At 67.1% G+C, this 56,121-nt stretch carries 55 protein-coding genes and 1 pseudogene (2 of these 56 running past the window's edge); 32 read left to right on the top strand and 24 right to left on the bottom strand.

The genetic code is table 11. The features are described from left to right. The 6 genes in view from BDI24065_RS09540 to BDI24065_RS09515 are tightly spaced (at most 37 nt apart) and all read left to right on the top strand, a layout consistent with a single transcriptional unit that may run on beyond the window. On the top strand, positions 1–171 hold the 3' portion of the coding sequence (locus BDI24065_RS09540; RefSeq protein WP_175031022.1) for a TagK domain-containing protein. Its footprint begins 480 nt before the window's first position; 171 of the gene's 651 nt are visible here — the last part of the coding sequence; its start codon lies off the left edge, out of view; it ends in the stop codon at positions 169–171. Beyond that, positions 168–1,019 (top strand): type VI secretion system accessory protein TagJ, encoded by an 852-nt coding sequence (locus BDI24065_RS09535; protein ID WP_175031021.1) that lies wholly within the window; start codon positions 168–170, stop codon positions 1,017–1,019. The genes BDI24065_RS09540 and BDI24065_RS09535 overlap by 4 nt, the downstream gene beginning before the upstream one ends. Beyond that, positions 1,012–1,578 carry a type VI secretion system baseplate subunit TssE gene (gene tssE, locus BDI24065_RS09530; RefSeq protein ID WP_175031020.1) on the top strand — a complete coding sequence of 189 codons (567 nt, stop codon included), beginning with the start codon at positions 1,012–1,014 and terminating at the stop codon, positions 1,576–1,578. The genes BDI24065_RS09535 and tssE overlap by 8 nt, the downstream gene beginning before the upstream one ends. A gap of 37 nt (positions 1,579–1,615) precedes the next feature. Next, positions 1,616–3,505, top strand: coding sequence for a type VI secretion system baseplate subunit TssF (tssF, locus tag BDI24065_RS09525; protein WP_175031019.1), 1,890 nt, complete (start codon positions 1,616–1,618; stop codon positions 3,503–3,505). Beyond that, positions 3,505–4,560 (top strand): type VI secretion system baseplate subunit TssG, encoded by a 1,056-nt coding sequence (gene tssG, locus BDI24065_RS09520; protein WP_175031018.1) that lies wholly within the window; start codon positions 3,505–3,507, stop codon positions 4,558–4,560. Before tssF ends, tssG begins: the two co-directional genes overlap by 1 nt. Next, positions 4,557–5,675: an ImpA family type VI secretion system protein gene (locus BDI24065_RS09515; RefSeq protein ID WP_175031017.1), complete on the top strand. Its 1,119-nt coding sequence runs from the start codon at positions 4,557–4,559 to the stop codon at positions 5,673–5,675. The genes tssG and BDI24065_RS09515 overlap by 4 nt, the downstream gene beginning before the upstream one ends. A gap of 50 nt (positions 5,676–5,725) precedes the next feature. Here BDI24065_RS09515 and BDI24065_RS09510 read toward each other — a convergent pair whose 3' ends face one another. The 3 genes from BDI24065_RS09510 to BDI24065_RS09500 form a co-directional block, all read right to left on the bottom strand. After that, on the bottom strand, positions 5,726–7,072 hold the full coding sequence (locus tag BDI24065_RS09510; protein ID WP_175031016.1) for an ABC transporter ATP-binding protein: 1,347 nt from the start codon (positions 7,070–7,072) through the stop codon (positions 5,726–5,728). A gap of 11 nt (positions 7,073–7,083) precedes the next feature. After that, positions 7,084–8,835, bottom strand: a complete 1,752-nt coding sequence (locus BDI24065_RS09505) for an ABC transporter permease (RefSeq protein ID WP_175031015.1) — start codon at positions 8,833–8,835, stop codon at positions 7,084–7,086. Between the two features lie 81 nt (positions 8,836–8,916). Next, positions 8,917–10,506, bottom strand: a complete 1,590-nt coding sequence (locus BDI24065_RS09500) for an inorganic phosphate transporter (RefSeq protein WP_175031014.1) — start codon at positions 10,504–10,506, stop codon at positions 8,917–8,919. A gap of 256 nt (positions 10,507–10,762) precedes the next feature. Here BDI24065_RS09500 and BDI24065_RS09495 point away from each other — a divergent pair, with 256 nt between their 5' ends. The 3 genes from BDI24065_RS09495 to BDI24065_RS09485 all read left to right on the top strand — a co-directional run bounded on the left by BDI24065_RS09495 (position 10,763) and on the right by BDI24065_RS09485 (position 13,326). Next, the gene (locus BDI24065_RS09495; protein ID WP_175031013.1) at positions 10,763–11,707 is read left to right on the top strand and encodes a metallophosphoesterase family protein; all 945 of its coding nucleotides are present in this window, start codon (positions 10,763–10,765) and stop codon (positions 11,705–11,707) included. A gap of 25 nt (positions 11,708–11,732) precedes the next feature. Further along, a complete protein-coding gene (locus tag BDI24065_RS09490) occupies positions 11,733–12,065 on the top strand; it encodes a cupredoxin domain-containing protein (protein ID WP_174960570.1) in 333 nt (110 codons plus the stop codon). 121 nt (positions 12,066–12,186) lie between these two features. Further along, positions 12,187–13,326, top strand: a complete 1,140-nt coding sequence (locus tag BDI24065_RS09485) for a patatin-like phospholipase family protein (RefSeq protein WP_175031012.1) — start codon at positions 12,187–12,189, stop codon at positions 13,324–13,326. Positions 13,327–13,615: 289 nt separating this feature from the next. On the opposite strand, the pseudogene BDI24065_RS09480 reads toward BDI24065_RS09485, so the two are convergent. The 5 genes and pseudogenes from BDI24065_RS09480 to BDI24065_RS09460 all read right to left on the bottom strand — a co-directional run. Continuing rightward, positions 13,616–14,581, bottom strand: a pseudogene (locus BDI24065_RS09480) (D-2-hydroxyacid dehydrogenase family protein); the annotation flags it as partial. Positions 14,582–14,708: 127 nt separating this feature from the next. Then, on the bottom strand, positions 14,709–15,869 hold the full coding sequence (locus tag BDI24065_RS09475; RefSeq protein WP_175031010.1) for an alpha/beta fold hydrolase: 1,161 nt from the start codon (positions 15,867–15,869) through the stop codon (positions 14,709–14,711). A 96-nt stretch (positions 15,870–15,965) separates the two neighbouring features. Then, on the bottom strand, positions 15,966–17,330 hold the full coding sequence (locus BDI24065_RS09470; RefSeq protein ID WP_175031009.1) for an MFS transporter: 1,365 nt from the start codon (positions 17,328–17,330) through the stop codon (positions 15,966–15,968). 22 nt (positions 17,331–17,352) lie between these two features. Further along, on the bottom strand, positions 17,353–18,045 hold the full coding sequence (locus BDI24065_RS09465; protein ID WP_175031008.1) for an HAD family hydrolase: 693 nt from the start codon (positions 18,043–18,045) through the stop codon (positions 17,353–17,355). A gap of 81 nt (positions 18,046–18,126) precedes the next feature. After that, positions 18,127–18,438: a winged helix-turn-helix transcriptional regulator gene (locus BDI24065_RS09460; RefSeq protein WP_226148649.1), complete on the bottom strand. Its 312-nt coding sequence runs from the start codon at positions 18,436–18,438 to the stop codon at positions 18,127–18,129. A gap of 182 nt (positions 18,439–18,620) precedes the next feature. Between BDI24065_RS09460 and BDI24065_RS09455 the strand changes: the two genes are divergently transcribed. Next, positions 18,621–19,211 carry a carboxymuconolactone decarboxylase family protein gene (locus tag BDI24065_RS09455; RefSeq protein ID WP_175031006.1) on the top strand — a complete coding sequence of 197 codons (591 nt, stop codon included), beginning with the start codon at positions 18,621–18,623 and terminating at the stop codon, positions 19,209–19,211. A gap of 2 nt (positions 19,212–19,213) precedes the next feature. Next, on the top strand, positions 19,214–19,561 hold the full coding sequence (locus tag BDI24065_RS09450) for a YdhR family protein (protein WP_175031005.1): 348 nt from the start codon (positions 19,214–19,216) through the stop codon (positions 19,559–19,561). A gap of 54 nt (positions 19,562–19,615) precedes the next feature. Here the strand turns inward: BDI24065_RS09450 and gcvA are convergent, their stop codons facing one another. Next, positions 19,616–20,527, bottom strand: coding sequence for a transcriptional regulator GcvA (gene gcvA / locus BDI24065_RS09445; RefSeq protein ID WP_175031004.1), 912 nt, complete (start codon positions 20,525–20,527; stop codon positions 19,616–19,618). A gap of 176 nt (positions 20,528–20,703) precedes the next feature. Here gcvA and BDI24065_RS09440 point away from each other — a divergent pair, with 176 nt between their 5' ends. The 12 genes from BDI24065_RS09440 to BDI24065_RS09385 all read left to right on the top strand — a co-directional run bounded on the left by BDI24065_RS09440 (position 20,704) and on the right by BDI24065_RS09385 (position 30,818). Then, a complete protein-coding gene (locus BDI24065_RS09440) occupies positions 20,704–21,477 on the top strand; it encodes an SDR family NAD(P)-dependent oxidoreductase (protein ID WP_175031003.1) in 774 nt (257 codons plus the stop codon). Positions 21,478–21,595: 118 nt separating this feature from the next. Beyond that, on the top strand, positions 21,596–21,877 hold the full coding sequence (locus tag BDI24065_RS09435; RefSeq protein ID WP_175031002.1) for a hypothetical protein: 282 nt from the start codon (positions 21,596–21,598) through the stop codon (positions 21,875–21,877). Between the two features lie 55 nt (positions 21,878–21,932). Beyond that, entirely contained in the window at positions 21,933–22,277 is a 345-nt protein-coding gene (locus BDI24065_RS09430) for a carboxymuconolactone decarboxylase family protein (RefSeq protein WP_175031001.1), read from the top strand. A gap of 74 nt (positions 22,278–22,351) precedes the next feature. Further along, positions 22,352–23,020: a cupin domain-containing protein gene (locus BDI24065_RS09425; protein WP_175031000.1), complete on the top strand. Its 669-nt coding sequence runs from the start codon at positions 22,352–22,354 to the stop codon at positions 23,018–23,020. Between the two features lie 2 nt (positions 23,021–23,022). Continuing rightward, positions 23,023–24,147, top strand: coding sequence for a flavin monoamine oxidase family protein (locus BDI24065_RS09420; RefSeq protein WP_175030999.1), 1,125 nt, complete (start codon positions 23,023–23,025; stop codon positions 24,145–24,147). A gap of 53 nt (positions 24,148–24,200) precedes the next feature. Next, positions 24,201–25,286: an alcohol dehydrogenase gene (locus BDI24065_RS09415; protein WP_175030998.1), complete on the top strand. Its 1,086-nt coding sequence runs from the start codon at positions 24,201–24,203 to the stop codon at positions 25,284–25,286. Continuing rightward, positions 25,283–26,245 (top strand): dicarboxylate transporter/tellurite-resistance protein TehA, encoded by a 963-nt coding sequence (gene tehA, locus BDI24065_RS09410; RefSeq protein ID WP_254609715.1) that lies wholly within the window; start codon positions 25,283–25,285, stop codon positions 26,243–26,245. The genes BDI24065_RS09415 and tehA overlap by 4 nt, the downstream gene beginning before the upstream one ends. A gap of 208 nt (positions 26,246–26,453) precedes the next feature. After that, positions 26,454–26,627 carry a hypothetical protein gene (locus BDI24065_RS09405; RefSeq protein WP_175030996.1) on the top strand — a complete coding sequence of 58 codons (174 nt, stop codon included), beginning with the start codon at positions 26,454–26,456 and terminating at the stop codon, positions 26,625–26,627. Beyond that, complete coding sequence (locus BDI24065_RS09400; protein ID WP_175030995.1) at positions 26,627–27,211, top strand: disulfide bond formation protein B; 585 nt, start codon at positions 26,627–26,629, stop codon at positions 27,209–27,211. The genes BDI24065_RS09405 and BDI24065_RS09400 overlap by 1 nt, the downstream gene beginning before the upstream one ends. 90 nt (positions 27,212–27,301) lie before the next feature. Then, a complete protein-coding gene (locus BDI24065_RS09395; protein WP_175031076.1) occupies positions 27,302–27,823 on the top strand; it encodes a carboxymuconolactone decarboxylase family protein in 522 nt (173 codons plus the stop codon). Between the two features lie 132 nt (positions 27,824–27,955). Continuing rightward, positions 27,956–29,206: a MalY/PatB family protein gene (locus BDI24065_RS09390; protein ID WP_175030994.1), complete on the top strand. Its 1,251-nt coding sequence runs from the start codon at positions 27,956–27,958 to the stop codon at positions 29,204–29,206. A 178-nt stretch (positions 29,207–29,384) separates the two neighbouring features. Further along, positions 29,385–30,818, top strand: coding sequence for an amino acid permease (locus BDI24065_RS09385; protein WP_175030993.1), 1,434 nt, complete (start codon positions 29,385–29,387; stop codon positions 30,816–30,818). A 58-nt stretch (positions 30,819–30,876) separates the two neighbouring features. Here the strand turns inward: BDI24065_RS09385 and BDI24065_RS09380 are convergent, their stop codons facing one another. Further along, entirely contained in the window at positions 30,877–31,782 is a 906-nt protein-coding gene (locus tag BDI24065_RS09380; RefSeq protein WP_254609714.1) for an AraC family transcriptional regulator, read from the bottom strand. 79 nt (positions 31,783–31,861) lie between these two features. On the opposite strand from BDI24065_RS09380, the gene BDI24065_RS09375 reads away from it, so the two are divergent. From BDI24065_RS09375 to BDI24065_RS09355, 5 genes are all read left to right on the top strand, one after another. Continuing rightward, positions 31,862–33,184 carry a tetratricopeptide repeat protein gene (locus BDI24065_RS09375; RefSeq protein ID WP_175030992.1) on the top strand — a complete coding sequence of 441 codons (1,323 nt, stop codon included), beginning with the start codon at positions 31,862–31,864 and terminating at the stop codon, positions 33,182–33,184. A 171-nt stretch (positions 33,185–33,355) separates the two neighbouring features. Beyond that, on the top strand, positions 33,356–34,594 hold the full coding sequence (locus BDI24065_RS09370) for an MFS transporter (RefSeq protein WP_175030991.1): 1,239 nt from the start codon (positions 33,356–33,358) through the stop codon (positions 34,592–34,594). 103 nt (positions 34,595–34,697) lie between these two features. Further along, entirely contained in the window at positions 34,698–35,606 is a 909-nt protein-coding gene (locus BDI24065_RS09365) for a LysR family transcriptional regulator (protein ID WP_175030990.1), read from the top strand. 248 nt (positions 35,607–35,854) lie between these two features. After that, positions 35,855–36,163, top strand: a complete 309-nt coding sequence (locus BDI24065_RS09360) for an ArsR/SmtB family transcription factor (RefSeq protein WP_011354559.1) — start codon at positions 35,855–35,857, stop codon at positions 36,161–36,163. 82 nt (positions 36,164–36,245) lie between these two features. Further along, on the top strand, positions 36,246–37,307 hold the full coding sequence (locus BDI24065_RS09355) for an alkene reductase (RefSeq protein WP_175030989.1): 1,062 nt from the start codon (positions 36,246–36,248) through the stop codon (positions 37,305–37,307). Between the two features lie 18 nt (positions 37,308–37,325). Here BDI24065_RS09355 and BDI24065_RS09350 read toward each other — a convergent pair whose 3' ends face one another. After that, positions 37,326–37,853 (bottom strand): GNAT family N-acetyltransferase, encoded by a 528-nt coding sequence (locus BDI24065_RS09350; RefSeq protein WP_175030988.1) that lies wholly within the window; start codon positions 37,851–37,853, stop codon positions 37,326–37,328. A gap of 88 nt (positions 37,854–37,941) precedes the next feature. Between BDI24065_RS09350 and BDI24065_RS09345 the strand changes: the two genes are divergently transcribed. Beyond that, positions 37,942–38,553 carry a LysE family translocator gene (locus tag BDI24065_RS09345; RefSeq protein WP_175030987.1) on the top strand — a complete coding sequence of 204 codons (612 nt, stop codon included), beginning with the start codon at positions 37,942–37,944 and terminating at the stop codon, positions 38,551–38,553. A gap of 55 nt (positions 38,554–38,608) precedes the next feature. Beyond that, on the top strand, positions 38,609–39,565 hold the full coding sequence (locus BDI24065_RS09340; protein ID WP_175030986.1) for an alpha/beta hydrolase family protein: 957 nt from the start codon (positions 38,609–38,611) through the stop codon (positions 39,563–39,565). Here the strand turns inward: BDI24065_RS09340 and BDI24065_RS09335 are convergent. Beyond that, positions 39,562–40,482, bottom strand: a complete 921-nt coding sequence (locus BDI24065_RS09335) for a phosphatidylinositol-specific phospholipase C (RefSeq protein ID WP_175030985.1) — start codon at positions 40,480–40,482, stop codon at positions 39,562–39,564. The genes BDI24065_RS09340 and BDI24065_RS09335 overlap by 4 nt on opposite strands. 6 nt (positions 40,483–40,488) lie before the next feature. Between BDI24065_RS09335 and BDI24065_RS09330 the strand changes: the two genes are divergently transcribed. Beyond that, complete coding sequence (locus BDI24065_RS09330) at positions 40,489–41,511, top strand: LacI family DNA-binding transcriptional regulator (RefSeq protein ID WP_175030984.1); 1,023 nt, start codon at positions 40,489–40,491, stop codon at positions 41,509–41,511. A 32-nt stretch (positions 41,512–41,543) separates the two neighbouring features. Here BDI24065_RS09330 and BDI24065_RS09325 read toward each other — a convergent pair whose 3' ends face one another. From BDI24065_RS09325 to ypfJ, 12 genes are all read right to left on the bottom strand, one after another. Further along, a complete protein-coding gene (locus BDI24065_RS09325; RefSeq protein ID WP_438820002.1) occupies positions 41,544–42,431 on the bottom strand; it encodes a carbohydrate ABC transporter permease in 888 nt (295 codons plus the stop codon). After that, positions 42,401–43,270, bottom strand: a complete 870-nt coding sequence (locus tag BDI24065_RS09320) for a carbohydrate ABC transporter permease (protein ID WP_043179796.1) — start codon at positions 43,268–43,270, stop codon at positions 42,401–42,403. The genes BDI24065_RS09325 and BDI24065_RS09320 overlap by 31 nt, the downstream gene beginning before the upstream one ends. 34 nt (positions 43,271–43,304) lie before the next feature. Further along, positions 43,305–44,543: an ABC transporter substrate-binding protein gene (locus tag BDI24065_RS09315; protein ID WP_175030982.1), complete on the bottom strand. Its 1,239-nt coding sequence runs from the start codon at positions 44,541–44,543 to the stop codon at positions 43,305–43,307. A gap of 264 nt (positions 44,544–44,807) precedes the next feature. Next, complete coding sequence (locus tag BDI24065_RS09310; protein WP_174952482.1) at positions 44,808–46,016, bottom strand: porin; 1,209 nt, start codon at positions 46,014–46,016, stop codon at positions 44,808–44,810. A 167-nt stretch (positions 46,017–46,183) separates the two neighbouring features. Next, on the bottom strand, positions 46,184–47,122 hold the full coding sequence (locus tag BDI24065_RS09305; RefSeq protein ID WP_122949567.1) for a helix-turn-helix domain-containing protein: 939 nt from the start codon (positions 47,120–47,122) through the stop codon (positions 46,184–46,186). Between the two features lie 63 nt (positions 47,123–47,185). Next, complete coding sequence (locus BDI24065_RS09300) at positions 47,186–47,773, bottom strand: DUF3156 family protein (RefSeq protein ID WP_175030981.1); 588 nt, start codon at positions 47,771–47,773, stop codon at positions 47,186–47,188. Continuing rightward, entirely contained in the window at positions 47,770–49,272 is a 1,503-nt protein-coding gene (locus tag BDI24065_RS09295) for an APC family permease (RefSeq protein ID WP_175030980.1), read from the bottom strand. The genes BDI24065_RS09300 and BDI24065_RS09295 overlap by 4 nt, the downstream gene beginning before the upstream one ends. A gap of 238 nt (positions 49,273–49,510) precedes the next feature. Further along, positions 49,511–50,851 carry an aspartate aminotransferase family protein gene (locus BDI24065_RS09290; protein WP_175030979.1) on the bottom strand — a complete coding sequence of 447 codons (1,341 nt, stop codon included), beginning with the start codon at positions 50,849–50,851 and terminating at the stop codon, positions 49,511–49,513. 72 nt (positions 50,852–50,923) lie between these two features. After that, positions 50,924–52,426 carry an aldehyde dehydrogenase family protein gene (locus tag BDI24065_RS09285; RefSeq protein ID WP_175030978.1) on the bottom strand — a complete coding sequence of 501 codons (1,503 nt, stop codon included), beginning with the start codon at positions 52,424–52,426 and terminating at the stop codon, positions 50,924–50,926. A gap of 187 nt (positions 52,427–52,613) precedes the next feature. Continuing rightward, entirely contained in the window at positions 52,614–53,285 is a 672-nt protein-coding gene (locus BDI24065_RS09280; protein WP_175030977.1) for a hypothetical protein, read from the bottom strand. Between the two features lie 50 nt (positions 53,286–53,335). Next, positions 53,336–54,076 carry a helix-turn-helix transcriptional regulator gene (locus tag BDI24065_RS09275; RefSeq protein WP_175030976.1) on the bottom strand — a complete coding sequence of 247 codons (741 nt, stop codon included), beginning with the start codon at positions 54,074–54,076 and terminating at the stop codon, positions 53,336–53,338. A gap of 161 nt (positions 54,077–54,237) precedes the next feature. Next, positions 54,238–55,119 (bottom strand): KPN_02809 family neutral zinc metallopeptidase, encoded by an 882-nt coding sequence (gene ypfJ / locus BDI24065_RS09270; protein WP_175030975.1) that lies wholly within the window; start codon positions 55,117–55,119, stop codon positions 54,238–54,240. A gap of 400 nt (positions 55,120–55,519) precedes the next feature. On the opposite strand from ypfJ, the gene BDI24065_RS09265 reads away from it, so the two are divergent. After that, a protein-coding gene (locus BDI24065_RS09265; RefSeq protein WP_175030974.1) for an SDR family NAD(P)-dependent oxidoreductase crosses the window boundary here: on the top strand, positions 55,520–56,121 show its 5' portion. Its footprint extends 190 nt past the window's final position; 602 of the gene's 792 nt are visible here — the first part of the coding sequence; the start codon lies at positions 55,520–55,522; the stop codon falls past the right edge of the window.

Here is a 56,121-nt window from a genome sequence, read left to right as displayed (position 1 = left end):
CCCGATGGCGAATCCGTTCCGGAGATCCTGCAACTGTTCGCGCCGCCCGAATTTCATGCCGGGTCTGCGCGTCGCGCGCCCGCGCCGCCTCCGCCGCTTACCCGGCGCGAGCACCATGCGCTGTCCGTGGACAGTCCGCTGACCGCGCCCTTGCGCAAGGACCAACCATGACCGGGCTCACCACCCCCGATACGCCCTCCGCGCAGCGTGCGGACGGCCTCCCGCTCGTCGATCAGATCGCACGTATCGAGGCACGCATCCGCTCGCAACCGACGACCGCCTCCCATCGCCGGGCGCTGTTCCAGCTGCTGTGCATCGTCGGCGAGTGGTCACGCGCGATCCAGCAACTGCAGATGTGGGCAAAGCTCGAACCGGATCAGGCCCGAACCGCGCAGATGTATCGCGACCTGATCCGTGCCGAACGGTGGCGCGCAAAGGTGGTCGAGGGCCGGGAGCGCCCGGGTGTCGTACTTGCATCACCGCGCTGGATCGATGCACTGCTGGACGCGATTCGCCACGCGGCCGACGGGCAGGTCGAACAGGCCGACACCCTCCGCGACGCGGCATTCCAGGCCGCGCCGGACGTTCCGCTCGTCGCGCCGCAAGGCCATGCCGCATGGATCGCGGACAGCGACGCCCGTTTCGGCCCGGTCTGCGAAGTCATCACGGCCGGACACTATCGGTGGGTGCCGTTCGCCGATCTCGCTGCATGGCGCGTGTCGCAGCCGGCGCAACCGATCGATCTGGTCTGGGCGCCCTGCACACTCACGCTCGTCGACGGCGGCCGCGTCCACGGCTTCATGCCAGCCCGCTATCCGGGTTCGGAAACCGGCAACGACGCCGTGCGCCTTGGACGCGAAACCTTCTGGCGCGACATCGGCCGCACGGGTGTCGTCGCGCTCGGGCAGAAAACCTGGGCAACGGACCTGGGCGACTTCAGCCTGTTCGAGCTGGCTCACGCGGCGTTCGGCTCGCGCACGACGCCTGCTGCAATCGACGCGGATCAAGCCCATGACTGAGCGCCGCAAACACCAGCCGGGTGCCGGCGCGCCGACCACACGTACGCCGCGGCGAGCCAGCTCGCATCTGATGCCGACCCTGCTCGATCGCCTGCGCGACGATGCACCGCATCGGCAGACCGAGACCCCGGAGGAATACACGGTCACGCGCAAACAGATGCGCGACATCGTGCAGCGCGATCTCGCCTATCTGCTCAACACGACGAGTATCGAGGACCGGATCGATCGCGATCGCCATCCGCAAGCGGCGGCATCGACCGTGAATTTCGGCGTACCGCCGCTTGCCGGTACCTTTATCGCATCGCGTCAGTGGAACGACGTCGAAAAGATGATCAGCCGGGCCATCGGCGATTTCGAGCCGCGCCTGATTCCGAATTCGCTGGTGGTAGCGCCCCGTACCCACGCCGATGCCGATTCCGCAGGCGAACATCACAATGTGCTCGCCTTCGAAGTCCGCGGCCTGATTCACATGGATCCGTATCCACTCGAATTCATGGTGCAAAGCTCGCTGGATCTCGAAACGAGCGAAATCCGGATCACGGGCATGCGCGCCGGCTGAACGCGGCGCACACAACGACCACAACGAGGCCTCTCCGATGGACCCGCGACTGCTCGACTATTACAACCAGGAACTGATTTACATGCGCGAGCTCGCCGCCGAGTTCGCGCATGCACATCCGAAGATCGCGCGCCGACTCGGCATGCAGGCCGGCGAAGTGGCGGACCCTTATGTCGAGCGCCTGATCGAATCGTTCAGCTTCATGGCCGCGCGCATGCAGATCAAGCTCGATGCGGAGTTTCCGCGCTTCACGGAACGCTTGCTCGAGGTCATCTATCCGAACTACGTCGCGCCGACCCCGTCGATCTCGATCGCCCGTCTGTACCCCGGGAAGTCCGAAGGCAGTCTCGCCGACGGCTATCGCCTCCCGCGCGGGACCGCGTTCACCGCGAAGGTTCCCGATGGAGAGCGCACGGCATGCCAGTTCACGAGCGGGCAGGACGTCACGCTGTGGCCGCTCACGATCACCGAAGCGCGGCTGACCGGCATTCCACCGGACATCCCGGCGCTGGAGCGTTATAGCCCGCCCGACAAGCAAGTGCGCGGCGCGCTGCGGATCAGGCTCGCGACCACGGGGAACATGCGGATCGCCGACCTGAAAGGACTCGAGCGGCTTCCGGTGTATCTGGCAGGCGACGAACAGGTCGCGTCGCACCTGTTCGAATTGCTGCATGCGGGCGGCATTGCCTCCGTGATCGGTGCCCCCGGGGAATTCGGCACGCCGGGCCGCTCGCTCGCGGCCGTCATGGAAAGCGCGATCGAACACGAAGGATTGGGTATCGACCAAAGCCTGCTGCCGCTCAACTGGGCCAAATTCCACGGGCACAACCTGCTGCATGAATACTTCGCGTGCCCCGCGCGGTTCTTGTTTTTTGCTTTGAACGGCCTTGCCGAAGGCCTTTCGCGGGTCAACGGCAGAGAGGTCGAAATCGTCGTGCTGCTCGACCGGGTGCCCGGTCCACTCGCCAATCTCGTCGATGCATCGCGCTTTGCACTCTTCTGCACGCCGGTCATCAATCTGTTCCGGAAACATACCGACCGGGTCGAGATCTCGCCGCGCGACACCGAATTCCATCTGGTGCCGGCAAGACTCACGCCACTCGACTACGAGGTGTTCTCGGTCCGCACCGTCTACGGGCAGGTCGCCGCGACGACTTCCGAACTCGAATTCCGGCCGCTCTATCAGACGCTGAACAATGACGAAGGCAATCACGGTCGTTACTTTTCGGTGCGGCGCGAGCGGCGCCTGCTGTCCGATTCGGCACGGCGCTACGGTACGCGCACGCCTTACGTCGGTACGGAGGTGTTTCTCTCGCTCGTCGACCAGGCAGAAGCGCCGTACGGCGAAAACATTCGCTTCCTGTCGGTCGACGCACTGTTGACGAACCGGGATCTCGCCACGCTCGTTCCGCGCAACGGCGTGCACGACCTGGAAACCGCGCAGTCCGCGCCAGTCGACAGCATCGGCCTGATTCGCCCGCCGAGCGCACCGTTGCCGCCCTATGCCGAGCGGGAGATGGCGTGGCGCCTGATCCGCCAGCTGAACTTCAACTATCTGCCGCTCGAAGCACTCGATCACCGGGAAGGCGGTCAAGGCCTGCGCGACCTGCTGCGTCTGTACCTCGTGGATGGCGACTCAGGGCAAGGCCGCCAGGTCGAGAGCCTCGTGGGTGCGAAAACGCGCCCCGTCACGCGCAAGCTGCCGGGAACCGGCCCGATGACCTTCGGCCGCGGCATCGAATGTGCGCTGACGGTCGACGAGACGGGCTTCTCGGGCGTGAGCCCCTATCTCTTCGGGGCGATCCTCGAGCATTGGCTCGCGCGGCACGTCTCGATCAACAGCTTCACGCAGACGGAGTTGCACTCGATGCAACGCGGCCGGATCGCGCGATGGCCGGTGCGCACGGGCACGCGCGGAGCACTGTGATGAAGCGCGCCACACTACCCGCGCTGTCGCCCAAATTGCTCGCATCCCTGCAGGCCGAACCCTGGCGCTTCGGATTCCTGTCGATGTTACGGCGGATCGGCGCGAACCCGGCGGTCGACCCGATCGGCAGCGCACGCCGGCCGCGGGCCGAGCCGTTCAGGCTCGGTCAACAGCCGAGCCTCGCCTTCCCGCCGAGTGAAATCGCGAGCGCACACGAGACGGCCGGTCGACTCAAGATGCGGCTGTTCGGCCTCGGCATGCTGGGACCCAACGGTCCGTTGCCGATCCACGTGACCGAGATCGCGAAGGACCGGGAAAGCAGTCGCCGCGACACCACCACCGTCGATTTCTTCGACATCTTCCATCATCGGTTCTTCACCCTGTTCTATCGAGCGTGGGCTTCCGCGCAGGCGGCGGCGGGCCTCGACCGAAAACACGACGAGCAATTCTCGTTCTATATCGCAAGCCTCGCCGGACAAGCGGTCGGCGAACTCGACCGGCGCCCGCTTCCGTCGCATGCGCGCCTGGCCGCCTCGTCCCATCTCGTCCGCGAATCGCGCAATCCGGACGGGCTGCGCGCCACGCTCGAACATTACTTCGGCGTTCCGGTCACCCTCGAGGAAAACGTCTTTCACTGGATCGAAATCGATCCGGCCGACTGCGGGCGCATCGGGTATCCGGGTGCTGCCGCCACGATGGGCCGGGGCGCCGTGCTCGGGCGTGTCGCACCCGACCGTCAGCACCGGTTCCGCATCGTGATCGGCCCCGTCGATCTGGATGCCTACCTGCGCTTCACGCCGCAAGGCGAAGACCTGCCACGACTCGTCGAATGGGTTCGGGCATTCGTCGGCCACGAGCTCGAATGGGAACTGGAGCTTCGCATCAAGCCTGAGAGCGCGCCGCCGGCCGTCATGGGCGGCCGGCAGCGCATGGGCTGGTCTGGCTGGCTGGGCCGCCCCGCATCCGACAAGCCGATCACCGGCATGCGCTTCGAGCCGGAACGCCATGCACGCCAATTCAATCGTCGCGCCCCTGCCTCCGAACATCGACCATGAGCAAGAAATCATCTCCCGCCCCAAACAAGCCTGGCCGTGCGCCCGTCGCAGATACGCCGCATGACGACTGGCTGGCGCCGTTGACCGATACGGAGCCGTGCGGCCCGGATCTCGAATACGACCATGATTTCGTGGTGCTGTTTGCCGGCACCGCACCCCGACAGGATGTGCAGTACGGCACATTCGTCGGGTCGCCCGAACCGCTCAACTGGAGCGAGACCGAACGAGACTGCCGGCGGTTGATGACGCGCACGAAGGACATACGCGTTGCCGTGCTGCATACGCGCTGTCGCACACGCCTGGGCGGCGCGGCAGGCCTGTCGGAAGGAACGCGGTTACTGGCGGCGTGGTTGCAGGCGTTTCCGGAGCAGGTTCATCCGCAGGCCGATGCCGACAACGATCGTCATGCCGCGCTGGAGATGCGAATGAACGCGCTGCAGGCGCTGTCGGATCCGGAAGGGTTGCTGGCCGATGTGCGGGAGATCGTATTGACACGATCGACTGCCACCCGGTTGCAGGTTCGTGACGTCGAGCGCGCGTTCGCGCATCCGCGCCCGGTCGACGCGCTCGCGCCCGATTCGGTCACCCTGCAATTGCAGAACCTGCGGGAACAGCAGCCGTCAACGATGACGGCCTTCGACGACGCGGTCTCGAGCCTCTCCGCCATCGATTCGTGGTGCACGACGCACCTCGAGACGTACCTGCCGGATTTCTCCCCGTTGCTCCGCCTGCTCAAGCTCTTTCAGGCGAGCAAGCCGCAGGTCGATAGCCGATCCGGCACGTTGCGTGCGGTCGAACACGAGGAACGCGATACACCGGTGTTGGCCGCACTCGACGAAACGGCCACTGCGCCGGCGCGTCCGGATGACGCGGTGGCCGCTTCTCCAACCCCGACGTCCGTTGTCGCGACCGCCCCGCTTGCGCCATCGGACCGGCAAGCAGCATTGGCGCTGATCTGCGCGGCACGCCGGTGGTTCGAGACGAACGAACCGAGCAGCCCCATCCCGGTGCTGCTCAGCCGCGCCGAACAGTTCGTCGGAAAGCGCTACGTCGATGTCGTCAGGGCCATTCCGCCGGAGCTTCTCGCGCAATGGGAAGAGGCCGACGGTTCATGATGGCATCCCGTCACGGTCGTGCGTGACGGGATGCCATGCGCACCCGACGATCAGCTCTCGACATCCTCGAGACTGAACACCTCGGTCTTGTCGTTGTACGAGAACACTTCGCCGTAACGACCCCAGTCGATCACCGCGTCGAGCGTTTCCTCGGCCGCTTCGTCGGACAGGAAATCCTCCAGCTCCTGCTCGAAGCGCACGCGCGGCGCACGATGGCCCGGGCGCTCGTTCAGCACCTTCCGGATCCGCGCAGCCAGCGGCACGTGCTTCAGCAGGTGATCCGCGAACATCAGCTTGCGTTCCTGCGTGCCGAATTCCGCGAACACGCGTGCGGGCGGCGTCAGGAACACGTCCCCTTCCCGCACGTCCGCGAACCCGAGGTATTGCAGCACTTCGGCGATCGGGAACAGTTCGTCGACTTCCAGATGCAGCGTGCGCGCGATTTCCGGCATGTCGGCGCGGCCGTGATACGGCGCCATCGCGAGCGTCTCGATCAGACCGGACATCAGGTTGGTCGACACGCGCGGCAGCCAGCTGCCGAGCTCGAGCCCCTTCTTCGTCGCCTCGTTGGTCGCACGCGCGGTCATCTTCGCGTAGATGTCGTCGACGAGCTTGCGGAAATCGGTATCGAGCCGGTTGCGCGGATGCTTGAACGGCACCTTGATCTCGGCGATCACGCGGCCCGGGTTCGACGACAGCACGAGGATCCGGTCGCACATGAACACGGCTTCCTCGATATTGTGCGTGACGATCAGCACCGACTTGATCGGCATCCGGCCCTGCGTCCACAGGTCGAGCAGGTCGGTACGCAGCGTCTCGGCGGTCAGCACGTCGAGCGCGGAGAACGGCTCGTCCATCAGCAGGATCGTCGGATCGACGACGAGCGCACGCGCAAAGCCCACGCGCTGGCGCATGCCGCCCGACAGCTCGCGCGGGTACGCGTTCTCGAAGCCGTCGAGACCGATCAGGTCGATCGCGGCGAGCGCACGCTCGCGCCGCTCGCGCGCGTCGACGCCAAGCGCCTCGAGGCCGGCTTCCACGTTTTGCAGCACGGTGAGCCACGGGAACAGCGCGAAAGTCTGGAACACCATCGCGACACCCTCGGCCGGGCCGTCCAGCGGCTTGCCGAGATAGGACACTTCGCCGCCGGTCGGCTCGATCAAGCCCGCGATGATCCGCAGCAGCGTCGACTTGCCCGAGCCGGAACGGCCGAGCAACCCGACGATCTCGCCTTCACGCAGCGACAGGTTCGCATCGTCGAGCACCAGCAGCTCGCCCTGCGACTTGTTGAAACCACGGCTTACGTGGTCGACGCGCAGGATTTCGTCGCCGAGGCGCGGCGGCTGGGCCGCCTGGTTCGTCTGGACAGGGGCATTCACAACATTCGAATTTTGCATCGTGCTTACTCTCAATCGAGACGGAGCCGGGCTTCCGCATAGGCGTACATCGGACGCCACAGCAGACGGTTGAACAGGGTAACGAACAGGGACATCACGGCGATGCCCAGGATGATCTTCGGAAAGTCGCCGGCGGCGGTCGTCTGCGCGATATAGGCGCCCAGGCCGTGTGCGACGACCTTCGTGTCGCCCCACTGCACGAACTCGGACACGATGCTCGCGTTCCACGCGCCGCCCGAAGCGGTGATCGCGCCGGTCACGTAGTACGGGAAGATGCCCGGCAGGATCGCCTGCCGCCACCACTGCTTGCCGCGGATATGGAAGTTCTTCGTCACTTCCTTGTAGTCGTTCGGATAGGACATCGCACCGGCGATCACGTTGAACAGGATGTACCACTGCGTGCCGAGCACGATCAGCGGCGACAGCCAGATATCGGCGTTCAGGTGGAAGCGGACGATCACGATCACGAACACCGGGAACAGCAGGTTCGCGGGGAATGCGGCGAGGAACTGCGCAAGCGGCTGGATCTTCTCGGCCAGCGCAGGACGCAGCCCGATCCACACGCCGAGCGGCACCCAGATCACCGAGGCGATCAGGATCAGCAGCAGCACGCGCAGCAGCGTGATCAGGCCGAGTACGAACACGTGGCCGACCTCGGTCATCGTCACGCCGGTCGCGACGAATGTCACGACGCGCCACACGACGTACACGGTCAGCAGCACCACCAGCACGCCCCACACGATGTCACCGATCCGCGACGACCGTTTGCTCGATATGACGCGCGCCCCCACGCCCTTGAACGACGGGATGCGCAGCGGCACGCGGGCAGCCTGCGACAGCAGCCAGCCGGCCGGCACGAGCAACTGGTGAATCAGGTGCGTGCGACGCATCATGTCGAGCAGCCACGATTGCGGCGCGTCGCCCGACGCCGTGTTCTCCATCCGGAACTTGTCGGACCACGCGACGAGCGGGCGGAACAGCAGTTGGTCGTACGCGAGGATCACGACCGTCATCGCGACGATCACCCAGCCGACCGCGCCGAGGTTCTTGTCCGAGATGGCCTGCGCGAGATACGCGCCGATCCCCGGCAGCGTGATGGTCTGGTTGCCGACCGTGATGGCCTCCGACGCGACGACGAAGAACCAGCCGCCCGACATCGACATCATCATGTTCCAGATCAGGCCCGGCATCGAGAACGGTACCTCGAGCTTCCAGAAACGCTGCCACGCCGTGAGGTGGAACCCGCGCGACACTTCATGCAGATCGCGCGGCACCGTGCGCAGCGACTGGTAGAAGCTGAACGTCATGTTCCACGCCTGGCTCGTGAAGATCGCGAAGATCGCCGCGAGCTCGGCGCCGAGCACGCGGCCCGGGAACAGCGCGATGAAGAACGTGACGGTGAACGAGATGTAGCCGAGCACCGGCACCGACTGCAGGATGTCGAGGATCGGGATCAGCACCATGCCCGCACGGCGGCTTTTCGCGGCAAGCGTGCCGTATACGAGCGTGAACACCAGCGACGCAACCATCGCGGCGAGCATCCGCAGCGTGGTGCGCAACGCGTATTCGGGCAGGTTCGACGGATCGAGCGTGATCTTCTGCGTCTGCAGCACGCCGATCGGCGCCATCGTCTGGTGAAAGCCGATGATCGTCATCGCGAGCAGGCAGATGATCAGCGGAAACGCCACGGCATCCCAGCGGTTGGGTAGCACGCGCCACGCCGAAGCGTTCGCGGTGCGATTCGGATCGAAGCTGATATCCATCGGTAGCGTCTTGTGTTGAATTGAAAATCGATGGGACCGGCTGCGCGTGACGCAGCCGGACGTCGCGCCCCCCGGCGCGGGTCAGAACAGTCCGTGCAGCGCCCAGTACAGGACGGCCGACAGTGCGATCGACGCGGGCAGCGTGAGCACCCACGCGAGCACCAGGTTGCGCACCGTATCCCAGCGCAGGCCCGCGCCGCTCGCCGTCATCGTGCCGGCCACGCCCGACGCCAGCACGTGCGTCGTCGACACCGGCAGCCCGTATGCATCCGCCATCCCGATCGTCAGCATCGCAACGGCCTCGGCCGATGCGCCCTGCCCGTACGTCAGGTGCGACTTGCCGATCTTCTCGCCGACCGTCACGACGATCCGCTTCCATCCGACCATCGTGCCGAGGCCGAGCGCGATCGCGACCGCGACCTTCACCCAGGTCGGGATGAATTTCGTCGCGCGGTCCATCTGCTTCTTGAACGCTTCGAGCGCGCTCGCGTCCTCGACCGAGAACGCCGGCGCCTTCGCCTTCTCCATCAGCCGGATTGCCTCGGATGCGACATACATGTTGTTGCGGACGTTATCGACGAGGTTCTGCGGCACGCTCGAGATGCCGCCGGCCTGCGCGACCTGGTCGGCGATCGTGTCGGTGAGCTTGCCCAGCGCGGGAATCGTCGCCGGCGTCAGCTTGTGCGTGCGGACGTAGGCCTCGACGTCGGCGCGCGGATCGGCCGACTGCGCGACCGGGTCCGCGTACTTGACGAGCGTCGTCGACGCATGGCGCGCCACCGCGACGAACGTGCTCGTCTGGTCGGGCGTCACGGCCTTGTTCAGCGCGTAGGCGGTCGGCATCACGCCGATCAGGATCAGCATGATCAGCCCCATGCCCTTCTGCCCGTCGTTCGAGCCGTGCGCGAACGACACGCCGGTGCACGTGAGGATCAGCAGCAGGCGGATCCAGAACGGCGGCGGCTTGCTGCCCTTCGGCTCCTGGTACAGCGCCGGCACGCGCACGAGCGCCTTCAGCAGCAGCAGCACGAGCGCCGACAGCGCGAAGCCGATCAGCGGCGAGAACAGCAGCGCCTTGCCGACGCCGAGCGCCTGGTTCCAGTCGACGCCGCTCGTGCCCGACGGGCCGCTGACGATCTGGTTCATCAGTCCGACGCCGATGATCGAGCCGACGAGCGTGTGCGAACTCGACGACGGCAGCCCGAAATACCAGGTCGCGAGGTTCCACGTGACGGCCGCGATCAGCAGCGAGAACACCATCGCGAAACCCGAGCCGCTGCCCACCTGGAGAATCAGCTCGACCGGCAGCAACTGCAGGATGCCGAATGCAACCGCGCCGCTCGACACGAGCACGCCGCACAGATTCCAGAGGCCCGACCAGACGACCGCCAGGTGCGGGTCGAGCGAATGCGTATAGATGACGGTCGCGACCGCGTTCGCGGTGTCGTGGAAACCGTTCACGAACTCGAAGCCGAGCGCGATCAGCAGCGCGACGATCAGCAGCATGAACGGCAGGACCGAGCTTTCCTTGACGGGGCTGAGATCGGCGCTCAGATGGATGCCGACATAGACGATGCCGCAGGCAATGATCAGAAAAAACAGCGCGAGGCTGATGGTGCGCGTGCGGTTGCTGACCGCAGCGCTGGTTTCCGTTGCCGCGAGATTCGGCATGAAGTGGGCTCCGGAGAGGTGACTCGGAGTGGCAGGCTATCGATCGGTCGTGACGCAAATGTGACGTGTCACTTACAAGACATTGACAGGCCATCCTTCAAACATCGTGCACCGCCCGCCAAGCCGCGAACACGGGTGTTCGACCTCGTAATGCGCGGGAATAAATCCGCCGCTGCGCCGGTATGGCACACGAAGGCGCCGGTTTATTCCAGGACGATCCGGCCGTCCGGTTTCGTCACACGAATGCGAGGCTCACATGTCTTCATCGATCCCCACCAACCCGTCGCGCCGCAAGGCCCTGCAGTGCATGGCCTTCGGCGGCCTCGGCACACTGTTTACGCTGTCGGGCGGCATCCTGACGCCGTTCGACCTGGCGCTCGCGCAGACCGGCGAGGCACTCCCGGCCAACGCGGGCCGCCCGCTGTTCGTACAGATCAGCGACACGCACATCGGCTTCAACAAGGAGGCGAACCCCGACGTATCGGCCACGCTGAAGCAGACGATCGATCTCGTCAACGGCATGCCGGCGATGCCCGCGCTGGCCATCCATACCGGCGACATCACGCACCTGTCCAAGCCCGAGGAGTTCGACCACGCGTCGCAACTGCTTTCCGCGCTGCGCGTGCCGGAACTGCATACGGTGCCCGGCGAGCACGACGTCACCGACGGTTCGGGCGCCGAATATTTCGGCCGGTTCGGCAAGGCGTCGGACAACCGCGGGTATTACAGCTTCGATCACGCGGGCGTGCACTTCATCGGCCTCGTCAACGTGATGCACTTCAAGCCGAACGGGCTCGGCAGCTTCGGCGACGATCAGCTCGCGTGGCTCGCGCAGGATCTCAAGGGCCGCTCGTCGAGCACGCCGATCGTCGTGTTCTCGCACATGCCGATGTGGACCATCTACGAGCCGTGGGGCTGGGGCACCGGCGACGCGCCGCAGACGATGGAACTACTGCGCCGCTTCGGCTCGGTCACCGTGCTGAACGGGCACATCCACCAGATCGTGTCGAAGGTCGAGGGCAACGTGACGTTCCACACCGCGCGCTCCACCGCGTTCCCGCAGCCGACGGCCGGCAACGGCCCGGGCCCCGTGCCGCTCACCGTGCCGCGCGACCGGCTGCCGTCGATGCTCGGCGTGACGACCGTCGAATTCGCGGGCCATCCGGTCACATCGTCCCTGCACGATGCGACGCTGGCGTGACGCACCGAACCGCAAGGAGACCGACATGAACCGCTTCAAGCCATCCAGCGTCGTCGCCGCGCTGATCCTGTGCGCCGCCGCCCCGCTTTCCGCGTTCGCGCAAGGCCCGGACAGCACGCTCGTGACGATCCACAACTTCATGTTTTCGCCGATGTCGACCACGATCAAGGCCGGCACGACGATCACGTGGAAGAACCTCGACGCGGAGCCGCACACCGTCGTCAACGACGCGGGCATCTTTCATTCGAAGGCGCTCGACCAGGACGAGACGTACTCGTTCCGCTTCGACAAGCCGGGCGTCTACAAGGTGTTCTGCGGGATTCACCCGTACATGAAGGAGACGATCACGGTCGAATGACGCGGCGCATCACGACACGCGCGGACGAATGGCGCATGGCGGGCAGCGGCCCGCCGCCGATCGCCTAAACTGAATCGAACCGTTCGGATCCGACCCACCGTCACACGCAGCGAGGCCAGCCATGACCGCGAGCCAGCCGGCACGTATGGATCTCCCCGGGCAAGTCGTGCTCGTGCTCCAGGGCGGCGGCGCACTGGGCGCGTTCCAGCTCGGTGTCTTCCAGGCGATGGACGAAGCCGGTATCCGGCCCGACTGGGTGGTCGGCACGTCGATCGGCGCGATCAACGCGGCGCTGATCGCCGGCAACCCGCCGGAGCAGCGCTACGAGAAACTGTCGGCATTCTGGCGCCGCGTGACCGAACGGCCCCGTTTCGACGCCGCGCCGCTGCTGCCCGGCTGGGACCGGACGCTGGCCGAGCTGATGATCATCGGCGGCGGCATCGCGGGCTTCTTCCAGCCCAATCCGGCATCGTGGCTCGGGCCGATGGTCCGCCTCGGCGTCGATCGCGCATCGTATTACCGGATCGCGCCGCTGCGCGACACGCTCATGTCGCTGATCGATCCCGACCTGCTGAACGCGGGCCACCCGCGCCTGACCGTCAGCGCGGTCAATGCTTGCACGGGCACGATGCGCTATTTCGATTCGCGCGATACGCGGCTCGGGATCGAGCACATCATGAGCTCGGGCGCGCTGCCGCCCGCGTTCCCGGCGATACGGATCGACGGCGAACCGTACTGGGACGGCGGCGTGTATTCGAACACCCCGGTCGAGGTCGTGCTCGACGACAATCCGCGCCGCAGCTCGATCATCTTCTCCGTCCAGATGTGGAACCCGGCCGGCCCCGAGCCCGAGAGCATCTGGCAGGTGTCGGAGCGGCAGAAGGACATCCAGTACGCGAGCCGCACCGACAGCCACATCGCGCGCCAGCAGCAGATCCACCGGCTGCGCCACGTGATCCGCGAACTGGCCCGGCACGTGCCGGAAGCCGAGCGCGCGTCGCCGGCCGTGCGCCGGCTCGCCGCGTGGGGATGCGAAACCACGATGCACCTGGTCAAGCTCGCGGCGCCGCGACTCGCCGGCGACAATCAGCTGAAGGACATCGATTTCACGCCGGACGGCATCGCGGCCCGCCGGCAGGCCGGCTACGAGGCCGCGCAACGGGCCATTGCGGCACGTCCGTGGGACACGCCGACGGACCCGACGGAAGGCCTGACGGTATTCGACGCAAGCGCGCCGCCCATTTCGGAAAAACCGGCATGACACGTGGCGCCGCGATCGCGTCCCAACGGCACCGGCACCGGCACCGGCACGATCATGCGCGGCCGGCCTGAAGGCGGGCGCGGCCGGCCGCGTTCACCTCGACCATCGCCACGCCGTCCCGCGCGGGGTGCCGGACCACGTAGCCGCGCGCACAGGCTTCCTCCCACACCGGCAGGCGCGGGCACGACGTGCGCCACGCATCGATCACCTCGTCATAAGGCCGCCCGGCGGGCCCGATCCATTCGAGCAGGTCGAGGATCAGCGGCTCGATCGACGCCGTTTCGCGCACGAGCACGTCCGGGTTGACCACGTGGAGCGGCTGCCCGGCTGCATAGGACACGATCTGGTCGAACACATCCGCGAACTGCGTCTCGTATTCGTCCTCGGTCACGTAGCCGATGTGCGGCGTGCATACGACATTCGGCAAGCGCAGCAGCGGGTGCTGCGGGTCACGCAACGGCTCCGTCTCGTAGACATCCACCGCCGCCATCCCGGGCCGGCCGGCCTGCAGCGCCGCTTCGAGCGCGCCCGGTGCGACGAGGCCCGCACGGCTCGTGTTCACCAGCAGCGCACCCGGTTTCATCCGGCCCAGATCCTCGGCCGTCACGATGCCGCGCGTGGCCGGCACGAGCCGCATGTGCAGCGAAAGCACGTCGCAGGTTTCGAAGAAGGCGCGCTTGTCCGGCGCCGTGTTCCACCCGTCGTCGCGCGCACGCTGCAGCGACGCTTCGCGCGCCCAGACCAGCACGTTCATCCCGAACGCGGCGCCATATCGTGCGACCTCCGCACCGATCCGGCCATAGCCGTAAATCCCCAGCGTGCGCCCGCGCAGCGTCCGCCCGACACCGGTCTGCCAGTTGCCGGCCTGCAGCGCGCGCATCTGCTGCGGAATCTGGCGCATCGCGGCGAGCACGAGGCCCCACGTGAGCTCGGCGGCCGCATAAGAAGGCGTGCCCGCATGCTGGTTCGACGACACGATCACACCGTGCGCGGTGCACGCGTCGATATCGATGTGCGGATAAACGCTGCGCTGGCTGATCAGCCGCAGCTTCGGCAGCCGCGCGATCAGCGGCGCGCGAATCTGCGTGCGTTCGCGGATCAGCACCAGCACTTCCGTGTCGCGCAGGCGTTCGGCCAGCACGTCGACGTCCTGCACGTGATCGTTCCAGATCGTGACCGTATGCCCGTCCAGCTTGCGAAAGCACGGCAGCGTGCGCAGCGTGTCGAAATAATCGTCGAGGATCGTGATGTTCATGGGGGCGCTCCTGGCAACGCCGTCATCCTGAACCGGGCGCGCTTCGCAGGGAAATGAATTTATCTTGCCGATTCCTGCATTTTTCTGATCGATCGATTTTCACCGTGCGCGAACCCCGCATGCACGCTCACTGCGCTGCCGCTCGCCTGTCCGGCGCCGTACCGGCTACGACCGGACACGACTGCGGCAATGGCTGCCCGAACAGCACGGCCAGCCCGCAAGCGGACGTGAACATGCCGAGCCCGTCGTGCCCGACGCCCGGCACTTCGACGACCTGCTGCGCGAGATCGTCCGGATGCCGCTTCTTCAGGTAATCGAAATAGGCCAGCCCGCGCGCGAGCCGGTACGGGCCTTGCGCCATGGCCGCGCACGAACGGTCGATGAAATGCGTGTACGGGTTCGTGTCGGCCTGGCCGAGCAGGTAGACGACATGGCGCGCGACGTAGCGCGTTTCGAGATCGCGCACGTCCTGCGACGCGACGTAAGGCGGCGCCGATTTCAGCCCGTATTTCCATTCCGTCGCGCTCGGACAGGTTCCGCCCGCGAGCGCCTGGCCGGCCGGCCGCTGGTCGTCGAAATACAGGTAGCTCGACGGGTTCGCGACCACGTAGCGCACCGCGATGCCGGCCCGCCCCAGCGCATCGCCTTCGTGCCCGGCCACCGCATAGCGCTGCAGCAACTGCGCGCCGGCGGAATGGCCGATCACGACCACGGTCGACAACGCGGGATACCGGCTGCGGTCGGCGAAATGCGCGAGCAATGCATCGAGTGCGGTGAACGAGCTGATCGGCCCCGGTTGACGGGCCGGGTCGCCGCCCTTCCATCCTTCCTGCGTCCATGCCAGCGTTTGCGCGGGCAGCGAGAACGCACGCGTATCGGCGCGTGTCAGGAATTGCGGCGCGACGACCATCGTGCCGTTGCCGGCCGCGCCGGCCTGCTCGACGACCTTCAGCCCCGATGCGTAGTAGGCGTCGGCATTGCGCAGCGTGCCGTGAATCACGATGAACACGCGCGTGACGTCGGGTGCCGCCTTGTCGATGGGATGGTCGGCGTAGACCGGCAACATCGCGCTGCCCTGCGGCGTGTCGACGGTCAAGCGCTGATCGGCGACGGCCTTCACCGGCGCTTCGAGACGTTCGCGCTGGGAGGGCGTGGCGGCTGCGGCTGGATGCGCGCCGCCCAGGACGCCGACGGCTGCGGCGACCGGCATCGCGACCGACAGGATTCGGACAGCCGGCAACACGCGTGAGCGCCGGAGGCTTGCAAAGGCAACGGAAACGAGTGACATGGCGACGGATCGAGTGGCGGATATGACTTTAACGGCGATGGTCGCAGAATCCGTCGCGCGCTGCCGGTCCGTTGCTCAATACGGCTCAAATGCGGCTCAGTCGGCCGGCTCGGAAACCCGCCCGGCGTCGGCCCGGGTTGTGCGCGCGTCGCCGCGCGACGCGCTCCGGCCCTCTGCCGCCGGCGGCAAGTCGCCCGCCGGCACGGCGAGCAACGGGCGCTCGGGATGCACGAACAGCCACAGCACCGCGCCACAAGCCGCTGCGGCACCGATGACGAACATCCCGCTGCCCCAACTGCCGGTGACCTTGACGACGAGCGCGAGCGCCATCGGACCCGCGACGTTCGACAGCGCACCCCACACGTTGGTCCAGCCCGACATCACGCCGGCGAACGGCCGCCCGAGATCCTGCGCGGCCGACCATACGACGACCTGCACGAACCCGACGGCCGCAAACGACAGGCTCAGCAGCGCGATGACCGCGGCCATCGCCTCCGCGCGGGACGCGGCGACCAGTGCCAGCGCGCTCACGACGAATCCCGCGATCGCGACCGGCGTACGCGCCCAGTAGATCGAGCCCGTTTTCCTCAGCAACCGGTCGCTGACGGTGCCCGCGACGAATACCGCGACGAACACGGCAACCCACGGCAGCGACGCATACATCCCCATCGCCTTCAGTGACAGTCCGCGTGCGCGCATCAGGTAGGTCGGCAGCCACGTCGTGTAGAAGCTCTGGATCAGCACGAGCAGGAAATACTGGATGCCGAAGATCCAGAAGCGCGCCAACCGCAGGCAACGCATGAGCGCACCCGACACGACCGTGTGGCCGGGCGGCTGGCCGGCCGCGATGTAGTCCGCCTCGGCCGGCGTGATGAGCGGATGCGACGCCGGCGCATCGCGGTAGCCGAACCACCAGATTGCACCGAGCAGCAGGCCGAGCGCGCCGAATCCGTAGAAGACGGCATGCCAGCCGAAATGGACGATCGTCCAGGCCGTGAGCGGCGCCGACACGATCGGGCCCAGATACAGCCCCGCGAGCAGCACCGCGTTGCCTTTCGCGCGCTCGCCGGCCGGAAACCAGCGCTTGAGCGCGACGACGCTGCTCGACCAGTCGGCCGACTGCGCGCCGCCGAGCACCAGCCGGCAACCGAACAGCCAGGCGAACGAATTGCCGAACGGCGTGACGATCATCATCAGCGACCACAGCGTGCTCGTGCCGAACAGCACGCGGCGCGACCCGAAGCGTTCGGCCGCGCGTCCGGCCGGAATCTGGCCGATCGCATAGGCCCAGAAGTAAATCGTCAGGATCATCGACATCTCGACGATCGACAGGCCGAGTTCGCCCTGGATCGTCGGCGCGGCCACGGCCATCGCCGCGCGATCGAGCGTCATCACGAAGGTCAGCGGCGCGACCAGGAACGCGACGATCTTCCAGCGCAGATGGTTCACGTGGCGCGGCATCGTGCGGCTCCCGGATCCCGTGTCAGGCGTCGTGCGAGCCGGACGCGTGGCCCGGAGCGCGCTGCATTTGCTGCACGATCGCGGCCAGTTCGCCGATATGCGTGGGGACCGCCTGCTTGCCCGCGCGCGCCCACGCGTCGAACGATGTCATGCCGCTCACCGCGCCGACGAACGGCACGCCGGCGCGCTCGGCCGCCTGTGCGTCCACCGCATGGTCGCCGACGTAGATCGCAGCGTGTGCCGGCAGATCGAGCCGCGCCAGTGCCTGCACGAGCCCCTCGGGATCCGGCTTGTGACGCTGCACGTCTTCGCCGCCGACCAGCACGTCGACGAGCGACTGCAGACCGTTACGTTCGAGAATCGCGTCGATCCGGTAGCGAAACTTGGACGACACGATCGCGACGGCGAGCCCTTGCGCCCGCAACCGGGCAAGCAGCGGCGGCACCTCGGGATAGATGCGGGTGCCGGGCACCATGATCTCGTCGGCACGCGCCACGAAATGCCGCGCGAACGCGTCGGCCCGCGCCGGCTCGGTTTCGCCCGTCAACGCGTGGTACATCTGCGGCAGTGTCAACCCGATCACCGCACCGATCTGCGCGGGTGTCGCGCCGGCTGCACCAAGCTGATGCAACGCGTATTCCGTGCATTCGATGATCGCCGCGGACGAATCCGCCAGCGTCAGATCGAAGTCGAATATGACGGCCCGAACAGGCATGAAAGGACTCCTCAAGCAAACATGGACCACGCTCGACGCATGATCTGGAATGACAGCGACGCGCGCCCGCGCGCGGATCGGTCAGCGTGACTGGCCGGATTGCTCGCGATCGGCCGCGTCCAGCCCGTCCGGATCGCGCTTCGCCCACTGTCTCGCCCACCCCAGCAACGGCTGCAGCGCCGCTTCGAGCCGCCGGCCTTCGGCCGTCATGCAGTAGCCGCCCTCGCCATGCTCGACGAGCCCCGACGCCTTGAGCTCGGCCAGCCGCGTGTTGAGCAGGCGCGCGTTCGTTTCGCAGGCTTCCTGCAGCGCGCGGAACGTGAGCGGCGCGCCGCGCAGCTCCCACAGGATGCGCAGCGCGGTGCGGCGCCCGAGCAGATCCAGCACGACCATGATGGGCCGCCCTGTCGTCGATCCGCGAACGCGTTGTCCGATTTTTGGTGTGGTCATGCTGTACTTTTTAAAGCAAACGCCAGGCCGAGTCAATCGCTTGAATCGTGTTCCGCCTCTGCTTTACTTTTTAAAGCACGACGCCTACGCTACCACGCATGCACCGTCTCATGCACGGGGTTCACATGACTCAGCGTATTGCATCCGCATCGCCGCCGTTCGCACCCGACATCGCGGCTTCGATCGACCGGATCATGCAGGGCCGTCCACCGCTGCGACTCTTCACCACGCTCGCGCGCGATCCGCGCCTGTTCACGAAATTCTTTGCCGCCGGCCTGCTGGACAAAGGCCATCTCGACATCCGGCAGCGTGAGATCGTCATCGACCGCACTACCGCGCTTTGCGGGTCCGAATACGAATGGGGCGTGCATGTCGCCGTGTTCGCCCGGGCGGCGAAGCTGACCAGCGAGCAAATCCGGTCGCTGGCTTGCGGCTCGGCCGACGACGCATGCTGGAACGATGACGACCGGTTGCTGATCCGGATGTGCGATGCGCTGCATCGGCACTGCGATATCGACGCCGGCCTGTGGCGCGCGCTGTGCCGGCATTTCAGCGACGAGGCAATGCTCGAGCTGCTGATGCTCGCCGGCTTCTATCGGACGGTGAGTTATCTCACGAATGCACTGCGCCTGCCGCTTGAAGCGCATGCGGCACGGTTTCCGGCTCGTCCGTCGGCAGGTGCGTTCGATTCCCTTGATTTGCCAACGGAGGATTGACCGTGATTACCGAACTCGTCTTCTTCAAGCTGCAACCCGACGTCGATGTCGCCACGCTGACGGAGCGCTATGAAAGCACCGCGTCGAAGTGGGCGCAAAATCCGGATCTGCTGCACAAGTGGTACTTCTATGACGCGGCAACCCACGAAGGCGGCGGCGTGTACGTGTGGCGCACGCGCGAAGCCGCCGCGCGCTGGCACGGCGACGAGTACAGGGCGACGGTCGAGCGGGTGTACGGCTTTCCGCCCGTGATACGCGTGCTCGATACGGTCGCGCATGTCGATGCGACGCAGGGGCGATACGCGTTCGTCGGCAAGCATCCGGTCCAGGTGACACAGGGCACGATGTAGCCGACGCAGTACCGGCCGGCGACACGCCCGTCGTCGGCTGCGCGCGGCGCCTCGCTACAACGCCGCCTCCTCGAGCAACCAGTCGCGAAAGGCCACGAGTTTCGCCAGGCCGGAACACTCGTCGCGATACACGATGTAATAGGCCAACGGCGACGCGTAGGTGATTTCCGGGAAGAGTCGCACCAGACGCCCGGTTGCCAGATCGTCGCGCGCCATGACGCTACGCGCGAGCGCGACGCCGTGCCCCTCGATGGCGGCCTGCAGGACCGCCGCGGAATTGTTGATCTGCATCCCGCGCCCGGTAGCGGCATCCGCCACGCCAGCCTTGCGCAGCCACGTATCCCAGGCGGGAAAGCCCGTGCGGCTATCCATCGACAGGTCGTGGATCAGGGTCTCACGGGCCAGATCGGCCGGCTTTTGCAGACGCGGACGTCCACGCAGCAGCCCGGGCGAGCACACGGGGTAGACATCTTCGTCCATGAGCTTGTCCGCGACGAGCCCCGGCCAGTTGCCCGTTCCGTAACGCACGCCGATATCGATCTGCTGGGTCACGAAATCCACCGGCTTCAGGTTGGTATCCAGGCGCACGTCCGTATCGGGCCACGCGTTCTGGAAGCGCTCGATCCGCGGCAGCAGCCACTTGGCCGCAAAGGCCGGGCTGACCGCGACGGTAAGCACCCCGTTCGTCGATCCCTCCCTGAGCCGTTCGAGCCCCACCGTCAGCCTGTCGAAGCCGGCGCGAATATCCGGCAATGCGCGCTCGGCCGCCTCGGTCGGCACGAGTCGAAGACGCCCGCTGGCACCACGATGGAACAGCGGCGCCCCCAGCCATTCTTCCAGCGAACGGACGAGCTGACCGACAGCCGCAGGCGTCACATGAAGCTCGGCCGCAGCCGCCGAAAAGCTCCGATGACGGGCACTGGCCTCGAATGCACGTAACGCATTCAGGTGAACGGGTGACTTCATGGCGGCAAAGATTTTCTTTCAATGAAGAACACTTTATCTCGTTTGCCGCCGAAAGTGAAACGGCGAAAAATTCACCCTGCACCGGCCGTTGCCCCTACTCGGTGGTGGATGGACTCGCAGTCCAATCCATCCGGGGGCGCCGTCATCAATAGCTTTTCTTCTAAACGGAATTCATCATGGGCAATCAATTCAAGGGCAAGAAGCTGCTGGTCGTCGGCGGTACCAGCGGAATGGGGCTGCAGACGGCCCGCCTGGTTCTCGCTGAAGGCGGTAGCGCGGTCATCGTGGGGCACCGGGCCGACAAGGCCGAGGCGGCGCACCAGGAGCTGGCCGCGCTGGGCCCGGTCGCGGCACTGACGACGGATCTGTCCAGCGACGACGGTCTCGCGGCGCTGCTCCAGACCCTCGACGCGCACCACCCGGACATCGACCTGCTGGTCAACGCCGCGGGCGTGTTCTTCCCCAAGCCGTTCCTCGAGCATCGCGACGCCGACTACGACCAGTACATGAAGCTGAACAAGGCGTTCTTCTTCATCACGCAGAAAGTCGCCGCCAATCTGGTCGCCGGCGACCGCCCGGGCGCGATCGTCAATATCGGCTCGATGTGGGCGAAGCAGGCGATCGCCGCGACCCCGTCGTCGGCGTACTCGATGGCGAAGGCAGGCCTGCACTCGCTGACGCAGCATCTGGCGATGGAACTGGCCCCGAAGCACATTCGCGTCAATGCGGTGTCGCCGGCCGTCGTCCAGACGCCGATCTACGAAGGCTTCATCCCGAAGGCCGACGTACACGACGCATTGCAGGGCTTCAACAGCTTCCACCCGATCGGCCGGGTCGGTACGCCGCAAGACGTTGCGGAAGTCGTCGCGTTCCTGCTGTCGGACAAGGCGAGCTGGGTCACCGGCGCGATCTGGGACGTGGACGGCGGCGTCATGGCCGGCCGCAACTGATGGATAGCGGGCAGACGCACGACCCGCTCGCCTGCCCGGTTCAGACCGGACCCTCGATCCATGATGGATCGACGGCCGGAAACCCGCTGCACCTTCCCGCTCGATGAGGAGAAACGACATGGTCTATTTGCAGATCACGCTCAGGATTGCCGACGCCAACCGGGCTGCCGCAGCCGAGATCTACCGGCGGTACAAGACGCCTTTCCTCGACACCGTCGCCGGTGCGCAATCGAAGGAACTGCTCGTGCGCAATGAAGACGTGCAAGTGCTGCACGGCTTCGACAGCACGGAGCACGCGAACGCATACCTGCAAAGCGACCTGTTCACCGCCGATGTGGTGGCCGGCCTCGCACCGCTGCTGGATGCCGCGCCCGACGTGCGCATCTACCAGGTCGCCTAGTCACACGGCCGGGCGTCATCCCGCTCCCGGCCCTTATTTATCTGGATACCTCAACATGATGAACGACTGGAACGCCTACCGTGCCGCCCTGCTGGCGCGCGTCGGCGACTATGCGAAACACAGCCCCGACGTGGTGCGCGGCCTGACGGCGATCGACGGTGCCGCCGCGAAAACGGGCCATCTGGATCCCAAGATCCACGAACTGATCGCCCTCGCCGTGGCCGTGACTACCCGCTGCGACGGCTGCATTTCCGTGCACACCCAAAAGGCCGTCGAGCACGGCGCCACGCTGGGAGAAATTTCCGAAGCGCTGGGCGTCGCGATCGCGCTGAACGCGGGGGCCGCGCTGACCTATTCGGCGCGCGTCATCGAAGCCCACGCGCAACTGTCCGGTCAGTAATTCGCATCGAGCGCGGCCGGCTGCCGATTCCCGGTCGGCCGACCGCGTGCCCATCCAGCCCAGGGACAACACCCATGCTCGTCAACGCAGATTTCTCGCGGCGCGTCGTCGTCGCGCCGCACCAGTATCGATGGGTGGCCTCCCCGCAGGCCGGCGTCGAGCGCGTGATGCTGGATCGGCTGGGTGGAGAACAAGCCCGTGCCACCAGTCTCGTCCGGTATGCGCCCGCTTCCTGCTTCCCGCCCCACCTGCACCCCGAGGGCGAAGAGATTCTCGTGCTGTCCGGCACCTTCTCGGAAGACGGCGCGCACTATCCGGCAGGCTGGTATCTGCGCAATCCGCCCGGCTCCAGCCACCGCCCATCCAGCCGCGAGGGCGCCATCCTCTTCGTCAAGCTCCGGCAGATGCGCGCCGGCGAGCGCCAGCGGGTACGCGTCGACACCAACGACCCGGCGGCCTGGCAACGGCGCGACGGCCGCGAAATCTGCCCGTTGTTCGCGAACGATGTCGAACAGGTTTGCCTGCAACGCCTCGCGCCGCGTGAAGCAATGTTTTCCGCGCCGACAGACGGCGCCGAAGTGCTCGTCCTGGCCGGAGAAATCGAGGACGACGCCCGGTTCCACGGGCATGGCAGCTGGATGCGTTTGCCGAAGGGCGAGTATCCGGAGATCGTCGCCGGGGCTCATGGAGCCACCGTCTATCTCAAGACCAGCCGCCCGGCCGGCATGACGGCGGAGGCATAGCCATGCAGACGGCACGCATCGCCATCGTCGGCGCGGGCCTGAGCGGCCTGTACGCGGCGTACCTGCTGGAGCGGCAACGCATCAGCGACTACGTGCTGCTCGAGGCACGCGATGTTCCGGGCGGCCGCATTGCTTCCGTTTCGCGGCACGCGGCCCACGGCGCAGCGACTTCGGCGGACGACATCGATCGCTTCGATCTGGGCCCGACGTGGTTCTGGCCACACCTCCAGCCCGAGCTGGACCGGCTGATCCACGATCTGGGCCTGCAGCGCTTCGAGCAATACGAAGCGGGCGACATGATGATCGAGCGCTCGCCGGACGCGCCGCCGGTACGCATGCGGGGGTACGCCAGCACGCCGGCGTCGATGCGCGTGGCGGGCGGAATGAGCGCGCTGACCGATGCGCTGCGCGACCGCCTGCACGCACCCCGCCTCGTCACCCGTCAAATCGTGCGGCGCATCCGCATCGTCGACGCCCATGTGGAACTGGAAAGCGAAAGCGCCGCCGATGGTGTCACGACCTGGCGCGTCGAACACGTGCTGCTGGCCGTTCCGCCACGATTGGCGGAGCAGCACATCGCGTTCTTCCCGCCATTGCCCGCGGCACTGGCCCGGCAATGGCGCGACACGAGCACCTGGATGGCGCCGCACGCCAAGTACGTCGCCGTCTACAACGCACCGTTCTGGCGCGAACAGGGGCTGTCGGGCGAGGTTCGAAGCGCACGCGGGCCACTGGGCGAGATCCACGACGCGTCCATGCCGGGCGGCAGCGCGGCATTGTTCGGCTTCTTCGGCATCCCCGCACACGTCCGCAAAAACGTGCGTGACGACGTGCTGCGCGCGCATTGCCGCGCACAGCTGGTACGCGTGTTCGGTGCGAAGGCTGCGGCGCCCGAAGCCGAGGTCATCAAGGATTGGGCGCAAGACGCCTTCACGGCCACCGCCGCCGATCTCGACGACAACGGCCAGCACACGCGAGCCCCCGACGCCACCGCGCTGTCCGGCCCGTGGCATCGGCGCCTGACCGGCATCGCGAGCGAATGGTCACGACAGTTTCCGGGCTATGTCGCCGGCGCCATCGAAGCGGCGCACGCAGGTGTGCGGGCCTTGCCTGATTCGGGCGAATGACGACGCGTCGCTTCGGCACATCAGGTTCCATTCACGACTCTGGAGAAACCCTCATGAAAAGTCATTACCGGGCCATGCAGGTAACCCGCCCCGGCGTTCTCGAACTGGTGGCGCGCAAGACGCCCACGCCGTCAGCCGGCGAAGTGCTGATTGCGGTCGAAGCTTGCGGGATATGCGGCGCGGACGCCTCCGACATCGAACGCGCCGATCCGGCCTTGCAACCCCCACGCGTTCCGGGTCACGAGATCGTGGGACGAATCGCCGCGCTCGGTGCCGGTGTACCGTCGCGCTGGACGATCGGGCAGCGCGTCGGCGTGGGCCGTCTTGGCGGCTACTGCAACGAATGCGTTCAATGTCGCCAGGGACACTTCCAGCTGTGCCGCAACCAGCCGGTCGTCGGCGCAACCTGCGACGGCGGTTACGCCGAGATGATGCTCGCACGCGGCACGGCGCTCGTCTCGATTCCGGATGAACTCGGCGCGGCGGAAGCCGCCCCGCTGCTTTGCGCAGGGATCGCGACCTTCAACGCGCTCAAGAAGTGCGGCGCCGAAGCGGGCGATGTCGTGGCCATTCTCGGCGTCGGCGGCCTCGGGCACATGGCGTTGCAGTATGCGCGCCACATGGGATTCAAGGTCGTCGCCATCGGCCGGCGCGGCGAGGTCGCCGCGGATGCGCTGGCGCTGGGCGCACACGTCTACATCGATACCAGCCAGGAGCATGCCGCCACCCGACTGCAAAGCATGGGCGGCGCGCGCGCCATCCTGTCCACCATCGGCAATGCCGACGCGGTATCCGGTTTGCTGGACGGCCTGGCCCCTGCGGGCCGGCTCGTCGTGCTCGGCGTGACCAGGGACCCGCTGTCCGTGTCGTCCGGCCAGTTGGTCGTCGGCGAGCGGACGGTACAGGGATCGATTACCGGCTCGCCGTACGAGAGCGAAAAAGCGCTTGATTTCAGTGTGCTCGCCGGGATCCGCCCGATGATGGAAGTCATGCCGCTGGAGCAGGCCAACGAAGCCTATCGAAGAATGAAATCGGGCGACGTCAGATTCCGCATGGTGCTCACGATGAACCACGAGCCTTCGGATGACACAAGCGATGGCCCGCTGCGGGAACCGGCATGGCACACCCAGGACAGGTGACGATTCCGGCGTCGCATTTCGGCATGGTGCTGGGCCTGGCCGGCCTCGGGCAGGCCTGGCGCGCCGCCGCGCGACTATGGGCACTGCCGCCGTTTGTGGGCGAAACGATTCTGGCGGTGGCGGGATTGACCTGGGCCGTCCTGATCGCCGGCTACGCGTGGCAAGCCATGCGTCGCTTCGAGCAGGTGCAGGCCGAATGCCTGCATCCCGTTCAGGGCGGCACACCGGCGCTGGTGTCCGCAGCCACTTCGCTCGTTGCGATGGCGGTCCAGCCGTATTCGATCACCATCGCGTGGGTGCTATGCGTCGTCAGCATCGTGTGGCACCTGGGATTCAGCCTGTGGCACACGGGCACGCTCTGGCAAGGCGGGCGTGATTCACAGGACACGTTGCCGACCGTGTATCTGCCGACCGTCGCAGGCAACTTTACCAGCGCAGCCGTACTCGGCTCGCTGGGTCACCCGGACTGGGGATGGCTGTTTCTGGGTGCCGGCCTGTTCTCGTGGGTGGCGCTCGAGTCGCTGGTCATACAGCGGCTGTGGCACCCGACGACGGTGCCGGCATCGCAACGCCCGTTGATCGGCATCCAGCTCGCACCGCCGACCGTGTGCGCGATGGCCTGGCTGACCCTGTCTCCCGACAGCGCAGACCACTGGATTCTCATGTTGTGGGGCTACGGCCTCTTTCAGTTGCTGCTTGGCCTGCGGCTCGCCGCGTGGCTGCGTGCGCAACCGTTCGTCCCTGCGTACTGGGCCTATACGTTCGGCGTCGACGCCGCATCGGTGACCAGCCTGAAACTGGCGCACGCGGGGGTTGGATCGGCCCGGGCATTGGCCCTGCCCGTATTCGTCAGCGCCAATCTGTTGATCGGATATCTCGTCATCCGGACGGCCAGCCTCTTCATCGGGAAGCTTGCGTCACGGCACGTGCGTGTGTCGCCCCCAAGCGCGCACGACTGACCCCGCTGCGGATTCCGAATGCTCGCGCCGCGCCGTGCGCCCTTGACCCGTTGACGGCGCATCGACGGATCGCATGCGCGTCGCATTTTTTGTGCTTGTCCATTCATCGATACAGGTTGACCACCGATCGACATACAACAAGACCGCCCGGCGATAAATTGCCTGTTCGATTATTCCGTTGGTTTTCCTGGAAAAGGAGAAGTCCAGAATGTTCATCGGCTTTATTCCGGTGCTGTTCGCGTTCGCCGCGGCACTGGCATCGCTACGCAACGTGGCCGCCGCCCGGCTCCTGTGGTCGACGAGCGCATTGCTTGTCGTCATCTGGACCGTTCATCACGGCAGCCATCACATGAAGGATCTGATGACGCTGGGGTCGTGGTAATGAAGCTCGAACCACGGCACCTCGAAGGACTCGATACCGCCGCGCTGCTCGGCATCGCCATCACGCTGCTCGCCGCTTTCTACTTCCAGCTGGCAATGGGCGAACTCCCGTGCGCGTTCTGCAACCTGATCCGGGTCGGCTTCATGATCCTCGGCAGCGGGCTGCTGCTGAATCTGCGTTTCGGCACCCAGGCCTGGAACTACCTGCTCAGTGCCTTCGGCGCACTGATCGGCAGCCTGATCAGCCTCCTGTTCATGTTCGCCAAGGCGCCCGCCTATACGGTCCCGACGGGCTCGGCGATTCTCGGCCTGCACATGTACACGTGGACTTACATGATCTTCACGGCCTCGATCGTCTATTGCGTGCTGATGCTGTGCCTGCATGCGCAGGCCCGCACGACATCGGCCGCGGAACCGTCGCCGCGTCCGCACCCGGCCATTCGCTCGTTCGCCATCGTGCTGTTCATCACGCTGGTGGGCGCCAATCTCGTCTCGGCCTTCCTGCAGAACGGCTTCCACTCGTTCAAGGCGGGCGGACAAAAGCACTACGAGATGCTCTACGACGGCGACGTCATGAAACCCTGACAGCCGTCGGGGCCAGGCGCCCGTGCCGCGTGACGGCCGGGCGCCGCCTCTCGCGACGGTACCGCAACGAAATTTCCACTGGAGGTGAAGATGTCGAAAACAAGAGTCGTCCCCTGGCAGGACGGAGAACCGGCCCCCGAAGCCTTGCTTGCCGCGATGCGCGCGCGTCGTCCGGGCGGCGAACTGATCGGCATCGACCGCATCCTGCTCAGGAGCGAGCCGCTGGCGACGGGATGGAACGAACTGCTGCGCCGGGTGCGCGCCGATTTCAGCCTGCCGCTCGTGTACCGTGAACTGATCATGCTGCGTGTGGCCGTGCTCAACGGTGCGGATTTCGAATGGGACGTTCACTACCCGGCGTATCTGGCGGCAGGCGGCACGCGCGCGCAGAGCGAAGCGTTGAAGGCCGCCGGGATAGACAGCCGGCTGTTCAGCGACGCGGAACGCGCGCTGATTCGTCTGACCGATCAATCGACCCGGCAGGTGCGCGTCGATGCCGATGTGATCGCCGAACTGAAGTCGCATTTCGGCGAGGAGCAGACGGTCGAGGCTGTCGCCACAGCGGCCGCCTACAACATGGTCTCGCGCTTTCTCGTGGCACTGGGGATCTGACGCCTGACGCGAACCGGCATCCATGAGCCGGGCTCACTGCTCCATGAGGAGATACCATTGTTGCTCAATATTTCGCGCTGCTACTCTATTCGCCATACGTGGTCACGCCACCGGCGTGCCGTTTTATCGTGAATGGAAGGGAACGTGAAGTCTCATTCTGAATTTCCTGCCGGCGGCGGCGCGGCAGACACGACCGCCTCGATCTTCGACGAAGTCATCGACCGCAGATCATCGAACTCGCTGAAATGGGCGTTCGGCGCCACGCTGCTGTCCCCCGACGAGCATGCTGCCGATCCGTTGCCGATGTGGGTCGCCGACATGGATTTCCGCGCGCCGCGCGCTGTCATCGATGCGCTGCACGACGCGGTCGAATACGGCGTTTTCGGTTATTCGTGCGGCGCGACCGCAAGCTATGTCAAGGCCGTCGTCGACTGGCAGGCACGTCGCTTCGGCTGGGAAGTCGATCGCTCCTGGGTGATGCAGGCGAGCGGCATCATTACCGCGTTGAAGACGGCGATCCAGGCCTTCTCGTCGCCCGGCGATACGGTCCTGATTCAGCCCCCCGTGTATGCGCACTTCCACGACGATGTCCTGCTGAACGGGCGGCACCTCGTGTTCGCCCCGCTCGAGCGGGCCGGCACCGCCTATCGTTTCGACGCGCGCGCATTCGAAGCGGCGATACGCGACAACACGCGGCTCTTCATCCTCAGCAACCCGCACAATCCGACCGGCAATGTGTGGACCGAGGGCGAGCTGAGGACGATGGGCGAAATTTGCGCACGTCATGGCGTGATCGTCGTCTCCGACGAGATCCACCAGGATCTGATCCTCAATCCGGCCAAAAAGCACGTCCCGTTCGCATCGCTCGGCGGACCGTTCGCCCGCAACAGCATCACCTGCACCGCGCCGAGCAAGACCTTCAACCTGCCCGGACTGCAGAGCGCGAACCTGTTCGTGCCGGACCCGCGCCTGCGCGACCAGCTACGGCGACAGTTCGACCGGAACATGTACCAGTCGGTCAACACGCTCGGCATGGTGGCTGCCGAAGCCGCCTATACCCACGGCGAGTCGTGGCTCGACGCGCTGCTGATCTACCTGCGCGGCAATCACGCCCACTTTCGCGACGCGATCCACGGCATCACGTCGCGCATCGAGGTCTTGCCGGCCGATTCGCTCTATCTCGCCTGGATGGATTGCCGCGGGCTCGGCATGGACCCCGACGTACTCAATCGCTTCATGCTGACCCAGGCGCGACTCTGGCTCGACAAGGGGCAGAAATTCGGCATCGAAGGGCACGGCTACCTGCGCGCGAACCTCGGGTGCCCGCGCATCCTGATCGACGAGGCCGTCGAGCGCCTGAGCCAGGCACTGGCCGCACTCTGACTTCAGCCACGCGAGCCGGCGCGACGCTGAACTAGCGCCCGCTTCGCCCACGGTCACCAGACGCACCACCAGGATGTCGATTGTCCGGACCGATCACGTCCATTAATCAGGAATACAGATAAAAATCCGGATTTCCCATGCAACTGCAAAGACAGATGAAGACACTCTCGGAGGCGACATGACACAGACCCCTCAAACCACGACTTACGAACAGGAAGACCTGAAGCGCGACCTGTCGAACCGGCACGTCCAGATGATCGCGATCGGCGGCGCGATCGGCACCGGGCTTTTCTACGGCTCGTCCTGGGCCATCCGCACGGCCGGCCCGGCCATCCTGCTCGTCTATGTGCTCGCCGCCATCGCGATCTACTTCGTGATGCGCGCACTGGGCGAGATGGCGGTCGAGGAGCCGGTATCCGGTTCCTACGTCTCATACTCGAACCGCTACATTCACCGCTTCGTCGGCTTCCTGAACGGCTGGAATGCGTTCATCTTCCTGCTGGCCACCAGCGCGGCCGACCTGAACGCGCTCGGCAACTACGTGCACTTCTGGTTCCCCGCCATCCCGATCTGGGTGACGGCGGGCACGGCCGTGTCGATCATGTTCTGCGTCAACGTCATCGGCGTGAAGTTCTATGGCGAGGCCGAGTTCTGGTTTGCGCTCGTCAAGGTCGCGGCAATCGTCGCACTGATCGTGTTCGGCGCCGGCATGATCGTGTTCGGCATCGGCAACCACGGCGTGCCGATCGGTTATCACAACCTCGTTGCGAACGGCGGATTCTTCGCCAAAGGCGTGGGCGGCACCTTTCTCGCGATCGTGATGGTGGCCTTCTCGTTCGGCGGCGTCGAAAATCTCGGCCTCGCAGCCGGCGAAGCGAAGGATGTCCGCACGACCATGCCGAAGGCGATCAACGCGACGTTCTGGCGCCTGCTGATTTTCTATGTCGGCGCGATCGCAGTGCTGCTGATGGTGTTCCCGTGGACCTCGCTGACCACCAAGGGCAGCCCGTTCGTCGAGGTATTCACGAAGATCGGCATTCCCGCCGCGGCCGGCATCATGAACCTCGTCGTGATCATGGCGGTGCTCTCGGCCGTGAACGCGAGCGTGTTCACCAACAGCCGCACGTTCTACAACCTTTCGCTGCAGAAGAACGCGCCGGCGTTCCTCGGCGTCGTCAACAACCGCAAGGTGCCGTATCGCGCGATCCTGATGGTGTTCGCGACGATGTTTGCGGGCGTGCTGCTCAACTACGTGATGCCGGAACAGGCATTCGAGCTGTTCTCGTCGGTCACCGTGTTCGCGCTCGTCTGTGCATGGGGTTCGATCGTCATCAGCCACCTGCGCTTTCGCAAGATCCGGATCGCGAACGGCGAAGCGGACAAGCTCACCTACAAGATGCCGTTTTATCCGTACAGCAACTACATTGCGCTCTGCTTCGTCGCCGCGGTGATGGCCTGTATCGCAATCCTGCCGGACATGCGGATGTCGCTGGTGGTGTCGGCGGTCTGGGTCGCGTTCGTGTATGGCGTGTATCGCTTCTATATCCGGAACGAAGCCACGCGCACCGCTGCCGCGTGCGAATCGTGCGATCCGAAGGATCTTCCGGCGTAAGCGTCCGCATCATCGATCGGATCCCCCGGGATCCGATCGGCCCCGATTCCTCTCGCCTTCAGCGCGGCCGCGCCGGCGCGCGTTCGCCGAACTCGGTGCCGCGGCCGCGCATGTAGGCCTGCGGGCTGCTGCCCATCTCCAGCCGGAACGCGTAGACGAAAGCCGACGTCGAGCCGTAGCCCAGCTCCATCGCGACGCGTGTCACGCCGTGCCCGCCCGCAAGCAGTTCAATCCCCCTGAACAGGCGCATGCGACGGCGCCACGAGCGCAGGCTCATGCCGGTTTCGGCGACGAACCGGCGGGCCAGCGTGCGCGTCGACATCCCGAACATCGCGCCCCACTCCTCCGGGCCGCGCAGGTCCGCCGGATCCGCGTAGAGCGCTTCGCACAGCGACATCAGCGCCGCATCGCGCGGCCAGGGCAATGCCGACGGGAGCGCCGGCGCACGTCGCAGCTGGTCGAGAATCAGGTGGGTGATGCGCGCCGCATAGCCGTCTTCGTCGGGTTGCCCTTCGATTTCGCTCGCCTCGACGATCAGCGCCTTCAGCAACGGCGAGACGGTGAACACGCTCGGACTCGTGCCCGGCAGCGCCGGCCCCGCGTCGTCCGAGATCCACAGGCTTCGAAATTCCGCGCCCAGCAGCGAGCCGACGCGATGCCGCGCGCCGGTGGCGAGCCACACGGCCTGATCCGGCGATATGACGTAGGAACCGCCTTCCGCGATCACCGTCAGCGCGCCCGAGATCGCGTACACCACCTGATGCCAGCCATGATGATGTTCGGGAAAACAGTGGCGGGCGGGAATGAACTGCGCGCGCACCCTGAGGGGTGCCGGTGGCGCCGCGTTCGCCGGCGCCTCGATCGTCTCCCAGACCATGATGATTCTCCAGTTGGCAGATATTCTATATATCTTGTCTATTAATCGAAATACCGACACCGAGAAACTTGGTCTAATCATCGTCATGCCTGTCTCGCGACAACGCGCGCGCAATTGACCGCCGCCGCCCCGAACGCCAACGATACTTACCGGAGTTTCCCGCCTCATGGCCTGTTTCGACCGCTACAGCCTGCCCCTTTCGACGACGTCCGAACGCGCGGCCGAGCGCTATCGCGCCGGCGTCGACCTGCTCCTGTCCCTGTGGCCAGGCGCAGCCGAAACGCTCGACGAGGCGATCGCGGCCGATCCGGAATTCGCGCTGGCGCAGGCGGCCCGGGCACGCCTGCATGCGATCCGCGCCGAAATCGGTGAAGCACGCGCGATGATCACGAACGCGGTCGCGCTCGCTGCCCGCAACGGCACGCCGCGCGAGCGCAGCCACGTCAACGTGCTGTCGCTCGCGATCCACGGGCAGTCCGCACCGGCACTGACGGCCGCGCTCGAGCATGCCGACAGCTGGCCGCGCGACGTGATCGTGTTGTCGCTGCCGCTCGGCGCGTTCGGCCTGTTCGCGTTTTCGGGCATGGCGGATCACGATCAGGCGCGCGTCGATCTTTGCGAGCGCCATGCGCGGCATTTCGAGGACGACGACTGGTGGTTCCTGACGTATCGCGGCTGGGCGCATGGCGAAAACGGCGACGTCCGGCTCGGCCGCACGCTGACGCAGCGTGCGCTCGAATTGCGCCGGCACAACGTCAACGCCGCGCACGCGGTGGCACACGTGCTGTACGAGGCCGGCGCGAACGACGAGGCCGACGCGATGATCGCCGGCTGGCTGCCTGAATACGACCGCAGCGGCATCCTTCACAGCCACATTGCGTGGCATGCGGCGCTGATCGCGCTCGAACGCGGCGATACCGAACGCGCGCTCGCGATCTACGACGCGCAGGTTGCGCCGGCGGCGTCGCTGGGCGTGCCGATCAACGTGGTCAGCGATACCGCTTCGTTCCTCTGGCGCATGCAGGCTTACGGTCACACCGTTCCCGACGGCAAGTGGGACGATGCGGCCCGGTATGCATCGGACTACTTCCGGCAGGCCGGCTTCCCGTTCGCCGATGTCCATATGGCGTTGATCGCGGCGGCCACCGGCGCAAAGGCGGCGCTCGACGAGCGGGCGGGCGCGCTCGACGCGCTCGTCGAAGCCGGCACGCTGCGGGCCGGTACCGTGGTGCCGGCAATCTGCCGCGCAGCGCTTGCATTCGCCGACGAGCAATACGCACGATGCGCGGCCCTCCTCGAGCCCGTGGCGCATGAAGCGGTACGCATCGGCGGCAGCGGCGCACAACGCGAAATCGTGCAGGACACGCTGCTGGTCGCGTGGATGCGCAGCGGCGACGCCGGCAAGGCACGCGCGCTGCTCGAGCAGCGCCTGCATCGTCGGCCGTCGCCGCGCGATACGCGCTGGCTGGGTCAGCTCGTCACGGCCTGATTCGATCGTTTCCGGTCGACGTCACCCGACAGCGGCGCGACCCGCGCCCTCCATTCAGCCCCGCCCGTGCGAGCCGGTGCCCCTGCCGGCTCGCACGGGCACTTCCGTCCGATTCGGCGCGAGGACGGCGTGCGAGAAAGCGGACCGTCGCGCAACCGCCAAGGAAGTCATATGTGTTCAAGCATCGTGGAACCGCGCACCGGGTTGCGGCGCTGGCTGGTCGACGGAATCGGGCCGGTCGCCGCGATCGCGATCGCGCAGCTGTTCGGCACGGCGCTGTGGTTCAGCGCGAACAGCACGGCCCCGGACCTGATGCGGCTCTGGCACGCGAGCGCTGCCGACATCGGCTGGCTGACCAGCGCGGTACAGCTGGGCTTCATCTTCGGCACGCTTGCGATCTCGTTGAGCGGCGCCGCGGACCGGTTTCGCGCGAGCCGGATTTTCGTGTGCAGCGCCGTGCTCGGGGCCGCCTTCAATCTCGGTTTTGCGTGGCTGTCGAGCGGTCTTGCCACGGGCGCCGCGTTCCGGTTCGGCGTCGGCATCTGCCTCGCGGGCATCTATCCGATGGGCATGAAGCTGATCGTCGGCTGGGCGCCGGATCGCACGGGTTCCGCGCTGGCCCAGCTGGTCGCCATGCTGACGCTCGGCACGGCACTGCCGCACGCGATGCGGGTCGTCGGCACCGGTCTGCCGTGGCAGTGGATCATCACCGCGTCGTCGGTGCTCGCGCTGATCGGCGCCGTCGTGATCGGCGTCCTCGGTGACGGCACCCATCCGCGGACGAACGCCGCGGTCGGGCGGCAAGGCGGCCCGGCCGCCGTGCTCGGGGCGTTCCGGATCCGCGCGTTTCGTGCCGCGACGCTCGGCTACTTCGGCCACATGTGGGAGCTCTACACGTTCTGGACCGCCGTGCCGCTGTTGATCGCCCATACCGCGCTGGCGTCGCAGTTTCCCCGTGTCGGCGTGTCGGGCCTGGCCTTCGGCGTCATCGCCACGGGCGCAATCGGCTCGCTCGTCGGCGGGATGCTGTCGCGCACGCTGGGCAGTGCGAAGGTCGCACTCGGCGCGCTAGCCATCTCGGGGTTCTGCGCGCTGACCTTCGCACTCGCATGGCGCGTGCTGCCGCCGATAGCCATGGCGGTGCTGCTCGTCGTCTGGGGAGCGTCGGTCATCGCCGATTCGCCGCAATTCTCGGCACTGGCGGCACGCGCCTGCCCGCCGGCGTGGGTCGGCGGCGCACTGGCAATCCAGAACTCGATCGGCTTCGCCATCACGGTCGTCTCGATCGCCGCCACCACCGCGCTGCTCGAGAAGATCGGGCTCGATGCGATCTGGCTGCTGGTGCCGGGGCCCGTGCTGGGGCTCGCGGCGTTCCTGTGGACCTCGGCCCGGGGCACGGCGACAGCCTGACCCGCGCAGATGAGCGGCGTCATGGCGCCGCGAGCCGGCCGATGCGCGGCATACGTCCCGACGCCGGCGATCGCCTGTTGCAAGCAATGTGGGGAGTTCAACGATGCTCGATCTCCAGTATCTTTCGATCCTGAAGGAAGTCCAGCGCCTCGGCAGCCTGACCGCGGCCGCCGAGCGCCTCCATGTCTCGCAGTCGGCGCTGTCGCATATGGTCCGCAAGTTCGAGGAGCGGCACGGCGTCAAGTTCTGGACCAAGAACGGGCGCGGCCTGCGCTTTACGCACGCGGGCGAATACCTGCTTGCGCTGGCCGAGCGCGTGCTGCCGCAGATCGAACATGCCGAGCGCACGCTCGTCGAGTTTGCCGAGGGGCGACGCGGCGCACTGCGTGTGGGGATGGAGTGCCATCCCTGCCAGAAATGGCTGACGCGGCTGACTTCACGCTATCTCGCAAGCTGGCCCGATGTCGATTACGACGTCAGGACTGCGTTCGGTTTCGATGGCGTCGCGGCGCTGCTCGGCTATGAAATCGACCTGCTCGTCACACCCGATCCGGTCGACCTGCCCGACGTCGTGTTCGAACCGGTGATCGACTACGAGCTGATGCTGGTGGTACACGAGCAGCACCCGCTTGCCGCGCGCGAGTTCGCGCTGCCGCATGACCTGCTCGCCGAGGAACTGATCACGGTGCCCGTCGGCAAGGAGCGGCTCGACATCTATACGCGCTTCCTGGTCCCCGCCCATTGCCGGCCCAAATTCCATCGCACGGCCGAGCAGACCGAGCTGATGCTGCAGCTCGTCGCAGCACACCGGGGCGTGGCCGTGCTGCCCGACTGGCTGGTGATCGAGGAAGGCGCGTCCATGCCGATTCGCATGGTGCGTCTCGGTCAAGACGGCATTCACAAAAGCATCCACCTCGGCGTGCGTCGCGGAGAAGAGGACGTGGCCTATATCGCCGGCTTTCTGGCGCTGGCCCGGCAGCAGGACGTCAAGGCCGGCGGAAACGCAGGCTGACCGCTCGCGACACGTCGGCGCCGTCATGCGCCGCCGGGCGGGTACGGCCATAAGGTTCGCCCCTGTCTCGAGAGCAGACCCTACGCGCTCGGACCTCCCCCGGCGAGCGTCATTCTGATGCGACCCCAATCGCGCCTCCGCCTATCAACCCCATTGAGAACAATGCTTTCAAACATATCGTCAAGTTCCGATATAAGATTCGCCCATCGACGATACCTGTTTGCCTGACTGAAACGCCTACCCCATCCATGCCGACCGAACTCGACATCGACGCGATCCTGAAAGCGCTCTCGAACCCCGTGCGCCGGGAGATCCTCAACTGGCTGAAAACGCCGGGCGAGCATTTCCCGAACCAGACGCTGCCGTATGAACACGGCGTCTGCGCGGGCCAGATCGACGCGCGCTGCGGGCTGTCGCAATCGACCGTCTCCGCGCACCTCGCGACACTGCAGCGCGCGGGGCTCGTGACGTCGACGCGGATCGGCCAGTGGGCGTTCTTTCAACGCAACGAGGCCGTCATCGACGCATTTCACGACGCCCTGCGCCGCGAACTCTAGCCAACACGGCCGAACCGGCCATGCGGAACGCTGTCGCCCATGACGCGACGGTTTCCCGCCTTTCGTGAAGAGGTTTTTTGCCATGCCCACCCTGTTCGATCCCGTCACCCTCGGCGACCTGACCCTGCGGAACCGCATCGTGATGGCGCCGCTCACCCGCTCCCGTGCGGGCGCCGCACGCGTGCCGAACGCATTGATGGCCCGCTACTACGCCGAGCGCGCCACGGCCGGCCTGATCATTACCGAGGCAACGTCGGTCACGCCGCAGGGCGTCGGCTATGCGGATACCCCCGGCATCTGGTCCGACGAGCAGGTCGAAGGCTGGAAACAGGTGACGCAGGCCGTGCATGCGGCCGGCGGGCGCATCGTGCTGCAACTCTGGCACGTCGGCCGGATCTCCGACCCGGTGTTCCTGAACGGTGACCTGCCGGTCGCGCCGAGCGCGATCGCCGCGGGCGGCCACGTGAGCCTCGTGCGTCCGCAGCGCCCGTACGTGACGCCGCGCGCGCTCGAACTCGACGAAATCCCGGGCATCGTCGCCGCGTACCGCAAGGGCGCCGAAAACGCGAAGGCCGCCGGCTTCGACGGTGTGGAGATCCACGGCGCGAACGGCTACCTGCTCGACCAGTTCCTGCAGGACAGCACCAATCGCCGCACCGATGCGTACGGCGGCCCGGTCGAGAACCGCGCACGCCTGCTGCTCGAAGTGGTCGACGCAGCGATCGACGTGTGGGGCGCCGGCCGCGTCGGCGTGCACCTTGCCCCGCGCGGCGACGCGCACACGATGGGCGATTCCGATCCGGCCGCGACGTTCGGCTATGTCGCACGCGAACTCGGCCGCCGCAAGATCGCGTTCATCTTCACGCGTGAATCGTATTCGGGCGACCACCTGAGTCCGCGCCTGAAGGAGGCGTTCGGCGGCCCGCTGATCGCGAACGAACAGTTCACGCTCGACACCGCGCAGGCTGCACTCGCGAACGGCAGCGCCGACGCGATCGCATGGGGCAAGCTGTTCATCGCGAACCCCGACCTGCCGCGCCGCCTCGAACTCGGCGCAGCGCTCAACAAGCCGGTGCCGGAGACGTTCTACGCGGAAGGCGAAACGGGTTATACCGATTACCCGGCGCTGAGCGACGCGGCCTGACGGCCGGGCAGCGCGTGTTCAGCGGCGCACGTCCGCGCGCATGAACACGCGCTGCGTCTCGTCGAGCCCGAGCGACACGTGGTGCGCGCGGATGGCACGCAGCGTGTCGTCGAGCGTGGCGTCGTCGACGATGCCGAAACCCAGGCGCGCGTAGTACGGCGCATTCCACGGCGCGTCGCGAAACGTCGACAGCACGACCTCCGCGATACCCTCCTGCGCCGCGCGCGCCATCACCTGCTCGATCAGGCGCGCGCCGATCCGCTGTCCGGCATGCGACGGCGCGACATCCAGTTCTTCCAGGTAAAGCCGCTGCGCATCGAGCAGCCGGTAGAACGCAAATCCGACGCACGTGCCCTGCGGATCGACCGCCACATACGCGCGGCCGCCGTCGATGCGCACGAGCACGGCGGCCGTATCGGTCGGCTCGCCTTCGGCGATGTGGGTCATGCCGATTTCGCGGAACCGCTGCGCGGCGGCGACTTCGACGGCGGCCATCGCGGCCGCGTCTTCCCGCGTGGCGGGACGAATCAGGATCGATGCAGTCATCACGGCAATTCAGGCAGGCAGTCTGGAACGGCCGTCACTATAATCGAAACCTCATACGTTTCGAACGCCCCCACCCACGAGGTTCGTCATGACGTTGTCCGCGCTCGCCGTGTTCGCTGTCACCCTGCTCGTCACCGCCGGCACACCCGGGCCGAGCGTCGCCGCGCTGGTCGCGCGCGTGCTGACGAACGGCGTGCGGGACGTGCTGCCGTTCCTCGCGGCCATGTGGCTCGGCGAGGCGCTGTGGCTCACGCTTGCGGTCGCGGGGTTGTCCGCGTTCGCACGCACGTTTGAAACGGGCCTGATCGTGCTGAAGCTGCTCGGCGTCGCGTACCTGCTGTTCCTCGCGTGGAAGATGTGGACCGCGCCGACGGAAACCGGCGCCGACGACCTGCCGCGCGGCCAGTCGCCGTGGCGCATGTTCGTTGCAGGCATGGCCGTCACGCTCGGCAATCCGAAGATCGCCGTTTTCTATCTCGCGCTGCTGCCGACTCTCGTCGATCTCGCGCACGTCGGCGTGACCGCGTGGGCCGAACTCGTCGGCACGATGCTCGCGGTGCTGATCCTCGCCGACTGCTTCTGGTCGCTGCTTGCGTCACGCGCACGGGCGTTCCTGACGTCGGCGCGCGCGAAGCGGTTCGCCAACCGCACGAGCGCGACCGCGATGGCCGGTGCGGCAGTGGCAATCGCGACGCGCTGAACGCATCTGTCCGGCGCACGTCGCGCCTCGTCCCCTCCATTGCCCGGGAATCGACATGAAAACCTGGCTTTCGGCTGTCCTGCTCTGCCTGTCCGCCACGGTCGCGCACGCGGCCGGCGTCAAGTTCGTCAGCATCCCGGCCGACGCGGCCGGCCCCGAGCTGCGCGCGGCGATCTGGACGCCCTGCGCAACCCCCGCGCAATCGCTCACGATCGGCCCGTTCCTGCTGAAAGGGCAACGCAACTGCCCGACCGTCGGCGACAAGCTGCCGCTCGTCGTGATCTCGCACGGCCACGCCGGCACCTACTTCGGGCATCACGACCTCGCCGAAACGCTTGCCGATGCGGGCTACGTCGTCGCGGCGATCAATCATCCCGGCGACACGCATGCCGACACCAGCCACTCGGCCGACCTGAGGGAACTGGCCGAACGGCCGGTGGACATCAAGCGCCTGGTCGACTACATGCTGGCCAACGGGCCCGACGCCGCGCATATCGATCCCGCGCGGATCGGCTTCTTCGGCTTCTCGCGCGGCGGCTACACGGGCCTCGTGCTGGCCGGCGCCAATCCGGATTTCGTACACGCGCACGTGGCATGCCCGGATCCGACCTGGCTGATCTGCAAGCAGATCCGCGACCACGACCTGCCGCGCCAGCCGCTCGCGCACGATCCGCGGATCAAGGCCTACGTGATCGCCGACCCGATGAACGAATTCCCGACCGCCGATTCGCTGAAGGATGTGCACGCGCCGATCCAGCTCTGGGCGTCCGAAGCGGGCGGCGACGGCGTCGAGCCGGAAACAGTGCCCGCGCTGGCCCGCCTGCTGCCGCAACGGCCGGAATTCCACGTCGTACCGAATTCCGCGCATTTCGCATTTCTCGCACCGTGCTCCGAGCAACTGGCGCGCAACTCGCCCGAAGTCTGTAACGATGCGAAGGGATTCGATCGCGCGGCATTCCACGACACGCTCGACGCAAAGGCGCTCGCGTTCTTCAGCGCCCAGCTCCACTAACAGCGCAACGTCTTGCGCCAGATACCCGGCGCCGGAGCATGGTCGTTGCACGCGATCAGCGCGCGCACCAGCGCCCAGTCGTCGTCATCGCAGAAGTCGAGCAGCATCGCGCCATACGGGCCGGGCTGCTCGCGCAGTCGTTCGGCCAGCCGCGCATGAATGCCCCGCACCCTGCCGACGCCGTGCGCAACCACCGACGGATTCGCGCCCATCCCGGTTCCGCTGCAGAAGTTGATCGCCCAGCGGCCGCTGTCCGGCGACGGCAGGTCCGTCAGGAGCGCGTCGATCGCGCGCCACTTCCAGCCGATCGATGCGGCCACCGGCACTCGGTATTCGTCCTGGATCACGAACGCGCCGTCGGGATGATCGATCGTGAACGTCGCATTGTCGGGCCACGCGGTCAGGTCGATGCCGAGCGGCCGGCTGCTGCGAAAGCGCCGCAGCAGCACGATCGCGCCGCGCACGTCGGCGAGCGCGGGCAGCGTGCCGCCGGCATGCCAGCGCAGCCGCGGATGCCGCGCGCGATGCGCGTCGAACGTCGCATCGAAACTGCGCGTGCACGCGTGCGCCGGCCATTCGTCCTTCACCGACATCACGATGCATTCGCGCGGATGCGTTTCGAGAAAACGCGCACAGGTTTGCAGCACGTCGTCGAACGTCATGCCGAGCGCGATGCCGCCGTGATGGATGTCGAACGCATCGCGCACGTGCCGGCAGCGGATGTCGAGCAGCCGCACGCCCTGCGCGAGCTGGGCATCGAGCGGCGCACGCTGGGTGCGCACGAGCCAATCGTCGACGGTATACGCACAGGTGTCATGGCTGCCCGGTAGGGTCAGCGTATGCAGCAGCCGCGCATCGTCGAGCGCCGACATCCAGTCGGCGAGCGGCATGCACGTATCGTGGCTCGAAGGGATCATGAATCGATGAATGACAAGGAAAGAAAGCCGTGGGTAACGGCGTCGGATGTCGCGGTGCGGGCTGGCGTGTCGCGCTCCGCAGTGTCGCGTGCATTCTCGCCGACGGCGAGCATCGCCCCGCAAACACGTGAGCGCGTGATGGTCGCCGCGCGCGCGCTCGGCTACCAGGTCAACCTGATCGCGCGCGACATGATCACGCAGCGCAGCAGCATGATCGGCGTCGTGACGGCCGGGTTCGAGAATCCGTTTCGCGCGCGGCTGCTGTCGGACCTGATGGCCGCGCTCGGGCAACGCGCGCTCACGCCGCTCGTGACCAATGCGGAAGATCCGCGTCAGGTCCGGCAATCGCTCGAACAGTTGCTCAGCTACCGGATCGCGGGCCTCGTGATGACGTCCGCGTCGCCGCCGCTGGCGGTCGCGCAGCAGTATCTCGAACACCGGATTCCGGTCGTGATGATCAACCGCGAAGCGAACCTGCCGGGCGCCGACATCGTCGTCAGCGACAACGCGGCGGGCGCCGTCCATGCGGCGCAGCGGCTCGTGCGGGCCGGCGCGCGCCGGCTCGCGTTCGTCGGGCCGCGCGGGGCGAGCTACAGCGCGCAATCGCGCGCTACCGCGTTCGAGCACGCGATCGGGCGCGGCGACGCATTCGATGCAACGCTCGCGCACGTGCTCGACACACCGTCCGACACCCATGCGAGCGGCGTCGAAGCGGCGCGGCACCTGTTCGCGAACGGCAAGCGGCCCGACGGCGTGTTCTGCTCGTCGGACCTGCTCGCGCTCGGCGTGATCGACGTCGCGCGCAGCGAATTCGGGTTGCGCGTGCCGGACGACGTGCGCGTGATCGGCTTCGACGACATCCCGGCCGCCGAATACGATGCGTATCGGCTCACGACGCTTCGGCAGGACACGCGCGGCCTCGCGCAGGCGGCAGTCGACCTGCTCGCCGACCGGATGCAGACGTTCGACGGCCCGTCGCGCACGCGCATCGTGCCGGTCACGCAGGTGGTGCGGGCCAGTTGCGCATAACAAGGGGGAATCGGGCGCGGCGACGCCGCGCGTCACTTCAGCCCGCCCGCGAACCCGCGCAACAGGTAGCGCTGCACGTAACCCGCCACGGCCAGCGTGGGCAGCGACGCCATCAGCCCCGCGCTCATCAGGTCGCCCCAGTCGATGCCGTTCTCCGTCACGTAGCCGGCAATCGCGAGCGGCAGCGTGAAGCGGCTCGGCGTCGACACGAACAGCAGCGCGATCAGGAATTCGTTCCACGCGGCGATGAACACGAAGATCGCGGTCGCGATCAGCCCCGGCGCGCACAACGGCAGCACGATCTGCACGAGCCGTCGCGCGAGCCCCGCGCCGTCGATGCAGGCCGCTTCCTCGTATTCGATCGGCACGTCGCGCACGAACGCGAGCAGCATCCAGATCGCCATCGGCAGCGCGTAGATCTGGTACGCGAGCATCAGGCCGAGCGTCGAATCGAGCAGGTGCAGCCGCTTCGCCAGCGCGAACAGCGGCACCGCGATCGTGATCGGCGGCATCAGCTTCAACGCGAGCACGAGCACCAGGAACAGCAGGTCGAGCCGCGCCGGAAACCGCAGCCGCACGAGCGCGTACGCGGCTGGAAACGCGAGCGCCAGCGCGAGCAGCGTCGTGCCGAAGCCGACCAGCAATGAATTGAACAGCGGCGCGCCGATGCCGTTGGACCAGACCGATGCGAAATGCTCGAAGGTCGGCGCGGCCGGCCAGATCCGCAACGGATGATCGAGGCGTTCGAGCGTCGGCATGAACGCCGCGCCGGCCATCCACAGGCACGGCAGCAGCAACAGCGCGAGCGCGATGACGCGCAGTGCCCACGGCATCGCGCGACCGAAAGCGGCGCCCGTTCGAGCGCCCGTGATGCGAGCGGGTTGCGCCGTCATGCGCGCCGCTTGCGAACCGTCTGCCATACGTACCCCGAGACCAGCAGCGCGGACGCCGCGAGCATCAGCACCGACGCGGCACTCGCCGGCCCGACGTTGAAGAAGCGGAAGCCCGTGTCGTAGATATAGGTCGACAGCGTCTGTGTCGCATTGCCGGGGCCGCCGCCCGTCAGCGCATAGACCTTGTCGAACAGCTTGAACGTATCGATCGAGCGCAGCAGCAGCGCGAGGCCGATCTGCGGCGCCGCGAGCGGCAGCGTGATGTCGCGCAGGCACTGCCACTCGCTCGCGCCGTCGGTGCGCGCGGCTTCGTACAGTTCCTGCGGAATCGACTGCAGCCCGGCGAGCACGATCAGGAACGCCATCGGCGTCCACTGCCACACGTCGACGAGCGCGAGCGACCACAGCGCGAGATGCGGATCGGACAGCCAGCGCACGCCTTCGATGCCGAACGCCGCGAGCAGCGCGTTCAGGAAGCCGTCGAAGTTGAGCCAGTTGCGCCAGATCGCCGAGCACACGAGCGTGGACAACATCATCGGCAGGATCGCGAGCGGCAACGCGATGCGCCGCCCCGGAAACGCGCGCACGAACAGCAGCGCGAGGCCGAAACCCAGCGCGACTTCGGCGAGCGACGCGACGATCGTGAAGCGCAGCGTGTTGCCGAAGCCGGCCGTGAACGCGTCGTCGCCGAGCACCGCGCGATAGTTCGCGAGCCCGGCAAACGCGCGGCGGCCGGCCGAGTAGTCGACCTGGCAGAACGAATCGATCAGCACCTGCGCGACCGGGTACAGCGCGAGCGCGGCAAGCACCAGCAGCGCGGGCCCGAGCAGCGCGACGAACGGCAGGCTGCGGCCGAAGGCTTTCATGCGCGGTATCCCGTCGCTGGTTCGAGGCGAGCCGTCACTTGCCTGCCGTTGCCGTCGCCTGCGCGATCTTCTGCTGTGCCTGGCGCAGCGCGGCGTCGGGTGCGGCCTGCCCCGTCAGCGCGAGCTGCAGCTGGTCGCCGAGAATGCTCTCGACCTGCTGCCAGTCCTTCACGCGCGGCCGCGCACGGCCGGCTTCGAGCGCCTTCAGCTGATCCGGATACCAGCGGTACTGGCGCACCAGCGCCGGATCGTTGAACACGCTGCGGCGGGTCGGCGGAATGCCGATGCCGGCGAGGCGCGTCTGCGTGTCGCGCGCGGTCAGGTAGGCGAGGAAATCCTGCGCAAGCTTCGCGTGCGGCGCGTCCTTCGGAATGCCCATCTGCCAGATGCCGAGCATCGGCGCCGGGCCCGCGGTCTGCCCGGGCGGCGGCTGCAGCGCGATCTGCCCGACCACGCGCGACTGCTTCGGATCGTCGAGCGCCGGCACCCACGCCGGCCACACCTCGATCGACTGCGCGGCCGTGCCGCGCTGCAGTGCATCGCGCACTTCCGCCGCGCCGTACACGTCGACGTCCTTCGGCGCGGACGCCTTCAGCGCGAGGAAGGTCTTCAGCGCGGCCTGTGCCTCGCGCGAATCGATCGTCACGTTGCCGGCATGGTCGAACACATTGCCGCCGTAGGCCCACAGGATCGGCAGGAAGCCCGTCACGACCGGGTTGCCCTTCGTGCCGCGGAACACGACGCCCGACACGCTCTTGTCCGCACCGCCGATGGTCTGCGCAATCTTCAGCACGTCGTCCCAGTTGCGCGGCGGCTGCAGCTTGTACTTCGCGAGCAGGTCCTTGCGGTACGCGAACATCTCGACGTTGCCGACGATCGGCAGCGCGTACAGCGCGCCGGCCGCGTTGCGGCCGAGCGCGACAGTGGACGGCACGAGATCGGCGTCCGCGAGCGATGCGGGCAGCGGCTTCAGCCAGCCGTTGCCGATGAATTCGGGTGCCCACGTGTCGTCCATCATCACGAGGTCGTATGCGCCGGTGCCTTCGCGCATCGACAGCTTGAGCTTCTGGTACAGGTTCGCGTTCGGCAGCTTGAGCAGCTCGATCTCGGTGCCCGGGTGCAGCTTGTTGAAGCCGGCGACGGCGTCGGCCAGCCCCTTGCCGTAAATGTCGTCGCGGCCTGCGATGACGAGATCCGCGGCAACGGCGTGCGTGGCGGCGAAGGACAGCGCAAGGGCGGCGGACAGCGCGCGCAGGCGGCTCAGCAAGGTCATGAGGTCTCTCTCGTTCGGCGTGGTGGCGGGACGGCCAGGTGTTGCACACGTGTGCAACGCGGGGGACGCTTCTGGCCGCCTGAAGCGAACGCCATTGTTCACGCCGATCGTTAAGAATTTATGGCACACGGCGATCGCCGGTGCGCCGCGCCTGCCGCAGCGAGCCGGGCGGCAGCCCGGCGGCCCTCCACCCGCCCGCTGCCCGCCACCCGTTGCACGCCGCTGGCTGCCCGCGTTCCGCGCGCCGTGTCCCGTGCCCCGCGCTCAAAAATTCACGCGAATGCCCGCCATTACCGCCAGTTGCCGGCTCGAATTGCTGTTCGCGAGCACCGGGATCTGTGCGTAGTTCACCGCGTTGCCGTCCGCATCCGTGCCGAGCCCCTTCCCGCTCGAGATCTGGCCGATCGCGACCGCATACAGCGCCGTGCGCTTCGACAGGCTGTAGTTCGTGCCGACGTTCACCTGGTGGAACCGCGTCGTGCCGCGCCCGTCGGTATGCGCGGCATTGAAGATATAGGCGACGCCGCCCTGCAGCGCGGGCGTGAACATGTACGTGGCGTTCAATTCGCCGATGTCGAACGTGAACGCCTGCGTGCGCGGCTGCGCGGTGGTCGAGAAATAGCGGCTGTCGCCGAGGCGCGTATGCGTATAGGTGAGCGCGATCGTCGCATCGCCGAACGTGACCGATCCGCCCGCACCGAACGCGCGCATCGAGCCGGCATCCTGCAGCAGGCAGTACATCGCGCCCGGGTTGCTGCACGCGAAATCGCCGATATAGCCGCTCGCACCGCCGAGCGCCGCGTCGAGCGGCTGGTGCAAATCGAGGTAGCCGACCGAGAACGCGACGGGCGCGCGCGTGTACGTCGCGGCCACCGCATAGCCGCGCTTCGCGGAGAAGTCGCCGGCCTGCCCGCCGAAGCTGAACGTGCCGCCGAACGTGAGGCCGTTGAAATCCGCGCTGGTGAACTTCACCGCATTGTTGAAGTTGAATGCGGCGTTCAGGTTGTCGACGTCGCCGAGGTGCGAGCCGTACGGCGTCGCCCAGTTGTTGCTCGACACGTACGCACCCAGCATGTCGGTATACGAGTCGTACTGGCGGCCGAGGCCGAGCGTGCCGATCCCGTCCTGGCGCAGCCCGACCCACGCCTGCCGGCTGAAGGCCGTGCCGCCCTGCAGCGCCTGCCCGTTCGCGGACAGGAACTGCTGCTCGAGCGTGAACACCGCATTGAGCCCGCCGCCGAGCGGCTCGGCGCCCTGGAAGCCGAAGCGCGACGGCACGAGGTTGCCGCCGCCCATCTGCCATGCATGGCCGCCGCCCGTGCTGCCGTCGGCGCGCGTGAACTGCTGGTTCGTCGAGTAGATGATGCCGGTATCCACGGTGCCGTACAGCGTCACGCTGCCCGAGGTCTGCGCGTGTGCGTGCATGCAACCCAGCGTCGCCGCAGCCGCGGCCAGTCGTCGTCCGATCTTCATGTCCCGCCCCTCTGTTGTCATCGATTCGCAGTGCAGATCGATGGGGTTATCGATATGGGTGACAGGACTCTATCCAGCGAAAATTCAGGACTACTATCGCAAATCGGCAAACAGTCGCACACGTTGCCGGCGACCGTGCCCAACCGCGCCGTTGCGGCGCGCGTGCGTCATTCGGGGCGCGTCGTCTGGGACGGCAGCTCGCCGAACAGGTCGCGATACTCGCGCGCGAAATAGCCGAGGTGCGTGAAACCCCAGCTCGCGGCGGCCTCGCCGACGCCGAGCTGCTGCACCGACGTCGTGCGCAGCATGCGGCGCACCGCGTTCAGCCGGATCGTGCGCAGATAGCCGACCGGCGTGACATCGGCCACGCGCTGGAAACTCGTTTGCAGCGTGCGGCGGCTGCAGCGCAGCGCACGACACAGTTCGAGCACGGTGACGGGTTCCTCGGGCCGGTCGCGCAGATGCTTCTCGCAACGGCTCACGATGTCGCTGTAGGTGGCGTGCGTGATGTCGCGGCGTTCGACGCCGATGCCCTGCTCGAGCGCATCGAGGAACATGCCGAGCATCGCGTCGCGGAACATCTTGCGGGTGGCCGCGTATTCGAGGTGGCCCGGATTGCGCTGCGCCTCGTCGATCAGCGCCGACAGCCGCACGCCGAGCGCGACGCCCTGCTCGTCGGACAGTCGCGTCACATGGCGCAGCTTGCGCGCGCCGGATGCGCCGAATTCGGCTTCGCACAGCTCGTCGACCATGTCGGACGCCGCGCTGATCCCGACGAGCCCCATCCCTTCCGGCGTGTGGAATTCGAAATCCTCGCCGGCGCGCAGCGCGAGCAGCGCATAGCCGTCGACGGGCTGGCCCTGGAACGTGCCCGCAAGCGGCACCGACAGCGGCACCGCGAGCGACGTGCGCCCGGCCGGCGCGAGCCCGGTTTGCGCGACGCGCCGGTTGGTCGTTTCGCGGAAGAAGTGGAAATCGTCGTACAGCACCTGCGTGACAGTGCCCTTGAAGCGGCCCGGCGTCATCTGGCGATAGACCTGATGCCAGCCCGCGATCGCGAGCCCGTGATCGTGCACGTCTTCGTGTGAGCGTGACTGGAACAGCATCGGCATCTCCGGTAAAACCCCTAAACGCGGCCGCCGGGTTCCCCCGGCGCGCAACGCCACAGCTTACCCGTGCAAAATCCTGCGTAGTGCGGTTTCGAACGCAACACAGGCCGCCGACAGCGCGGCGCCCTGCTCGCCCGTCAGGCGGACGTAGCGGCGGAACGACGGCATCCGGTTCACGACCTCGCTGCCGCCGAACGGCACGATCGCGAGCGTCCAGCGGCCGTCGCGCGCGTCGATCGTGCAATCGGTCAGGTGCAGCGGCCGCAGCGCGTCGGCCAAAGACGGCTCGGCGACCAGCGCGGCCAACGTGTCGACGAATCCGGGGTCGCATCCCGGCACGGCCACCGCGTCGATGCCCGTGCGGCGCAGCCAGCCGGTCTGCCGCACGCGCGCACTGCCCTGCACGGCCGGGCCGCCTGCGGCTGCCGCCACCTTCACGCTGACCGTATGCATCAGGAACTGGCGGTCGACGCGCTCTTCAAGGCTCACGCGCACGCCGTTCGGCAGTCTGGCCGTCAGACCAACGGCCCCGTCGGCATCGCGCTCGGCGCGCAGGTCGGCCAGCACACGCGCGGCGATCGCACCGGGCCGATGGCCGGGCGGCGGCGCATCCGGCGCCGCGCGCCAGCGGGCGAGCGCGATCTTCACGATGCGACGTGCTCGTTGCGCAGCACTTCCTCGACCGGCACCGGCTTGAACGGATGCCGGCGCTGCACGACGAGCGTCCAGAACAGCGCGTACAGCGCGGTGAGCCCGAGCATCGCGCCGAACGGCACGTAGATGTCGCGCGCGTTCATGCCCGGCGGCGTGATGTACCAGATCGCCAGGATGATGCCGACGCTCGACACGATCTGCGGCAGCGGGAACAGCGGCGAACGGTACGGGCGCGGCAGGTCGGGGCGGCGAATCCGCAGCATCACGACCGACGCGGTGACGAGCAGGTATGCGGTGCCCCACGCGCAGGTCGCGGCGAGCACGAGGTGCAGGATGCTGTCGAGATTGCCGTTGATCAGCCACGCGTGGAAGATCGGCACGATTGCCGCCGCGACGATGCCGACCACCGGCGTCTTGAAGCGCGGATGCAGGTACGCGAAGCAGCGCGGCAGCGCCCCGTCGATCGCCATCCCGTACAGGATGCGCGGCAGCCCCGCCATCAGCGTGTTGATCGTCGCGGCGCCCGCGCACAGGAAGGCAATACCGAACCACACGCGGCCGAAGGGCCCGAGCACCTGCAGCGCGAACGCGGGAATCGCGCCCGGCGTGTCGAGCAGGTGCGTGAGGCCGTCGGGGCTCACGGGCACGTTCGCGACCTGGCGGCGGATCGCCGCGCCGTACAGGAACATGCAGATCGCGACGCCGACGAGGCCCAGCGCCATCGCGCGCGGAATCGTCTTGCCCGGCGACTTCATTTCCGGCGCGAGCGGCGTGACGAACTCGCAGCCGACGAACATGAACATCGCCATCCCGACCAGCGACAGCACGGCCGGAATCGACGTGCCGACTTCCGAGCCGCCGAACCAGCCGTCGAGATGCACGGCCGGCGCGGCCGCGAGCCCGAGGATCCCGAAGATCATCAGCGACAGCCACATGCCGGCCGTCAGCACGATCTCGAGCTTGCTGAACACCTTGATGCCGATGATGTTGGTGATCGCGAACGTGACGACGAGGCCGACGCCGACGAGCCACGAGCTGTTGTGCTTCTCGAACGCGGCGTTCAGCGATTCGAAATTGACGAGCGCCATGATGCCGCTCAGGATCGTTTCCGCCGTGCCGGCGAACACGTGCACGAGGAAATACGCGGAGATCGTGCCGGTGATCGCCCAGAAGCGGCCGAGCCCGCACGACAGGTAATCGTAAACCGAGCCGGCCGTCGGCAGCATCGCGGCGGCTTCGGAGAAGGTCGTCGCCTGCGCCTGCATCATCACGAACGCGATGATCATCGCGACCGCGAACGCCCAGCCACCCATCCCGAAGCCCGACGTCGCGGTGAGAATCACCGGGCTTGCCATGATGAGGCCGACGGCGCTCGCCAGCGCGGTCGGAAAACCAACCGCACCCGCGTTCAGCGCCGTGCCGCCACCCGCTTCAGCCGGCGTGCCGGCGGGCGTATTGCCCGCTGCGCCGGTAACTCCAGACCATCCCGACATCCTTGTCTCCTTCCTGTGTCGACCCCGGCCGCCGCTTCGTCGGCGGCCGGGGTTCCATGGCTATGCGGTCGGCCCGGGGCGGCGCTTCAGCGCTTCGATACCCGGGCCCCGTTGTCGATCACACCTCGATCCGATGTCGAAAAAATACGCAGGCAAAATAATCCGGTCATAGCGCAAATCGGCAAACCGGCGGCGGCCGCGCTGCCCGCCGCCGGTGGACCGTCACGCGATCACGCCATCACGCAAACGGCACCGTCTCGAAGCCCGCGGCGAGCGCGTCGACGATCCGGTCGAGCTGCTCGCGCTGGATCACGAGCGGCGGCGACAGGATGATCTTCGTGCCGACCGGGCGCACCAGCACGCCGTTCTCGCGCGCGACTTCCGCGACCGCGTTCGCATAGCCGGACAGCGGGTCGATCGGCTCGCGCGTGTCCTTGTTCGCGACCAGGTCGAGCGCGAGCATCAGCCCCTTGCCACGCACTTCGCCGACCGCCGCGAAGCGTTCCGCAAACGGCTTCAACGCTTCGAGCAGATACGCGCCCTGCTTCGCCGCGTTCGCCGGCAGGTCTTCCTTCACGACGATGTCGAGGCTCGCGATCGCGGCCGCGCAGGCGACCGGGTGGCCCGCATACGTGTAGCCGTGCATGATCGCGCCGCCGAAATCCGCATTCGCGGCGAACGCGTCCTCGATCCGCGCGTTCACGACCGTCGCGCCAAGCGGCACGTAGCCCGACGAGATCCCCTTCGCGAGACACATGATGTCCGGGCGCACACCCCAGCCGCGGCTGCCGAACATGCTGCCGCTGCGGCCGAAGCCCGTCACGACCTCGTCGGCGATCAGCAGCACGCCGTAGCGGTCGCACACCTCGCGCACCAGCGGCCAGTAGTTGGCCGGCGGCACGATCACGCCGCCCGCGCCCTGGATCGGCTCCGCGATGAACGCGGCGACCGTGTCGGGGCTCTGGAACTGGATCTCGCGCTCGAGCATTTCCGCGCAGATCCGGCCGAGTTCCTCCGGATCCTGCGTGAACGGGTTGCGGTACAGCCACGGCGTCTCGACGTGGAAGCAGCCCGGCAGGTTCGGCTCGTAGTTGCGGCGGAACACCGTGTTGCCGTTCACCGACGCGCCGCCGAAGTGCGTGCCGTGATAGCCCTGCTTCAGCGAGATGAACTTCGTGCGGTCGGCCTGGCCGCGTACTTTCCAGTACTGGCGCGCGATCTTCAGCGCGGTCTCGATCGAATCGGAGCCGCCCGAGCTGTACAGCACGCGGCGCATGCCTTCCGGTTCGAGCAGGTCGATCACCTTCTTCGACAGCTCTTCCGCGCGCGGATGCGAAATGCCGTCGAACAGCTGGAAGTATTCGAGCTCGTCGAGCTGGCGCACGATCGCGTCCTTCACTTCCTGGCGGTTGTGGCCGACGTTCACGTTCCACAGGCCCGCGACGCCGTCGACGAGCTTGCGCCCCTCTTCGTCGAACACGTAGCAGCCGTCGCCGCGCACGATGCGGATCGGCTTGCGTTGCTTCATGTCGTTCGGGTGCAGCATCGGGTGCCAGAATTTCGCTTCGTTGTAGCTCATTGCAGTCTCCACTGTCGGATCGGTTGAACCTCGATCGCCGAGGTTCGCGGTTTTCGTCGTTGGCGCCGCGCGTCAGTGCGCGATGCAGACGGATTTGGTTTCGGTGAAGCCTTCGATCGCGTACTGGCCGAATTCGCGGCCGATGCCCGATTGCTTGTAGCCGCCGAACGGCATCGACGGGTCGAGCGGGATATGGCAGTTCACCCACACGGTGCCGGCCTCGATCTGCGGCACGAGATTCATCACGCGCTTCAGGTCGTTGCTCCAGAGGCTCGCGGCAAGACCGTACGGCGACGCGTTCGCGAGGCGCACCGCATCGGCCGCGTCGTCGAACGGCACGACGACGATCACCGGGCCGAACACTTCATCGCGCACGATCGCGCTGTCCGGATGCGGATCGGCGATCACGGCCGGCTTCACGTAGTAGCCGGGCAGGTCGTCGGCCGGCGTGCCGCCCGCGAGGAACGTGAGGCCCGCGCGGCGCGCGCCTTCGATGTGCTGGACGACCTTGTCGCGATGGTGCGCGGACACCAGCGGGTTGATCTGCGCGGTCGTGTCGAGGCCGGCGCCGAGCTTCATCGACTGCGCGACGCCCGCGAGGCCGTCCGCAAGCTGCGCGAACTTGCTGCGATGCACATAGATGCGCGACGCGGCCGCGCACACCTGCCCCTGGTTGAAGAACGCGCCGGCGGCGACGCCGTCGAGCGCCTGCGCGACGTCGATGTCGTCGAGCATCACGATCGGGTTCTTGCCGCCGAGTTCGAGCGAGAAACGCGTCATGTTCTGCACGGCCGCCGCGCCGACCAGCTTGCCGGTCGCGGTCGAGCCCGTGAACGAGATCTTCGCGATCGACGGGTGGCTCGCGAGCGCGGCGCCGCACACGCGGCCGCCGGTGACGACGTTGAACACGCCGGGCGGCACGCCGGCTTCGAGCGCGAGCTCGGCCAGGCGCAATGCGGTGAGCGGCGTTTCCGGCGACGGCTTCAGCACGATCGTGCAGCCGGCCGCGAGCGCCGGGATCAGCTTCCACACCGCGATCATCAGCGGGAAATTCCACGGCACGATCGCCGCGACCACGCCGACCGGCTCCTTGCGCGTATACGCCGTGTAGTGCGTGCCGGGCGGGAACGGGATCGACACGTCGAGCGTCTGGCCGGTGATCTTGGTCGCCCAGCCGGCCATGTAGCGCACGTATTCGACGCTCGCGCCGACCTCGATCGCGCGCGACACGTGGATCGACTTGCCCTGGTTCAGCGTTTCGAGCTGCGCAAGCGTTTCGGCGTCGCGCTCGATCAGGTCGGCGAGCTTCAGCAGGATGCGTTCGCGGTCGGCCGGGCGCAGGCCGCTCCACACGCGGGTGTCGAATGCGCGCTTCGCGCTGGCGACCGCGCGGTCGACGTCGCGTTCGTCGGCGTCCGCGACCGTCGCGAGCCGCTCGCCCGTGGCGGGGTCGTACACGTCGAGCCGCGCGGCCGCGTGGGCGGGCTGCATTTCACCGTCGATGAAGAGGCCGAAATCGCGCGCAACGAAGGTGCGCACGGTGTCGCTGACGGCGACGAAATTCGTGGTGCTCATGGGCGTCTCGAGGATTGTCGTGGCTGGACCGCGTGCGCACGAGCACGCGGGCGTCGTTCCACTGTATCGACGAGGGTTCGCGCCCGGTGAGCGCAAATTGGCAGCGCGTGAGCGCTGAGGGGGGCGGGTTCGAACCCCGCGGGATGGCTGGCGGCCGACGCAGAAAGCGGGCCGGGAGCGGCGCCGGTCAGCCGCTGACGTTCATGCAGCCTGCCGGGCCGGTCAGTTCGTTTTCCTTCGCACTACCCGATGTAAACAGGCAAAAGTTCGCGCCGAAGTCGCTTTCGAATTCCATCAGGAAATCCGGCCGGCCGTCGCGATCGAGGTCGCCCGCCCAGATCAGGATCACGCGAAACGGCGGCGTGCTGCCGCTGAAATCATAAAGGACCGACCGCTTGCCATCACCGTCGGCAATCACCCCACCGGATGCGGTGTAGCGCAACGCGTACCGGCGGCCGTGAAACGCGAAGCGCAGCGGTTCGGGGCCGGGTTCGATCACCCTTCCACCGTTCGGGAACGCCAGGTTCGCCGCGTCGACCCGGCCCTGCCTGAGCGATTTGCAACGTAACAGCGCAACGGCATTTTTCACGTCGGACGTGACGTCGACGACTTCGCCGTCCGGTTGCGCCGGCTCGAGCCGAATGCGTGCCGGCGCGAGCTTCCAGCGATGGCCGTCCGGCGCCAGTCCGAGCCATCCGTCGCCGAGATCGGTGCCGGCGTCGCCGACGTCGTCGGCCAGCATCCGGACCGGTTGCAGCACGACGCACGAATCGGGCTCGCTTTCTTGCGCAAAGGCCGTCGAAGCCGTGGAAACACCCAGCAAGACGAGCAGCACGGCCAGCAGCGCTTTGGTAGTCATGAATCGGCGATCACGAAGGTTCGAAGTCCGGACCGCAATTATCCGATGAATTACAGGAACAGCGCCCCGACCAGTTCCGTGCGGTTCGACACGCCGAGCTTGCGATACATCCGCATCAGGTGCGTCTTGACGGTCGGCTGGCCGAGCGCGAGATCGCGCGCGATCTCCTTGTTCGAGCGGCCGTCGCGCACGAGGCGCGCGATCTGCTCCTCGCGGTAGGTCAGCCGCTCCTCGCAGCCGATCCGGTGGATCCCGCGCCGCGCGCGCAGCAGCGGGCTCAGTGCGGCTTCGGCAACCGGCTGCAGCCGCGCGAGCGCATCGACCTCGCCGGGCGCGAACCGCCCGGCCGTACTGTTGCCGGCCACGCCGCCGCGCGTTTCGCCGGCCCCGAAGCGCAGCAGCGAGAACGCGCCGACCGTCCGGCCCGCGTCGCGCAGCCAGATCTCGACGACGTCGGCCACGTCGTGCCGTCGCAGGAAACGGGTCCAGTACGCGGACGCGTCGCGCCTTTCGTCAGGCAATTGGGACGCGAGCGTCACGACCGCGCATTCGCCCGCCGCGCAGCGCGACGGATGCAGCGGATCGAGCATCCGGTAGCGCGCGACATAGGTGCGATGCATCGATTCCGGCATGCCGAACAGCTCGAAATCGGCCGGTTCGCCGCTCTGGTCGAGCCGGTAGAACACGATCGCGGACGGGCTCGCGAACGCATCGAACGCGTCCACGCACGCGCGCAGCGCGCGCAGCCAGTCGGTGGCGGCCGGGTCGGCGGGAACGGATGAGGTCGGCATGGCGGAATCGGCTGGCGAGCGAACGTAGCGAAGATCGAAGTTCGGGCCAGCCTACCGGCGCCGAAAAGCGCCGGTGAGCACAAATCGGCAAATCGTCCCGGCCCGGCCGGCATCGCGGGTTCGGCCGGGACGATACGGGCGCGACGGGGCGCGCCCTCAAGTCAGCGCGCGTTCGCGGCGAACGTGTCGCAGGCGCTCAGTTCGCCCGATTGCATCCCGCGCCGCAGCCAGTACACGCGCTGGTCGCTGGTGCCGTGCGTGAAGCTTTCCGGCACGACATAGCCCTGCCCTTGCTGCTGCAGCCGGTCGTCACCGATCGCGGCGGCCGCCTTCAGCCCCTGCTCGAAATCGCCGGGCTCGATCAGCCGCTGGTTCGCGCGCTGCGCGTTGTTCGCCCACACGCCCGCAAAACAGTCGGCCTGCAGTTCCATCCGCACCGACAGCGCATTCGAGTGCGCCTGGCTCGCCCGCCGGCGCGCGGCGTCGACCTTGTCGGAGATGCCGAGCAGGTTCTGCACGTGGTGGCCGACTTCGTGCGCGATCACGTAAGCCTGCGCGAAATCGCCGCCCGCGCCGAAACGCTTGCGCAGTTCGTCGTAGAAACCGAGATCGATATACACCTTGCGGTCGCCCGGGCAGTAGAACGGCCCCATTGCGCTCTGGCCCGTGCCGCATGCGGTCGGCGTCGAGTTTTCGAACATCACGAGCGTCGGCGGCTGGTACTGCGCATGCAACTGGGTATTGAACACGCCCGTCCACGTGCGCTCGATATTGCCGAGCACCTTGCGCGTAAATACCGCACCCGCCTCGTTCGCCGACGCGCCCTGCCGCTGCGTGGGCGCGGGCTGCGCCTGCTGCTGGCGCCCCTGCAGCGCCGAGGCGCCTTCGAGTATCACGCGCGGGTCGATCCCGAAGAAATACGACGCGGCGAACGCAACCACGATCGTGCCGATGCCGATCGTCGCGCCGCGCCCACCACCGAACCCGCCGGCGCCACGGCGATCCTCGACGTTCGTGCTTTCCCTTTCGTCGTCCAGCCTCATTGCCGGCCCTCCCTGTTCTTGTCGATGGTCCGGCGCGCGAGCGCGCAACCGGGCGATATGTTGTCGTGACACGATCCCCGGCCGATGCAACGCCCGCGCATAGGGTGCGCGTTCATGCCGGGATCGCCGGCCTGCCGCTCCGCTCGCACGACGGAACCGTCCGGCCGATGCGCCGCGCGTCGATGCGCGGCCCGCCCGCGCTATTCTGCCGGGCTTTCGTGACTTATCGCAAAAATGTGGAGGATAGAGCGATTCGGTGCCGCACATCGTCAGCCTTTGCAAAATGGCCCGTGGCCGCGCCGGCCGCCCGGATGCCGCCCGCGTTCATCCTTTCGGCGGATACCGGCGCTCGCCGGCGCCGCCTAAAGTGACCGGAAACGACACCTTTCCGGAGCACGACATGACACACCCGCAACCCCGCACGATCGCGATCACCGGCGCGGGCACCGGTATTGGCGCCGCGTGCGCGCGCCGCTTCGCCCGCCGCGGCGACCGCGTCGTGCTGATCGGGCGGCGCCAGGCGCCGCTCGACGCGCTGGCCGCCGAAACGGGCGGCCTCGCGCTGGCCGGCGATGCCGCGAGCACCGCCGACTGGGCCCGCTTCCTGCCGCATGTCGCCGAACGTTTCGGCCCGGTCGACGCGCTGGTCACGTGCGCGGGCGGCCACGGTCTCGGCCGCGCGGACGAAACCGACGACGCGCAATGGCGCGACGCGATGCATGCGAACCTCGACACCGCGTTCGTCAGCGCGCGCGCGTGCCTGCCCGACCTGATCGCGCAGCGCGGCAACATCGTGCTGGTCGCGTCGATCGCCGCGCTCGCGGCCGGGCCCGGCGTGTGCGGCTACACGGTCGGCAAGCACGCGCTGCTCGGGCTCGCACGGTCGCTCGCGCGCGACTACGGGCCGCACGGCGTGCGGGCGAACGCGGTGTGCCCCGGCTGGGTCCGCACGCCGATGGCCGATGCGGAGATGGAACCGCTGATGTCCGCGCACGGCGACAC

The organism is Burkholderia lata, from assembly GCF_902499025.1.
Taxonomy (GTDB): domain Bacteria; phylum Pseudomonadota; class Gammaproteobacteria; order Burkholderiales; family Burkholderiaceae; genus Burkholderia; species Burkholderia lata_C.
Note: the sequence above shows the minus strand (reverse complement) of the source record. Positions and strands in the feature narration are given on the sequence as shown.

Excerpts from the sequence above, each read along its gene's own strand:
- BDI24065_RS09375 (WP_175030992.1), top strand. The coding sequence starts at position 31,862 with ATGGCCTGTTTCGACCGCTACAGCCTGCCCCTTTCGACGACGTCCGAA.
- BDI24065_RS09475 (WP_175031010.1), bottom strand. The coding sequence starts at position 15,869 with ATGTCACTCGTTTCCGTTGCCTTTGCAAGCCTCCGGCGCTCACGCGTG.
- BDI24065_RS09465 (WP_175031008.1), bottom strand. The coding sequence starts at position 18,045 with ATGCCTGTTCGGGCCGTCATATTCGACTTCGATCTGACGCTGGCGGAT.
- BDI24065_RS09335 (WP_175030985.1), bottom strand. The coding sequence starts at position 40,482 with ATGATCCCTTCGAGCCACGATACGTGCATGCCGCTCGCCGACTGGATG.
- BDI24065_RS09420 (WP_175030999.1), top strand. The coding sequence starts at position 23,023 with ATGCAGACGGCACGCATCGCCATCGTCGGCGCGGGCCTGAGCGGCCTG.
- tssF (WP_175031019.1), top strand. The coding sequence starts at position 1,616 with ATGGACCCGCGACTGCTCGACTATTACAACCAGGAACTGATTTACATG.
- BDI24065_RS09415 (WP_175030998.1), top strand. The coding sequence starts at position 24,201 with ATGAAAAGTCATTACCGGGCCATGCAGGTAACCCGCCCCGGCGTTCTC.
- BDI24065_RS09395 (WP_175031076.1), top strand. The coding sequence starts at position 27,302 with ATGTCGAAAACAAGAGTCGTCCCCTGGCAGGACGGAGAACCGGCCCCC.
- BDI24065_RS09390 (WP_175030994.1), top strand. The coding sequence starts at position 27,956 with ATGGAAGGGAACGTGAAGTCTCATTCTGAATTTCCTGCCGGCGGCGGC.
- BDI24065_RS09505 (WP_175031015.1), bottom strand. The coding sequence starts at position 8,835 with ATGGATATCAGCTTCGATCCGAATCGCACCGCGAACGCTTCGGCGTGG.
- BDI24065_RS09440 (WP_175031003.1), top strand. The coding sequence starts at position 20,704 with ATGGGCAATCAATTCAAGGGCAAGAAGCTGCTGGTCGTCGGCGGTACC.
- BDI24065_RS09385 (WP_175030993.1), top strand. The coding sequence starts at position 29,385 with ATGACACAGACCCCTCAAACCACGACTTACGAACAGGAAGACCTGAAG.
- BDI24065_RS09435 (WP_175031002.1), top strand. The coding sequence starts at position 21,596 with ATGGTCTATTTGCAGATCACGCTCAGGATTGCCGACGCCAACCGGGCT.
- BDI24065_RS09455 (WP_175031006.1), top strand. The coding sequence starts at position 18,621 with ATGACTCAGCGTATTGCATCCGCATCGCCGCCGTTCGCACCCGACATC.
- BDI24065_RS09290 (WP_175030979.1), bottom strand. The coding sequence starts at position 50,851 with ATGAGCTACAACGAAGCGAAATTCTGGCACCCGATGCTGCACCCGAAC.
- BDI24065_RS09325 (WP_438820002.1), bottom strand. The coding sequence starts at position 42,431 with ATGGCAGACGGTTCGCAAGCGGCGCGCATGACGGCGCAACCCGCTCGC.
- BDI24065_RS09350 (WP_175030988.1), bottom strand. The coding sequence starts at position 37,853 with ATGACTGCATCGATCCTGATTCGTCCCGCCACGCGGGAAGACGCGGCC.
- BDI24065_RS09430 (WP_175031001.1), top strand. The coding sequence starts at position 21,933 with ATGATGAACGACTGGAACGCCTACCGTGCCGCCCTGCTGGCGCGCGTC.
- BDI24065_RS09460 (WP_226148649.1), bottom strand. The coding sequence starts at position 18,438 with ATGGTCGTGCTGGATCTGCTCGGGCGCCGCACCGCGCTGCGCATCCTG.
- BDI24065_RS09360 (WP_011354559.1), top strand. The coding sequence starts at position 35,855 with ATGCCGACCGAACTCGACATCGACGCGATCCTGAAAGCGCTCTCGAAC.
- BDI24065_RS09315 (WP_175030982.1), bottom strand. The coding sequence starts at position 44,543 with ATGACCTTGCTGAGCCGCCTGCGCGCGCTGTCCGCCGCCCTTGCGCTG.
- BDI24065_RS09485 (WP_175031012.1), top strand. The coding sequence starts at position 12,187 with ATGACCGCGAGCCAGCCGGCACGTATGGATCTCCCCGGGCAAGTCGTG.
- BDI24065_RS09470 (WP_175031009.1), bottom strand. The coding sequence starts at position 17,330 with ATGCCGCGCCACGTGAACCATCTGCGCTGGAAGATCGTCGCGTTCCTG.
- BDI24065_RS09515 (WP_175031017.1), top strand. The coding sequence starts at position 4,557 with ATGAGCAAGAAATCATCTCCCGCCCCAAACAAGCCTGGCCGTGCGCCC.
- ypfJ (WP_175030975.1), bottom strand. The coding sequence starts at position 55,119 with ATGAGGCTGGACGACGAAAGGGAAAGCACGAACGTCGAGGATCGCCGT.
- BDI24065_RS09370 (WP_175030991.1), top strand. The coding sequence starts at position 33,356 with ATGTGTTCAAGCATCGTGGAACCGCGCACCGGGTTGCGGCGCTGGCTG.
- BDI24065_RS09355 (WP_175030989.1), top strand. The coding sequence starts at position 36,246 with ATGCCCACCCTGTTCGATCCCGTCACCCTCGGCGACCTGACCCTGCGG.
- BDI24065_RS09295 (WP_175030980.1), bottom strand. The coding sequence starts at position 49,272 with ATGTCGGGATGGTCTGGAGTTACCGGCGCAGCGGGCAATACGCCCGCC.
- BDI24065_RS09500 (WP_175031014.1), bottom strand. The coding sequence starts at position 10,506 with ATGCCGAATCTCGCGGCAACGGAAACCAGCGCTGCGGTCAGCAACCGC.
- tssG (WP_175031018.1), top strand. The coding sequence starts at position 3,505 with ATGAAGCGCGCCACACTACCCGCGCTGTCGCCCAAATTGCTCGCATCC.
- BDI24065_RS09275 (WP_175030976.1), bottom strand. The coding sequence starts at position 54,076 with ATGCCGACCTCATCCGTTCCCGCCGACCCGGCCGCCACCGACTGGCTG.
- BDI24065_RS09285 (WP_175030978.1), bottom strand. The coding sequence starts at position 52,426 with ATGAGCACCACGAATTTCGTCGCCGTCAGCGACACCGTGCGCACCTTC.
- BDI24065_RS09345 (WP_175030987.1), top strand. The coding sequence starts at position 37,942 with ATGACGTTGTCCGCGCTCGCCGTGTTCGCTGTCACCCTGCTCGTCACC.
- BDI24065_RS09340 (WP_175030986.1), top strand. The coding sequence starts at position 38,609 with ATGAAAACCTGGCTTTCGGCTGTCCTGCTCTGCCTGTCCGCCACGGTC.
- BDI24065_RS09510 (WP_175031016.1), bottom strand. The coding sequence starts at position 7,072 with ATGCAAAATTCGAATGTTGTGAATGCCCCTGTCCAGACGAACCAGGCG.
- BDI24065_RS09320 (WP_043179796.1), bottom strand. The coding sequence starts at position 43,270 with ATGAAAGCCTTCGGCCGCAGCCTGCCGTTCGTCGCGCTGCTCGGGCCC.
- BDI24065_RS09380 (WP_254609714.1), bottom strand. The coding sequence starts at position 31,782 with ATGACGATGATTAGACCAAGTTTCTCGGTGTCGGTATTTCGATTAATA.
- BDI24065_RS09305 (WP_122949567.1), bottom strand. The coding sequence starts at position 47,122 with ATGCTGTTCCAGTCACGCTCACACGAAGACGTGCACGATCACGGGCTC.
- BDI24065_RS09495 (WP_175031013.1), top strand. The coding sequence starts at position 10,763 with ATGTCTTCATCGATCCCCACCAACCCGTCGCGCCGCAAGGCCCTGCAG.
- BDI24065_RS09490 (WP_174960570.1), top strand. The coding sequence starts at position 11,733 with ATGAACCGCTTCAAGCCATCCAGCGTCGTCGCCGCGCTGATCCTGTGC.
- BDI24065_RS09405 (WP_175030996.1), top strand. The coding sequence starts at position 26,454 with ATGTTCATCGGCTTTATTCCGGTGCTGTTCGCGTTCGCCGCGGCACTG.
- BDI24065_RS09330 (WP_175030984.1), top strand. The coding sequence starts at position 40,489 with ATGAATGACAAGGAAAGAAAGCCGTGGGTAACGGCGTCGGATGTCGCG.
- BDI24065_RS09365 (WP_175030990.1), top strand. The coding sequence starts at position 34,698 with ATGCTCGATCTCCAGTATCTTTCGATCCTGAAGGAAGTCCAGCGCCTC.
- BDI24065_RS09425 (WP_175031000.1), top strand. The coding sequence starts at position 22,352 with ATGCTCGTCAACGCAGATTTCTCGCGGCGCGTCGTCGTCGCGCCGCAC.
- tssE (WP_175031020.1), top strand. The coding sequence starts at position 1,012 with ATGACTGAGCGCCGCAAACACCAGCCGGGTGCCGGCGCGCCGACCACA.
- BDI24065_RS09400 (WP_175030995.1), top strand. The coding sequence starts at position 26,627 with ATGAAGCTCGAACCACGGCACCTCGAAGGACTCGATACCGCCGCGCTG.
- BDI24065_RS09535 (WP_175031021.1), top strand. The coding sequence starts at position 168 with ATGACCGGGCTCACCACCCCCGATACGCCCTCCGCGCAGCGTGCGGAC.
- BDI24065_RS09310 (WP_174952482.1), bottom strand. The coding sequence starts at position 46,016 with ATGAAGATCGGACGACGACTGGCCGCGGCTGCGGCGACGCTGGGTTGC.
- BDI24065_RS09280 (WP_175030977.1), bottom strand. The coding sequence starts at position 53,285 with ATGACTACCAAAGCGCTGCTGGCCGTGCTGCTCGTCTTGCTGGGTGTT.
- gcvA (WP_175031004.1), bottom strand. The coding sequence starts at position 20,527 with ATGAAGTCACCCGTTCACCTGAATGCGTTACGTGCATTCGAGGCCAGT.